This window comes from Stenotrophomonas sp. YIM B13575 (genome assembly GCF_042787595.1).
Lineage (GTDB): Bacteria > Pseudomonadota > Gammaproteobacteria > Xanthomonadales > Xanthomonadaceae > Stenotrophomonas > Stenotrophomonas lactitubi_B.
In genome coordinates, this window is sequence record NZ_JBHZOP010000026.1 from 1 (window position 1) to 49,167 (window position 49,167).

Consider the following 49,167-nt stretch of genomic DNA (forward strand, 5'->3'; position numbering starts at 1 on the left):
GGGTGCCGACCGTTGGTCGGCACGCCCCCAGGCCCCCGCCAAGCACGGCCGTGGCCCATCCACGGTAGAATTACCCCTTAATCGAATCCCAAGCCGCATATGAGCCACTACGAAGGCGATCTTCGCACTCCCGAATCGGCGCGCTTCGCCATCCTGGCCAGCCGCTGGAATGCCCGCATCACCGACGTGCTGGTCGCTGGCGCCCGCCAGAGCCTGGCCGGCAACGGCATTGCCGAAGCCAACATCGACGTGATCCGCGTGCCGGGTGCCTGGGAACTGCCGCTGGTGGCCGCGCGCCTGGCCGCCGCCCACGAACACGCCGCCATCCTCACCCTGGGCTGCGTGATCCGCGGCGACACGCGCCACTACGAACACGTGGCCGACCGCTGTGCCGAAGGCCTGATGCGCGTGCAGCTGGACTTCGGCGTGCCGGTGCTGAACGGCGTGCTGGCGGTGGAACGCGTGGAAGACGCCGAGGCCCGCGCAGGCGGCAGCCACGGCAACAAGGGCGAGGAAGTCGCACTCGCCGCATTGGAAATGGTCAACCTTCTGGAGCAGCTGCCATGAACAAGAACACCCAGGGCAAGCCCTCCGGTAAACCCGTCCGCCGCGATGGCATCGATCCGGTGCTGCGCTCGCGCGCGCGCCGTCGTGCCGTGCAGGCCATCTACGCCTGGCAGATCTCCGGCGGCAACGGCCAGTCGCTGATCGCCCAGTTCGCCCACGAGCAGGCCCGCGAAATCGCTGACCTGGCGTACTTCGAAGCGCTGGTGCATGGCGTGCTCGACAACCGTCGCGACATCGACGAAGCCTTCGGCCCGTACCTGGACCGCAGCATCGACGAAGTGGACGCGATCGAACGCGCCGTGCTGCGCCTGGCCGGTTACGAACTGCGTTACCGCCTGGACGTGCCGTACCGCGTGGTCATCAACGAAGCCATCGAATCGGCCAAGCGCTTCGGTTCCGAACATGGCCACACCTACGTCAACGGCGTGCTGGATCGTGCCGCCGTGGAATGGCGCAAGGTCGAATCGGGTCACTGACCCGATTCCTGTAGAGCCGAGCCATGCTCGGCTCACCGTGCAGCGCACGGTTGCGTCCGGCAGTGCGGCGCGTGATCCAACTGCAGCCGAGCATCGCTCGGCTCTACAAGAAAGCAGAACGCCCCCATGTCCCTGGCCGAATTCACCCTCATCGACCGCATCCGCGCCCGCACCGTCGAGCGCGACGACATCGTGCTCGGCATCGGTGACGACGCCGCACTGCTGCAGCCGCGCCCGAATGAACAGCTGGTGGTCACCGCCGACACGCTCAACAGCGGCGTGCATTTCCCGGCCGAAACCCCGGCATTCGACATCGGCTGGAAGACGCTGGCCGTCAACCTGTCCGACCTCGCTGCGATGGGCGCGCGCCCGGCGTGGTGCACGCTGGCGCTGTCACTGCCCGAGGCCAGCGAAGACTGGATCGAGGCGTTCGCCGATGGTTTCTTCGCACTGGCCGACCAGCACGACATCGCCCTGATTGGTGGCGACACCACGCGTGGCCCGCTGTCGCTGTCGGTCACCGCGATGGGGCAGGTGTCACGCGGCCAGGCACTGCGTCGTGATCGCGCACAGATTGGCGATGACATCTGGGTCAGCGGCACCCTCGGCGACGCTGCCGGTGCGCTGCGCCTGTGGCAGCAGGGCGCATTGAACGTGACCGCCGCCACGCTGCTGGCCGACTACGAAACCCTGCGCCTGCGCCTGCTGCGTCCCACCCCGCGCGTCACCCTCGGCCTGCGCCTGCGTGCATTCGCGCATGCCGCCGTGGATATCTCCGATGGGTTGCTGGCCGACCTTGGCCACATCGCGGCACGCAGCGGCGTGCGCGCCGAAGTCGATGCCGATGCGTTGCCGATGTCAGCGGCGCTGCGCGAACTGCTGGGCCGCGATGCTGCACGTGAGTGCGCGCTGCACGGCGGCGACGATTACGAACTGTGCTTCACCGCCGCCGCCGACCAGCGCGACGCGCTGCACTTCGTTGCCGAATCGCTGGATCTGCCGATCACCCGCATCGGCCGCATCATGGAAGGGCAGGGCGTGCATACCGAAGGCCACGACGGCCCGAGTGGTTACGAGCACTTCGCCTGACAGGCGCCGGGCACCAAGGAGTAGATCCACGCCATGCGTGGATGGTGCCCGGAACGGCCCAGCGTAAATGCACTACGCCGCCCGCAGCTGCACATCCACATACACCGCCAGCTCACAGCAGGCCTGCAGCAGCCCTCGGTGCAGGCCGTCGCCGATCTGCGCGTCGCTGTCGGCGGTCATCCGCGCGCGTTCTGCGGCATGCAGGATTTCCAGCAACGTGGTCAGCCCCGAGGCTGCACGATCCGCACGCGCCAGTGCCGTGCATCGGCTTTGCGGTAGCGGCCGTTCCAACCACGACGGTTCGTTGCTGATCTCTGCTTCGCAGGTGCAGCGCAGTCCGCTCGGCAGGGCCGCCACATCGCGTGGCTGGTTCGCGCGAACGGCGCTGAGAGCATCTTCCAGCTTCGGCGCCAGGTCATGCGGCAGGCGTGCGGCATCATCGCCAAGTGCGGCGATCACATTCGGAAACCTGGTTCGGCTCATGTCGATATTCTCCACGAAAGGGCAGCAGTGCCACTGCTGCGGAACCTGCTTGCAGCAATGCAGTGCCGCCGATGCTGCCTGGAGTGATCCCCGGCCCGCACATGCCGATGCAGGCTGCGGTCACAGCTACCGGTAGCGCCGGCAGTACGACGCTGTTGCTGCGTATCAAACATGTGGCCGTGGACCGCGTACGCCCGCATCATGAAGACACCTTCGCATCCAGGTCGCGCGGGGTGCCGTAGTCGTCCAGCCACTGGAACGTCACCGAAGCCGGCATCGTGCTGCCAGCGGGCAGCAACAACGTCTGCTGGGTCCCCGGAGCCAGCATGTCCACCTCGATCTGGCGACCATCCGGCAGCGTCAGTCGGCTCAGCGTCACGTGGTACGCACTCGGGTTGCGCACCTGCAGCGCATCACCATCGGCAGACCACTGCAGCGTGGCCGCTGCGTCGCGTGCATTGCCCGGCAGCCCGGCGGGGCGATGGAACAGCTTCACCCGCGTACGCACTGCGAACTGCAACAGGTTCTTGCCACTGGCATCGCTGGGCTTGGGCGGAATGTCCAGCAGATTGAAATAGAACACCGATTCGCGATCGGTTGGCAGCGGTGCCTCCGACGGGCGCGGTGCATAGGTGACGCGATATGCCTGGCCCTGCTTCGGCTGCAGCAGGCGTGGCTCGGCCGGTGTCAGCCGGAACGGCGTGCGTACGTTCTCCGGGCGCGATTGGCTGTCGCCGTCGTCGATCCAGACCTGGGTCATCGCCGGCAATTCACCCACGTTGCTGGCCTTGACCGTTACGTCGCGGCCCTTGCTGGCGTCGTGCACGATGCGCGTGCCCTGCAGTGTCACCGCAGCCGATGCCGGCAGCGCCACCGACACGGCCAGAAGCGCGCATACCCACGTCATGGCGCGGAGTTTCATGGTCAACCTCATTGAAAGGTGCAGGCCAGCACAGCGTGGTGCTGGCCTGCCGGAAGCGGATTACTTGTAGAGCACCACGAAGTCGCCCGAGGCATTGGCGGTGCCAGCGGTGGCATTGGTAGCCGGCGAGGCGTACCACGCGCTGTAGTCCAGCTGGCCGCTGCCACCGGCGGCGATGGTCACCCACACGGCCGGGTCCTCGCCGATCTTCTGCTGGTTGCCGACGGCGTCATACAACGCCACGCCCACGTTGGTGGCGGTCGAGGCTGCGGTCAGTGCCAGATTGCCGGTGCTGCCGTCGGGCGTGCCGCCGAAGCGCACACCTACGTCCTGCGACGCACCCGAGCCGGAGCAGTCCAGGGCGATGGTGAAGTTCTTCTGGCCGGCGCGGGCACTGGCGTTGACCGAGGCCAGATCGACCTTGCCCATCGGCACGGTGATGGTGCCGCCGGTGGAGCCCACCGAACAGGTGGAGGTCGTCAGTTCACCGGTGATTTCCAGCGATTCGGCGGACACCGAGGGCGCCGCAACGGCGAGGATGGAAAGGGACAGCAGACGGAGCGTCAGGGACATGACAGTTCTCGTTAGTGGAATGAAGACACGCAATGACCGCCCAGGGCAGGCAGCGTGGCCAGTTTCGATGCGTGCCTCCAGCTGCGGAATGAAATTAGTTGCAAAAGCGCGTTGATGTTCGCCAATTGCAATTAATCCCATGGGATGCGGACGTGGCGCTGCATAGACTGCGTCGCCTTGACTGGTTGCCGAAGGAATCGCCGTGTGGACTCCGCCTTCCCTTTCAGCAGGGCTTCGGGTATTGGCTTCAGCAACAATGCTGCTCGGAATCACCGGTGGAACCGCCGCCGCGTGTGTTCGACTCTTGCTCGACGATCGGGTCGATGAGCTTGTCCGGACGGTTCCCAACCTTGATCGGCCTGATCAGCACTTTGCTGGAGGGGGTGCAACGCTCCCAGATTCCTACCAGTGTCCGCCCGGACAGGAGGAGTTCCTGGTGAGCATGAACCTCTCGGGGCTCGCCTATGAGCGTGATATTTCCTACGCTGGGCAGTCAGTTCCCGCTTACAGTCTGGGTCCACGCTCGCCGTTGGTGATCTTCCTGCACGGCGTGCGCGGTTCCAGTGGTTCCGGAGGCTCTCTCTCGTCCATTCCATTGCGCAACGGAATGCTCAACCGGAATCCAGGCACGTCGCTCACCTCGGCATCGACAATCGAGCACTACATACAGCTGCGGATCTTCTTCCGCGGTGGTGCGATGGAGAGCGTGCCTCGCTCATTCCTGGGTACGGTAGAGACGTGGCCGGCAAGTAATCCGGCCAATCCATTCCGGCATTCCTTCACGGTGGAGTTCACGGTCCCCCCCGTCACCTGCACCCTCGCCAATGCGTCCCACACCTTGGACGACGTACTCGCCAACGAGCTCGCCGTCAGCGGCAGCGATGCGAAGGAATCCAGCTTCGACGTCGCGATGAACTGCCCGATGGACAACATCGACGTGCAGCTGTCGCTGGCCGACGCGAATGGCCCAGGCAGCAGCAACGGCCAGCTCGCACCCGCTCCCGGCGCTACCGCTGGCGGTGTGCAGGTGCAGCTGCTGCGCGGTGGCCAGCCGGTGCAGTTCGGCCAGGCGTGGCCGCACGGCTGGTCCAGCAAGGGCCAGCAGGCCATCCCGTTCAGTGCGCGCTATCTGCGCACGGTCGATCCGCTGGTGCCAGGACTGGTGAAAGGGGAGGCGGTGCTCACCGCCGACTACCGATGACGAACGACGCCGTGGTGCAGGGTACATGCCCGTTGCTTGTACTGTGCAAGTGCCCACAGTGTCGTCGGCTCCGTGGGGCTCGCACATCGAACGAGTTGCAATGCGACGATGTCCGACGCGATCTGCAACTTTTTGGATGGGGAGCATGTGCTGCAGCCTCTAGCCTGCGGTTCCCCTTCCTCATGCCGCTGCTTCGGCACCGGCTATCGTCCTCGATGAAGTCGCCCACCGCGAACCCTGCAGCGCCCCGCCGTGCCACGTTCCCCATCCACTGTCTTGCCCAGGCAATCACCTGCGCCCTGCTGGCCAGCGCACCTGCATTGGCAACGGCAACGCCCGCGGGCGCCATGGAATTCAGCGAAGGCTTCCTGATCGGCGGCGAAGCCATCGACATGGCGCGCTACGCCAACGGCAATCCGTTGCCGGCCGGCGACTACGCGGTGGACGTGCACGTGAACGGCGAGTACTTGCGCAGCCAGGACATCCGTTTCGTCATCGAAGACGATCCGCAGATTGCCGTGGCCTGCCTGTCACCCGTGCTGGTGCGCGGGTTGCCGTTGAAGCCTGCGTTCCTGGAGGCACTGCCGGCCGAGGAAAACACCTGCGTGGATCTGCCAGCGCTGGTGGAGGGCGCCAGCACCACCTTCGACAGCGGCGAACTACAGTTGTCCCTCAGCATTCCGCAAGCGGCGCAAGCCATCGCCGCGCGCGGCTTCGTGGCGCCGGAACTGCGCGACGACGGCATCACCGCTGCCTTCATCGATTACAGCGCCAACCATTACCGCAGCCAGGGCAGAGACAGTAGCTACCTCGGCATGCAGGCGGGCCTGAACCTCGGCGCTTGGCGCCTGCGCCACCGCGCATCGTTCACCCAGGGCAGCCAAGGCAGCCGCCACGACGTCATCAGCAGCCATCTGCAGCGCGACATTCCGCGCTGGAACAGCCAGCTGCTGCTGGGCCAGGGCAACACGGGTGGCGAGCTGTTTGAGAGCGTGCCGTTCACCGGCGTGCGTGTGGCCAGCGACGAACGCATGCTGCCCGACTCGCTGCGTGGCTATGCACCGGTGGTGCAGGGCATCGCCGAAGGCAACGCGGTGGTCACCATCCGCCAGAACGGCAACATCATCCACGAGAGCAACGTGGCGCCCGGTCCGTTCTCCATCGAGGATCTGTACCCCACCAACTTTGGCGGCGACCTGGACGTCAGCGTCACCGAAGCCGATGGCCGCGTGCAGCGCTTCAGCGTCAACTTCTCCGCCGTGCCGCAGGCGTTGCGCGCCGGGTCGTCGCGCTTCGCGGTCACCGCCGGTGAGCTGCGCGACACCGGTAACACGCTGCAGACGCTGCGCTTCACCGAAGGCACCTATGCGCGCGGCGTCAACAATCGGCTCACCGTGCTGGGTGGCGCGCAGCTGGGCGAGGACTATCGCGCGCTGCTCGCCGGTGCCGCGGTCAACACGGCCATCGGTGCGTTCGGTGCCGATGTCACCCACTCGCGCGCCCGCCTGCGCGGTAGCGAGACGGTCACCGGCAACAGCTTCCGCCTGAACTACCAGCGCTACGTGGCCAGCACCGGCACCAACTTCGGCCTGGCCGCGTACCGCTACAGTACGCGCGGGTTCCTCAGCCTCAACGACGTGGCACGTGCGCAGAACGACGACTGGGGTTACGGCCAGCGCGCCCGCCAGCGCTACCAGGTGAACTTCTCGCAGAAGGTGGGGCAGCGCAGCAACCTGTATCTCAGCGGCGGCCACGTGGCGTACTGGGACAGTGCCCGACGCCGCAACGATTTCCAGCTGGGCTTCCAGAGCACGCTGGGGCGGGTCAACTATGGCGTGTCCGCCCTGCGCTATCGGTTGGGCGATGGGCGCCAGGACACCCGCTACGCGTTCACCCTCAGCGTGCCGCTGGGCCGCAGTGCCAACGCGCCGCGTGCCAGCACCCAGCTCAGCCAGGCCGACAGTGGGCGGCAGTCGCAGCTGGGCATCAGCGGCAGCCTGGGTGAGTCACGTGCGCTCAGCTACAGCCTGTCCGGTGCACAGGGCAACGGACAGAGCAGCCACAGTGCCTATGCCGCCTGGCAGGGCAGCGGTGGCAATCTCAATGCCGGCTACAGCCGCAGCGGCGACTACCGCAGCCTGTCGCTGGGTGCTTCCGGCAGCGTGGTGTTGCATGGCGGTGGTCTCAACCTGGGCGCACCGGTGGGCGAGGGCTTCGCGCTGGTGCAGGCGCCGGGTGCGCAGGGGGCACGCATCGGCAGCAGTACCGACCTGCGCGTGGCGCGCAACGGCTATGCGCTGCTGCCGCACATCAGCCCCTATCGCTGGAACACCATTGACCTGGACCCCTCGGGCCTGCCGATCGAGGTGGAGCTGCTGCAGACCTCACAGCGCGTGGCGCCCACCGCCGGTGGCATCGTGCGCGTGCCGTTCCAGGTGCGCCGCGAGCGCACGCTGTTCATCGACGCCACCGACGCGCTGGGCCAGCCGCTGCCGTTTGCGGCCGTGGTGCAGACCGAAGACGGCACGCCGGCCGGCGCAGTGGGGCAGGGCGGGGTGATCCAGCTGCGGGGTGCACAGGACAGTGGCGCGTTGATCGTCGACCCCGATGGCAAGCGACGCTGCCGCATCGACTACCGCATGCCCGATGCGCCGGACGCCTACGGGCTGTCGTGGAGCCAGGCCGTGTGCGTGCCGCAGCCGCAGCCGCCGGAGAGCCTGCAGGTGGGCGCGCCAGAAGCGGCCGAGCGCACCGCTCCGTGATTCCCGTTTTCCCTTTCATCGCTCACAGGAGTTTCCGCATGTCCCGTTCCTTCCTTCAGCTGGCAACTGCCGCTGCGCTGTGCATGGGCGCTTCGACCGCATTCGCCGACCAGGCCACACTCACCATCACCGGCCGTGTGCTGCCGGGCACCTGTACGTTGGCGGCTCCGGCCATCGCACTCGATCCGATCAAGGCCGATGAGCTGGTGCAGGGCGACAACAAGCTCAAAGCCGGCAGCCTGGACTTCACCGGCTGCGTGGGCGTGGGCAAGGCCACGCTGTCTTTCGCAGGTACTGCGGCCGATAGCGACGCCGAACGCTGGAAGAACACCGCTGCCGCCGATCCGGCCGATGGTGTTTCGGTCGCGTTGCTGGCCGGTGCTTCAGGCAGTACCTATCTGAAGAACGGTGACACCGGCATCGAGGTCGTGGTGAGTGGTGCGACGGCCAGTTACCCGCTGCGGGCCGGCTACTACCTGCCGGCCGTGGCGGGGGTGAGCGCAGGTGCGGTGCAGACTGAAATCGTGGTGACGGCGGATTACGAGTGATAGCGCATGTGGATGCCCATCGTGTGCAACCGCGTGGCGGCCACCGCTGTTTGACAAGAATGATCTCGGCGGTAGTGGGGGTGATGGCCGTTGCAGGAATGGCGCAGGCCTGCACCGCCACGGTGCAGGCGCCGATCATCGTTGACCGTGACAGGCCGGGCTACTCCGACACCATCCGCATGATCTGGGACGAAGGCACGAATGTGTCCTTCAATGGATGTCCCAACACAGCCCCGCTCGAATTGACGGTAGACCTGCAAGGAGCGGATCTGCGCTGGGTCATGGATTTCGATTTCACCGCCTGGCCGGTGGAGGGACGCTTGCCTCTCTACGAGACCGGCCCAAACTCGGCGTTGATAGGGTTTGGATTCTTCGGAGATACCCTCCGCCCTTTGCGCCTTGGTCCAAACGCCATCCATTTTGGGGCTGGCCCAAGAAATGCGGTTCCAATGCTGTTCGTACTCAGCCGGGGCAGCAGGATGGAGGATTTCCAGACCAACGTATCAATGCAGTTGAGTGCGCCGCTGTTCCCGTCGCTGGTGGGTGCCGTGCCGATCAGCATCGATATGCGTTTCCCGCCGACGACCTGCCGCATGCAGGATGTTTCGGAAGTGCTGCAGGATGTGTCGATCGCCGAACTGCGTGATCCTGGCGACACCGCGCGGGAGAAGTCGGTGTCGCTCTTGATGGACTGCGGTGTTGTGATTCCGCGCGCGGATATCGTACTGACGGATACGCATGACTCCAGCAATGCCGGAAGTGTGCTCACCCCGACGTCGGATTCCACAGCGAAGGGTGTGGCTGTGCAGCTGTTGAGCGGTGGAAGCGAGGTCCAGTTGGGTAGGCCCTGGTTCTTCAACCCCGGTGGAGGTGGCGTGCATACGTTCGACTACACGGCGCGATACATTCGGCTGGCGGACGACTTGAAGCCTGGGTTGATCAAAGGCGAGGCTGTATTGAACGTGGACTACTGGTAATGGAACGCGCCTGATCTGCGGCTGCAGCGTCGAGCCGCATGCTCGTCTGCATACATGGCTCGCCGGCATTCCAAAAGCCATGATGAATAGCAGCCGAGCATGGCTCGGCGTTACACGGCTTCCCGCAACTGCACATCCACATACTCGGCCAGCCCACGGCAGGCCAGCAGCAACCCCTCGCGCACGTCATCGCCCACCTGCTGATCCTCATCGCCATCCACGCGCACGCGCTCGATGGCGTGCAGCAGTTCCAGCAGCAGTGTCAGCCCGGCATTGGCGCGGTCGAGGCGGGCCATCGCGATGCCATGACCCTGATTGCGGGCTTTCCAGGGCCAAGGTCGCCCGTCGGCGGCTTCCACGTGGCGAATGCGCTGCAGGCAGCCGAGCAGGGTGATGCCTTCGTCAGCGTGGGCGCCCATCGTGCTGCCCAAGGTGGTTTCCAGTGCTTTTGCCAGGTCATCCGGCAGGCGTTCGACGGCATCGCCGAGGGTGGCGAAGAGGTAGGGATAGAGCGAAGAAGTCATGGCGGCGTCCTTGAGTGCGAAGCAAGGGGCCGCCCTCGCACTGGGCGAGGGCGGCGGACGGTGCGTGGTTGCAATACCGGTGGCGACTCTGCGAAACGCCGGCGGGCACGAGGCCCCCACGCACCGCCCGCCATAGGGCACGGACGGATTGCCTGCCGACGCCGCCCAACAAGGAAGGGGCGACGCCGACAGGCAAGCGTAAACAACAGAGTTGCCAAACGGGATTGCAAGCCCGTGCCACCCGTTGTCGGTGGCGCATCATGATGTGCACGGAAGCGCTGTGATACCAATCAGACAAGTTTCAAATTCAAAATTGTTTCAATCTGGATGTACACGCAGCGAGGCCATGCAGAGTGAGGCGATTGCGTCAGCATTCGCGCAGCGTCCTTAACTCCTATCAGGCAGAAGGGGCATTCAGTGCTCGATGGTCGCATCGGCATCGCGCAGCGTGCCAAAGGCTCTCAACTCAACAGCCCGGCGCAGGTCCATAGAGGTTGTCGCCTTCCTGGCCAGGGCGAAGCATTTGAAGCAGTACAAAGGCGGGTCCGAGTGCAGGGATCATCAACGTAAGGCACATCCACCCAGATTGCCCGAGATCCCGAAATCTGCGTGCGACAAGCGCGTAGAACGGGACGAGGCTGAGAACGATGTAGCCAAACCAAACGTATGCAAGCAGGTCGTTCAATCGCATGCCTTCTCCCAAGGGCGCAGGCGGAAGTCGGCGGGAGGTGTATGCGGCGATAGCGATGATCGACACGCTAACCATGACCTGAAGAAGGAAGAAGAGCCAGAACTCGCGTCGTGATGATCGCCCTTTGAAACGGGCGAAAAGACGGAAGGGACGTAGTGCAAGACTGATCATATTGAGATTGGATGATGGGCCGGTCGCCGAGCGTATCGAGCCTGTCTGGCGTGTGCGATACAACAAGTTGCAAGTTGACCCGTCTTCAGTACTTCGCGTCGGCTGACGAATCGGGTCTAGCGACTGGTGGGGGCGCTTGTCGTAAGCTGGATTTTCTCTGACTTGGCAAAGGCGTCTTGGGCGTCACTCAGCTTCTGTAGATCTGCATCCATGCGCTCGATGGCGGGTTCCAAACGAGCAAGAATCGATGCGGATTGTTCAGTGGCGTAGCCTTCTGGAAGCTCTGCCATGGTCACCATGATCGAGAACATGTCTTCGACGCTATGCAGTGATGTGAGCAGATGCTGGTGCAGATCAGCTGCCTCGGAGCGATGTGTCATGCGTTCTGCAGCTGTACGCCTCTCGACGACGTCCTTGTGTGCATTCTGCAGTCGAAAGCGAAACTTGGAGAGGTCATCCCCGTTATCAATTGCTTCATGGAACTCCTCCGCCCATGGGCCGTCTTTCCACGTGTTCACCGTGCCGACCGTGCTGTTCCACTTCGCTACGTTTTCCTCCAGATAGCGGTCATTTGGATAAATGTAGCCGCGCGTATGTGGGCGGGCATCGCATGCCGTAAGAAGGCCAATGGATAGGAGCAGGAGTAGGCTGATCGCGCATTTCATGTGAGGTACCAATGGCTAGGGAAGATGGCTGAAGCCTGGCGTGGTCAGATGGACAAAAGGGTGCTGTGATGCACGACTCTGCGCTCCGGCATCCAGTGGGCCGGGAGTCTATGAGCGAAGACGTGCGGCGCTCAAGGTCAAAAGCGACAGCGGGTTGTTGTCGCGGTTGAATCGTGGGCATTCCAGGAGGCGGGCAATGAGTTAGGGCCTCTTTCACGCGTCGGGGAGGATCGCTACGGGCGAAACGATGACGTCGTGGGATCATTAAGGAAAGCATGGCTCTCCGTCGGCAGGAAATTGCCTGAGGGCCTTTCAATCCAAGTCCGGTGATGAGATACGAGAACGGCGCCGGATTGCTCCGGCGCCGTTTTCGTTTCATTACCAGGTGTACGCCACCGACAGGTTGGCAGTCGCTTCGCGATAACCATGATCGCCGCGCATCACGCCGAAGCCACCCCAGGCACTCAGGCCCGAACGGAAGTCCACGCGTGCACCGGCATTCAACTCGTAGCGGTTGCGCGGCACGCTGGCCTTCAACGCTTCATCGTCAAAGGCCATGCCGTTGCTGGCGCCATCGCGATACCAGTTGGCCACCACGTAGGGGCTGACCGAGGCGCCGGCAGCGCTGTGGCCATCGCCCTGCAGGCGCAGGCCCACACGGCCAGACAGGCCGCTGTCGCCCAGGCTGCGCACCACGGTGCCGTTGGCTTCTTCGTGGCGATCGGTATTGGTGTCGGTGTAGACCAGCTGCAGCTCCGGCTGCAGGCTCAGCGCGGTGCTGCCGATCGCACCGATGCCGATGCGGTAACCTGCTTCCAGCGACGACTGCCACAGATCCGAGTCATAGCGCTCTTCGGCCAGGCCTTCGCCCTGTACACGGTTGCGGAACTGGCCGCGCTGCACGCTGGCATCCACATACAGCGCATCGCTGTTCCAGTTGCCGTACACACCCAGCGCACCGCCTTCCACCTTGCCGCGTGCGCTGTAACCGGTCAGCTGCGAACGCGAAGTTGCACTGGACTGCGCGACGGTACCCATCACGCCCACACGGCCACGACCGTTGTCGAACACACCCAGGTCCGCACCCAACTGCAGGCGCGAGCGGTCCACGCGCAGGTCCAACTGGTCATCCACTGCACCCAGCTTGCTCTGCGTAGCGTCAACACGGGCCCAGCCACGGACGCCATCGGCCGCAGCGGCGCCGCCCTGGCGGTCACGCCAGCCATGACGCAGCAGCTGGTCCATGGCGAACTGGTTGGCCAGGTAGGCGCCCGCTTCTGGACGCAGCACCGGGATCGGGGTGATCGGATCGATCGGGTCGATCGGATCGACGATCGGCTTGCACTGCGGCAGGGTTGGGTCGGCCATGCACGGGTCCGGCGTGGTCGCCAGTTCCGAACGCAGGTACCAGCCGCCGTTGGTCGCATCCTTGAACAGGAAGTACTCGTACTGGCCGCCAACCGCGCGACCCTGCAGGTCGAACTGCGCGTTGGATGCACCGCCCACGCGGATCAGTTCGATGCCCTTGTCGGTCTTCGCGCCAGACCCGCCTGCGTTGTGCACGCGCACGTTGGCCTGGCCGTTGGCATCGCCGGCGATGATCAGCTTGTCGGTGGCCGAGTTGTCATCGCCCAGCACAGTGTTGAAGGCCAGCGTGCCGCCATTGCCGGTGAAGGTATCCACGCTGAGGGTGTTGAAGCGGCTGCCATCGCCCAGCGCCACGGTACCGGTGCTGCCCAGGGTGAGGTGGCCGACGTTGCTGTCGCCGGTCATCAGCCAGGCGCTATCGGTGTCGATGGTGGCGCTGGTGACGTTGATGAAACGGCCATCGATCTGTGCGCTGTTGCGCAGGGCAACATCCAACGTACCGTTGGTCACCGTAGTTGGGTCGAAGCTGACGTTGCCGATCAGGCGCGAATCATCGACCGTGAAGTCCACGTCTGTACGCCCGTTGGACGCAACGCCAGCTGCACTGACCAATAGCAGGTTGCCATCACCTGCAATCAGGTGGCTGCCATTGAGCGCGGCAATGTCGTAGGTGTTGTCGAACCTGGGCATCACCCAGATGGCGGCACCTCGACCGGACTGCAGGGTGGAATTGTTGACATGCAGGCGCAGCAGACCGTCGCCATTTCGCTCGCCCCACAGCACGGCGCCCGCGTTGGCGGCAGTGACATGGGAGCCGTTGACGATGTCCATCTGGCCCACCAACAGACGCACCCCGAGCCCGCTGAGGTGGGGGCGAGCGGGCGCAGCGACATCGTCCACGTAGATGGAGGTGTTGTCGACCAAGGCATAAGGGGTGTCTCTCGTACTGATGTCGATTCCCTGAGACAGACCGATTCCCACCGATGCTTGAGCGCCCGCATCCAACTCTGCGGCCGTCACGCGAATGACGCTGTTCTTGAGGGTAAGCGAGGTGCTGCCGCCTCTCAGCACCACTTCACCGTTGATCCTGGACGCATTGGCGTCGAGCGAGGATTGTTCCCACAGCTGGATGGCGGCGGTCTGGTTGCCAGAGCGGGTTACCTGCGCATTGTCCAGAAAGACCTGCGAGGTGTCGTCCGCCTGAATCTGTTCGGTCTGGCCACCGTTGACGCTCAGGCGTGAACCATTAATCAATCGCCACGCCTCGATCGCATCGCCGGCGACGACTTCCGCGGTCTGACCATCAAGATCGCCCGCCATCACAGTGGCTGCGGGCAGGGTTGCCAGCGCGACCAGCAGGCTGCGGAGGAGGGGGCGCACGGTGGGCCCGCAGGTTGAACGGGTATCGGCGGCGAGCTTCATGGATGAATCCTTGTGTCAGGGAGGGAGACACGCGCCACCACAACGGCCCAAGCGTATTCAGGTCAGGAGCCGTATAGCCCCCGTTGCCGTGAAAATCCCGTGAGGATAGGGACTTAAAGCGATAGCACGTGTCTTTGTTGGCCGCAGTGTCACCGCCAACGCGCAGCCATCCCATGCAAAAAGTTGCAAAGCGTGCTCAACACCCGGCATCGCTTCAGGCGTCGTCCAGCACTGCGACATTTCGCCGCAGTTGCCTTGCAATGTATTCGATGGTGACAGCGAGGGTGAGGCTCCAGCATGGCGGCGCCTTACACGGAGCCTCCCCTTGCAGAACACCATTCCCCGCCGTCGCGCCTTGGCCGTTGCGCTCGCGATCGCTGTACTCACCAGTCTTCCCGCGACCGCGCAACAGGTCGTGGCCGATGGTGATGAGCAGTTTCCGCCTGCTGGCGATTACCGCACCACGTTGCCGGTAGTGCCGGGCGATCCGTCCGGTCATGCGTTCTACGCCATCAATGGCGGTCGTATTGCTCCTGCTGGACAGGTGAATCTGTCAACTGAGGGGCGTGGGGCGCACGCCGCTCATGCTGAGGGTGCTGGCAGCACCATCACGCTGCAGGGGGGAAGTGTGCTGGTAACCGGGGAGTCGGCGGCCGGGCTGTCTGCAGCGGCCGGCGCCACGGTGCACGCAGTCGGTACCCAGATCGACGCGACCGGACGCGGCGCGCGCGGGATTCTGCTCAACGACGCCAGCGCAGTACTGGATCGTGTGGGCATCCGTTCCAGTGGCGATGGCATCCACATGAACGGCGGCGCGCTGCAGATGCGGGACAGCCATGTGCAGCTGAGCGGACAAGGTCAGCACGGCGTCTATGTCAACGGCGGAATCGCGCGGATACAGGGTAGCCAGATCGAACTGGATGGCGCTGCACATCGTGGTGCATTGGCCACCGGTGGTGCGCAGCTGGACGTTGTGTCATCGCGCATCTCGGGTACTGGATACAGCCTCACCGGCGCAACCGCGCACATCGGCGCGTCGCTGCAGTTGAACGATGTGGACATCGAACTGGAGGGGGACGCCGGCACGGGTGTTTCCCTGGGGGGCAGAGTCGACATCAGCAACAGCCGCATCACGGTCATTGGAGATCACGGACGCGCCGTGGAAGCCTCGCGGGGCGAGTTGAACATCGACAACTCGCGCTTGGCCGCCACCCAAGGCATCCGCGTGATGAATGGTGGCGTGGTGAATCTGCGCGACAGCGAAGTGCACGCGGAGTATCACGCACTGGATCTCAATGGCACTGGCAACCAGGGTGTGGTCGCCAACAGCTCGCTCAGTACCCGCAACGGCACCACGATCTGGATTCCCGGCAGCAGCACGCTGCACCTGAGCAATTCGCATGTGGAAGCCAGTGGAGATCGGGGGTTGGCCGTGGATGTTCGCGGAGGAGAGGTGCAGATACAGCACAGCACGCTGCGGACGCATGGGCAGAGCGCGCACGGCATCTATGCCGATGGCAACAACCGGTCGCGTCCGAAGCTGCAGGTGGACGCGAGCGAGATCTCAACGGTGGGCAATGGCTCCAGTGGTGTGATCGCGCGCCTCGGTGGAAGCGCGCACCTGGTCGACAGTGCGGTCAGCACCACGGGAGTCAATGCGTACGGCGTGCTGGCCGGCGGCACCGGAGAGGTCACGCTCATCAACACCCATGTACGTACCGAAGGTAAGGGTGCATGGGCGGCAGTGATCAACGACAACGGCCACATGACCATCAACGGCGGCTCGCTGGTCAGCGCCGAGCATGGTGGCGTGTGGCTGCGCAGCAGCCGCGACCCGGGCCTGGCCTTGCGCAACGGCGCGGTGGTATCGGGCGGCAATGGCATTGGCCTCGCATTGGATGCTGCCGTGGCCGGGCGCTTCGATGTGGCGCTGGAAGGACGTTCGCAGCTGTTCGGCGACATCGTCATCACCCCCGAGGACGAGGACGCCGGACTGGTGCCGCAGTCGGACGTGCATGTGCGGTTGGCCGACAGCGCCCTGTGGGCAGGTACGTCCACTCTGGTGCAGACCCTGGCGCTGGAAGGCGGCAGCCAGTGGACGTTGACCGGCGACGCCACTGTCGGTGAACTGCAGGCGCGCGACAGTGTGGTGACGTTGTCCGATGGCAGTGGCCGCTTCAATACGCTGACCGTGGACGGCGACCTGCACAGCGAAGGTGCGGCGTTCGTGTTCCAGGGCGCACTGGCCGGCGATGATTCGGCCATCGACCACCTGCATGTGCGCGGCGATACCTCCGGTTATGCCTTGATTGCGGTGAACAACATTGGCGGTGTGGGCGCGCCCACCGTGGATGGCATCCCGCTCATCGAGGTGGACGGTGCATCGCTGGCAAGTTACACCCTGACCGGGCGCGCGGTGGGTGGTGCGTACGAGTACTTCCTGTACCAGGGCGGCATGACCGACCCGACCGATGGCAACTGGTACCTGCGCTCGCAGTGGTTCGATGTCTGCGAGGACGACCCGGCGGCGCCGGGCTGCGCAGTCAATCCGGGGCCGGGCCCAGACCCGGGTGAAGGCGGCGAAGGCGGCGAAGGTGGGGAGGGCGGCGAAGGTGGGGAGGGCATCGATCCGGTCGATCCGATCCGGCCGCCGCCGGTGCTGCGCCCGGAGGCCGGAGCTTATCTGGCCAACCAGTCGGCGGCGGTGAACATGTTCGCCCATCGCCTGGGCGATCGGATTGGTGCACCGAACAGTGGCGACGGGCGGAATGCCTGGGCGCGCATGGGCCGCCAGCAGGCTGACTTCAGCGCGGTGGGCGGCCAGCTGAGCGTGGATGGCTCGACGTCGGTGCTGCAGATCGGCAGTGACCTGCTGCGTCGCGGTGACGTGGTGTTCGGTGTGATGCTGGGCAGTGGCCGCGCCGACAGCAGCGTGGTTTCGCAGCTGACCGGCTATGGTGCCAAGGGCCGCGTGCGCGGCAGTGCCGTGGGCGTGTACGGCACCTGGCTGCAGAGCGGCGGCTGGGATGAGGGGGCGTACGTGGATGCCAACGTGCAGGTCGGACGTTTCGACAACCGCGTGCACGGCGTCGGGCTGGAGCGCGAGAACTACGACGCGCGCATGACCAGTGCCTCGCTGGAAAGTGGCTATACCTTCAACGCGTGGCAGGGTGCATCGTCAGCGCTGTACCTGCAGCCGCAGTTGCAGCTGTCCTACGTGGATTTCCGGGCCGACCGCCATGTGGAAGGCAACGGTACGGTGGTCGATGGTAGTGAGGCAGGCGGCCTGGACGGCCGGGTGGGCGTGCGCGCATTCGGCCGAAGCACGGTGGCCGGTAACGTGGTGCAGCCCTATCTGGGCGTGAACTGGCTGCGCAGCAGCGGTACCAGCACGTTGCAGTTCAACGGTGACACGCTGGGTGCGGATGTGCCGCGCAACCGCTATGAAGTGCAGGCCGGTGCCGAGTTGAAGCTGGGCCAGCGCTGGGGCGTGTGGGGTGGCATGACCGTGCAGCGCGGTGACCATGGTTACCGCAACGTGAGTGGCCAGGCGGGCATGCGCATGGCCTGGTAAGCGGCGAATGCCGGGGTCGGATCCCATTGCGCAGGCAATGGGCTCCGACCCCAACCGTTCCGGCGGGCGGACCTCTGTAGAGCCGCGCCCATGCTCGGCTCACCGCGCGAAGCGCGGCGTTCTTCGTGATCTGACCGGAGAGCAGCCGAGCGTGGGCTCGGCGCTACACATGACGGGGTCAGAGCCCATCGCCGTTGCGATGGGATCCGACCCCGCGCAATCGGTAGCGCCGGGCCACGCCCGGCGGCTGTCACACCGGCGGCAGCACTTTGCCTGGGTTGAGAATTCCGTCCGGGTCCAGTGCGTGCTTGATCGCGCGCATCGCCGCCAACGTCGCCGGGGTGAATGCCTGCGCCATGAAATCGCGTTTGGCCAGGCCAATCCCGTGTTCGCCGGACAGCGTGCCGCCCAACGCCAGCGTCAGTTCGAAGATCTTCGGCAGTGCGGCATGTGCGCGTGCGTTCTCGTCGGCGTCGTCCGGGTGGTAAAGGATGTTGACGTGCAGGTTGCCGTTGCCGGCATGGCCGAAAGTGACGATGGTCAGCGCGTACTCGCGCGCCAATGCCTGCACGCCAGATACGAGTTCCGGAATGCGCGACACCGGTACCACCACGTCTTCGTTGATCTTGCCCGGGGCGACGCTGCGCAGTGCGGGCGACAGCGCCTTGCGTGCGGCCCACAACTGATCGCGCGCGCGGCCTTCCATCGCCACGTCCAGTTCGATCATGCCGTCGCCCTCGGCGGCGGTCGCCAATGCCTGCAGCAGGTAGGGCAGCGTGTCGTGGTCGCCGTCGGCCTCGACCAGCAGCATCGCGCCGGCCTCCGGCACGTCGGCACCGTTGAGGCGCAGCAGCTGCAGGCTGCGTGCGTCCATGAACTCCAATCGCGTGGGCACCACCGGCTGCGACATCAGCCGCGATACGGCAGCGGCGGCCGCATCGGCGTCGCGGTACAGCACGCGCAGGCCCGCCTGGCTGACCGGCAACGGGGTCAGCTTGAGGGTGGCTTCCACGATCAGCGCCAGCGTGCCTTCGCTGCCCACCAGCAGATGGGTGAGGTCGTAGCCGGTGGCATCCTTGGTATACGCGCCGCCGCAGCGGATCACCTCACCGGTGCCGGTGACCGCCACCAGGCCCAGCACGTTGTCGCGGCTGGTGCCGTACTTCACCGCGCGCGGGCCGCCGGCATTGCAGGCCAGGTTGCCGCCGATGCTGCAGATCTCCGCGCTGGACGGGTCCGGTGCCCAGAACAGGCCGTGCGGTGCCAGCGCCTGCTGCAGCGTTCCATTGAGTACGCCTGGCTGCACCACGGCGCAGCGGTCACCGGCACGAATCTCGACGATGCGGTCCATGCGGGTGAACGACAGCACGATGCTGCCGGGCAATGGAACGGCCGCGCCGGTGGTGCCGGTGCCGGCGCCACGCGCAACCAGTGCCACGCCGTGCGTGCGGCAGGCGCGCACCAGCGCCTGTACCTGTTCGATATCTGCCGGCAGTGCCACAGCCATCGGACGTTGGTGGCGCCAGGAGTTGTCCTGCGCGTTCGCCTCCAGCGCGCCGTCATCCATGCGCCAGCCATCGGCACCCAGCAGGGCGGACAGTTCGGCAATCAATGCAGCGGGCAGGGCAGTACTCATGACGGATCTCGTGGGGCAGCAGGGGCGGGTTGAATCAGTTTCCACGCAACAACGGCGCCGACCAGCGGCAGCCACACCCAACGCAGTTCCGACAGCAGCGTGGCCAGGCCGCGCGCGCTGAAGAACTGGGGGGCGAAGGGCGAAACGCGGATCGGCCGCCACGGCGCGAAGAAGCGGTGTTCGCTCCACGGCCAGGCCAGGGCGACGCCCAGCCCGCCGGAGGTCATCGCATCCAGCAGCGGATGGCTGGCGGCGCAGACGAAGACGAACGTCGCCGCTTGAACGGTAGATGCCAACCTTGGTTGGCACAAACCCGCCGACCAAGGTCGGCGACTACCAAAGAACGCCAGCAACGCTGCCAACACCGCCAGCACGCCAGCAAACACCAGCGAATGGCTGGCACCGCGATGGCCGAACGCATCGGCATAGGGAATGTGCAGGGCGAAGGCCAGCACGTCGGCGTCGGGCAGCATGGCGGCGATCACACCCGCGGCCAGCAGGCGCGGCGGAATGCGGCCGCGATCAGCGGCGCACCACAGCGCCAGCGGCACGGCGGCATGGGTGATGATCGACGGCATCAGCAGTCATCCAACCGGAACGCATCGCGCAGCCACCGCAGCTGCGGCGGATCACCACTGGCTTCCACCACATCGAAACGGCAGGGCGCATCGGCCAAGGCAGGATGGTCCTGCAGATACAGCAGGGCGGCATGGGCCAAACGCCTGCACTTGCGAACATCGACCGAGGCCGCGCCGCCACCGAAGTCCTGTCGCGCGCGATAGCGCACTTCCACGAAGACCACGGTGCCGGCGTCATCCATCACCAGGTCCAGTTCACCGCCGCGATAACGCACGTTGCGTGCGCGCGGCTGCAACCCGGCCTGCTGCAGATGCTGCTCGGCGGCGGTTTCCACCGCCGAGCCACGTTGCAGGTGCTCAGCGACCACCGGCGATCGGCATCGGCCGGCCACCGCTGAAGGTCGACCATGCCGGCTGGCGCAGGATGTTGCCGTTGCTGTCCAGGTACAGCGTGCCGGTGGCGCCGTCCAGGCCGCCTTCGGTGGCCAGCTTGTCCAGGTAGGCACTGATCTTCCACGCATCGGCGCCGAAGGCGAACAGGCGGCTGGCCGCACCGCGCGCGCTGGGCAGGGTCTGCGCGACCTGGGCAGCGGACGGCACGCCGGACACGCTGCGCACGTTCCAGGCTTCATTCGGGTAGATGATGCCGTCCAGCGCCACGTCTTCTTCGACCTTGCCGCTGCCGGTGGTCAGCTGCGAGGTACCCACGCGGGTGGCACCACCGGCACCGGCCAGCGCCAGCTGCGGCGCCAGCAGGCGGGCCTGCGGTGCACGTACGGCCAGGAACACGGCATCGACCGCGCCGGCATTCCGAATCTGCGCGCTGACATCCCCCACCGTTTCGCTGACCGCGATGGTGGCGGCGACGCTGCCGCCGCGCTGGGCAAAGCGCTGTGCGAACGCGGCAGCGGCGCGGCGGCCGGTGTCGTCGCTGCTGTTGATCACCAGCGCCTTGCTGCGCTCGCGGCCGCGCATGTATTCGGCTGCGACGATGCCGTCGTCTTCCGGCGCCAGCGAGAAACCGGCACTGCCGGCCGGCGGCGCATCCTTGCCGCGGTTCAGGCCCAGCACCGGCACCGGCAGCTGCTGGCGGCCATACACGGCATCCACTTCGTCACGGCCGAGCGGGCCGACCACGAAGTCGGCACCGGAGGCCACGGCCTTGTCATACGCGGCCAGCGCACCGGCCGGGGTACCGGCGGTGTCGAAGAAGTTGACCTCCGGACGACGGCGGGTTTCACCGTAGTAGGCGCTGAGCAGGCCATCGCGCACCGGCTGCGCGGCGGTGGCCAGGCGGCCGCTGAGCGGCAACAGCACCGCCAGCTTGGCCGGCGGTCGGTAGCCATCGCTCATCGCCGGCGGGCGCTTGCTGGTGTCGAACTGGGCGGCGCCATCGCGATCGAACGGGCGCGGCAGCGGCAGGCCACGCGCGATCAGCGCACGGCCGGCAAAGTTGTACAGCGGGTCATTGGCCGGCAAGGCGGCGGCGCGGCTGCGCAGGGTGGCATCGTCGAGGGTGCCAAGCAGGCCGGAGATCGCGGCCTGGTTCTCGCTGCGCGCGGCACCGGTCAGACCGGCATGTGCACGGGCGCGTTCGGTGGCGGCGCCGAAGGCATCGCCGGTGGCCTGCAGGGCATTGGCGCGGGCCAGGGACCAGCGCGTGCGCAGGCTGGGGTGCACGTTGTCGCCATGATCCTTCAGCAGGGCCAGCGCCTGCGCCGGTTGCTTGTCGGCCAGCGCCAGCTCGGCACTGGCCAGCTGGTAACGCTGCAGGCTGGCACCGTTCACTTGGCGGGCGGTCACCTGGCCCAGCAGACTGCGCGCGCGGGCGCTGTCGCCGGCCAGATGCCAGGCCCAGGCCGCATCGGCCAGGGCGTTGCTGCGGGCACCACCCCGCAGGGTGGCGGCCAGCGCTTCCAGTTGCAGGGCGGCGTCGCGCGGCTTGCCTTGTTCGATCAGCGCCAGCGCCTGGCTCTGGGCCGGCGATTCGGGCGCGCTGACGAGGCTGGTGGTGGCACAACCGGCCAGCAGCATCAACGACAGCGACAGGGCAGAGATGCGTGCGGCGGGCTTGTTCATGATCGGGTCCATGCGATGAGGGCAGCGGCCTTGGCCAGGTACACGCTAGGATTCTACCCTTGCCCCGTGAGTACCGCTGAAATGAGTGTCCCAACCCTGTATGTCGTCGCCACGCCGATCGGCAACCTGGCCGATCTGAGCCCGCGCGCGCAGGAAGTACTGCGTTCGGTGGCGGCCATCTGCGCCGAGGACACCCGCCGCAGCGGCCAGCTGCTGTCCCATTTCGGCATCCAGCAGCCGCTGGTGGCCCTGCACGAGCACAACGAAGAGGCCCTGGCCCAGCGCTTGGTGGCGCGCCTGCAGGCGGGCGAGTCGCTGGCGCTGGTCAGCGATGCCGGCACCCCGCTGGTCAGCGATCCGGGCTTCCGCCTGGTCCGTGCGGCGCGCGCGGCCGGCATCAAGGTCAGCCCGATTCCCGGCGCCTGCGCCGCCATTGCCGCGCTCAGCGTGGCCGGCCTGCCCAGCGACCGCTTCACCTTTGAAGGCTTCCTGCCGGCCAAGGCCAGCGGCCGCCGCGACCGCCTGCAGGGGTTGGCCGGCGAAGTGCGCACGATGGTGTTCTACGAATCCTCGCACCGCATTGCCGAATCCCTGGCCGACATGGCGGCGATCTTTGGCGGCGAGCGCCCGGCCGTGCTGGCGCGTGAGCTGACCAAACTGTTCGAGACCGTGCTGGACGGCGACCTGGCCGGGCTGCTGGCGCAGGTGGAAGCGGACGACAACCAGCGCAAGGGCGAGTTCGTGGTGATGGTGCAGGGCGCTGGCGATGATGCCGAGGCGCAGCTGGCGCACGGCCGCCAGGTCTACGCCAAGCTGAGCGAGCACCTGCCGCCGTCGACCGCGGCCAAGCTGGCCGCCGAGTTGACCGGTGCACCGCGCAAGGCGTTGTACGGCAGTTGATCGGGGTTGGGTGAATCGCAGCCACGCATGGCGTGGCTCTACTGCGGTGCGGCTGGATCCACGCCATTGCGTGTGCACAGTAGATCCACGCCATGCGTGGATGAAGAAACCGCAGACAAGGACGAAAACGATGTCGGCAAAAGGATTTTCACTGGTGTTGGCCATGGCGGTTTCTGCCCACGCCTGGGCAGGCGAGGCGCTCCATCCCGCCGAACTGGGGCCTGGCTTCACCGGCTATGCGCTGTTCGATCCGGGCCTGGTGCAGCTGCAGCAGGGGCCGTATGTGGAGGGCAACCACGCAATGGTCATCTACACGGCGGCGCGGGAAGCAGTGGACCTGGCCGAGGGGTGCCCGCAGGTGGATCCTTCCGCGCGCGAAGAAATCGAGCAGGCCTACCAGCAGATGGCAGCCAGCCAGCACCGGTATGTCAGCGCCCAGCAGTGGACGCAGCTGCGTCAAACGCTTCACGGCAGCTACAAACAGCCGCCGCTGCGTGGCGTGCTGGAATGTGGCGGGTTTGCCTTGCAGGCCCCGTATTTCGATGAACGGCTGGAGGGGCGCCTGCTCGCCCACACCGAGATGTCGCGCTCTGCCAACGGCGCTGTCGATGATCGCGCCGATGCCTTGCGTCCGGCGTTGGGGCTGGGAATGGCGGGAGGCACGCTGGTCAATCACGTGCTCAGCGGCAGCAACGCCGAGCGGGCCGGCCTGCGGGCGAATGACGTGGTGCTGTCGGTGCAGGGCACCGCCGTGGCGACGATCTACGGCATTGAACAGGTCCTTCGCGCATACGCGCCGGGTGACCGCATACAACTGAAGGTGCGCCGCACGGCGTTGGCTCTGGCAACCGGGGCGTCGTCGCAGGAACTGGATATCGCGATGGTGCTGGAATCGCGGGCGGCGTTGCTGGCGCCCGCACAGGCGCGTTGAGCCTGCGGGTGCGCTGTGCAGCCAGGCATGGCGTGGCGCTACTGCCGGGGCGGATGAACCGCGCGCCGTGATCAACCCGGCAGGGCAGGCGCGCGTGCGGTAGAATACGCGCGGCGGAGTCGGCCAGACAGTCGCGTCATCCCTTCGGGGGTGCCGAGGAAAGTCCGGGCTCCATAGGGCAAGGTGCCAGGTAACGCCTGGGCGGCGCAAGCCGACGGAAAGTGCAACAGAAAGATACCGCCTACGTCTTCTTCGGAAGGCCGGTAAGGGTGAAATGGTGCGGTAAGAGCGCACCGCGAGTCTGGCAACAGACCGGTACGGCAAACCCCACCTGGAGCAAGACCAAATAGGGATCCATTGGCGCGGCCCGCGTTGGATCCGGGTAGGTTGCTTGAGCGTTGCGGCGACGTAACGCCTAGAGGAATGACTGTCCACGACAGAACCCGGCTTATCGGCCGGCTCCGCCCCTTCATTCCATCCACAGCCATCCACGCATGGCGTGGAACTACCGGCTTGGGATTTCGGGGTCAGAGCCCTTTCCTGCGGAAAGGGATCCGACCCTGTGCGGTCAGCGGTACTGCCCGGCGGAAATGAACTGCGAGAAGCGCTCGCACCACACCACCACGGTGGTGAACTCATCCACGTCCACATCGGCCGGCACCTCCACCAGGAAGCGGTTGAAGGTCTTGACCTCGCCGATGCGCTGGGCCTTGTCCTTGATCTTCAGGAAGTCGGCCTTGTTGTCGACGAAGTCGTGGACCAGATACACCTTGTAGTCCGGACCGGGACCCATCTTGCCGTCGAAGGCGACCTGGCGGGCGCTGACGCTGACCTTGCCTTCGGCCCAATGCACCGCGTCGCTGCCTTTGAGGTCGCGACGGAAGGTGGTGCGATAGGTGGCGTCGGCCATCGCGGTCTGTACCTGCTCGACCGGCGGATCGTCGGGCGCGATCAGGATGGGCAGGAAATACACGCCCAGGCCGAAGCCAAGGCCGAGGGTGAGTACGTGGGTGGCGAGCAGGATGAGGATGCGGCGCACGGGGCCTCCTTGTGGCTGTGGATCGCGCGGCAGGGCGCCGGGCAGGACCACCTTGGGAGGCTGAGGGCGACATTTATAGACACAGTGCCGAAGGCGAAAAGGGCACAGCGGGGTGCCTGTGGTGCTGCAGCCCTTGTGGCAGAGGCGGGTATTGGTCGCGCCCGGACGCTGAATGACGCGTTTGGTCTGTTCCGCCAACGGCTCATTCGATGCAGAACACGACACGCCGAGCGCTGGCACCACCCTTCCGGTCAGAAAATGACGTGACTCTGCCCGCTGGGTACACCCTGCGGCCCAAAGCGGCGCTCGTGGATTTCGCCGTGGCCGTTCGCGTCAATCAGCAGCACGGTGCTGGCGCGGGTGCCGTAGTCGTCGCCGCGGATGAAGGCGGGGCTGAGCCAGCGTTCGCGCTCCAGGCCGATGCCGGTATCGGGCAGGTCGCTGTCGGCCGGGCGGTGTTCGTCGGCCAGGGCATTCCACAGTGGGGCCAGATCCCTTTCCGCTTGGGAAAGGGATCTGGCCCCGTCCTGTTCCAGCCAAGCGGAAAGCGCGTCCATCAACCGTCGGGTCTTCGGCCAGGGCGCGTCGATAGCGCCATTGGACATGCCATGTACGCCTGGACCAAGCGTCTGCCGTTCGGCCGGGTGGTTGCCCAGGTATTCCAGGCTGTGGCCATCGGCCAGCAGCAGGTTGAACGGGGCGTAGGCCGCGGAGATTCCGGCCAGACGTTCTATATGCGTGCCCGCCGGATCGCGGCCACGCAGGTAGTCGGCCACCAGGGCGCCACGTGACGGCCCGGTCTGGGACGCCTGCGGATCGCGGACGTTGGTCACCACCGCCATCCGGCCGCCGGCACCGACGCCGGCCCAGCCGCCGCCGGAGCGCAGGTCGCGCCCGCCGATGACGGACGTCTCATCCTGCCAGGGGGCCAGGGCCGCGGTGGGGCGGGCGTGGAACTCATCACGGTTGCCGGCCATGACCAACCGCCAGCGCGGGTGGTGCAACCAGCCAAGAGCAAGCAGGCACATGGGGCCATTGTGCCCGGTTTGCGCAGAGCGGCGTCGCTTTCGGCCCGATCTGGATGAATGCGCAGGCCATGTTTCACGCGCCCTCCACACCCCTGAACTTCCGTTCAATCTCAAAAATTGAGACGGATCAGCAACTTGTGGATAAACCTTGAACAACTCTCTAAACATCGGCGCAAGCCATTGATGCGGCTGGCGATTTCCCTGCTGAAAAGTTGTTGACAACCCTTGGGCCGCTGCTAAGGTGGGCATCAGAGGGAAATCCGGGTGTTTTGTGGATTTTCGTGGTTCAATGTTTCACCGGGCGAAGGATAAGGTGCAGGCGTCGTGTTCCAGGGCGAGACGGCCATCACAGTTGACGACAAAGGACGCATGGCGGTTCCCACCGCTCACCGCGACCTGGTTGCGCGCGTCAGCAACAACCGTCTCGTATTGACCTACAACCCCTTCGAGTCCGGCTGCCTGTGGCTGTATGCCGAGTCGGAATGGGAGCGGGTACGCGACGACGTCATGTCCAAACCCAACACACAGCGCGTCGTACGTCTGCTGCAGCAGAAGCTGGTCGGTTCAGCCGCCCACCTGGAGCTGGACGGCAACGGTCGCATCAGCATTCCCGCCAGCCACCGCGGTGCGGTGGGCATTGAGAAGAAGGCGGTATTGCTCGGTATGGGCGACAAATTCGAATTGTGGAGCGAGCAGGCGCATCGGGCCCTGATCCAGCAGACGTTGTCTGATGAGGATCTGGGTGATGGGTTGCTCGACCTGAAGTTGTGAGCCGGGGTGCCCGGATGCGCCCAGAAGCGCAGACCGGTCACCTTCCGGTGTCGCAGTCGCCGGCGGTGCATCTGCCGGTCCTGTACACCCAGGTCCTGGAAGGCCTGAGGGTGATCGAAAACGGACGTTATCTGGATGGCACGTTCGGTCGTGGCGGTCATGCACGTGGCGTGCTCACCCAGCTCGGTCCCGAGGGACGCCTGCTGGTCATGGACAAGGATCCGGAAGCCATTGCCGTTGCCGAGCGCGATTTCGCGCCGGACCCGCGCGTGTCGATCTTCCGCGGCAGCTTCGCCCAGCTGCTGCAGTGGAACGAGACCGCCGAAGGCCTGGACGGCGTGCTGTTCGACCTTGGCGTGTCCTCGCCGCAGCTGGATGTCGCCGAGCGTGGTTTCAGCTTCGGCAAGGACGGCCCGCTGGACATGCGCATGGACCCGGACAGTGGCGAAAGCGCTGCGCAGTGGATCAACCGCGTGGAAGATCGTGAGATCGCCGACGTGCTGTGGACCTACGGCGAAGAGCGGCAGAGCCGGCGCATCGCCCGCGCCATCGTGGCCCGCCGTGAGAAGCAGCCGTTCACCCGCACCGCCGAACTGGCCGAGCTGATCGCCTCGGTGATGCCGCGTGGCAAGGACAAGATCCACCCGGCCACGCGCAGCTTCCAGGCCATCCGCATCCACATCAACCGCGAACTGGCCGATCTGGAAGCCGGGCTCGATGCGGCGGTGGAGCGCCTGAAGCCCGGTGGCCGGTTGGCGGTGATCAGCTTCCACTCGCTGGAAGACCGCATCGTCAAGCAGTACATGAACCGCCTGGCCAAGGCGCCGCCGGCCAACCGCCGGCTTCCCGAGGCGCAGGCATTCGTGCCGACGCTGGACCTGATCGGTGGCGCCATCAAGGCCACCGACGAAGAGCTGGCGATGAACCCGCGCGCCCGCAGCGCCGTGCTGCGTGTGGCCCAGAAGCGGGAGGCCGATGCATGAGCCGGCTGCTGCTGATCATCCTGTTGGCCTGCACCGTGGCCTCGGCGATCGGCGTCGTGTTCGTGCGTCACCGTCACCGGCAGACGTTCATTGAACTGTCGCGCGCCGAGCGCGCGCGCGATGACCTGAACATCGAATTCGGCCGCCTGCAGCTGGAGCAGGCGACCCTGGCCGAAGCCAACCGCGTGGACAGCATCGCCCGCGAAAAGCTCGGCATGAAGTTCCCCGAGGCCGCCGACGTCGTGGTGGTGCGCCCATGAGCAAGACCGGCCGCAACCGTCCCCGCAACGCCTTCAACCTGCGCCAGCGCCTGCGCTGGGTGGCTCTGGCACTCGGCCTGTGCTCGGTGTCGCTGGTCGGTCGTGCCGCCTACGTGCAGATCATCAACAGCGACTTCTACCAGCGCCAGGGCGAAGCGCGCTACCTGCGCGAACTGCCGATCAAGACTTCGCGCGGCATGATCACCGACCGCAACGGCGAGCCGTTGGCCGTGTCCACGCCGGTCGCCTCGATCTGGGTCAACCCGCAGGACCTGCTGCGTTCGCCCGAGCGCATTCCCGAGCTGGCGCAGGCCGTGGGCATGTCGGTGGACGAGCTGAGCAGCCGCCTGTCGCAGAAGTCGGACAAGGAATTCATGTACCTGCGTCGCCGGATCAATCCGGACGAGGCAGAGCGCGTGGTCGCCCTGAAGATTCCGGGCGTGGCGGCACAGCGCGAGTTCCGCCGCTTCTACCCGCAGGGTGAAGCGATGGCGCACGTGCTGGGCTTCACCAACATCGACGACCGCGGCCAGGAAGGTCTGGAGCTGGCGTTCGACGAATGGCTGCGTGGCAAGCCCGGCGGCAAGCGGGTGATCCGCAACCGCAAGGGCGAGACCGTCGAAAGCGATCTGCTGCGTGCCGCCGAGCCGGGCAAGGACCTCACCCTCAGCATCGACCGCCGCATCCAGTACCTGGCCTTCAAGGAACTGCGCAATGCGCTGGTGGCCAACAAGGCGGCCGGCGGCTCGATGGTGATCATGGACGTGACCACCGGCGAGATCCTGGCCATGGTCAACCTGCCGACCTACAACCCGAATTCGCTCAACGGCGCGGTGCCGGACACGCGCCGCAACCGTGCGGTGACCGATCTGGTCGAGCCGGGTTCGACGATGAAGCCGCTGACCATCGCCACGGCGCTGCAGGCCGGGGTCGTGACCAAAGACACCGTGATCGACACCAACCCGGGCTACATGCAGGTTGCCCGCTTCACCATCCGCGACGTGCCGCGCAACAACGGCGTGCTGAACGTCACCGGCGTGATCACCCGCAGTTCCAACATCGGCGCGGCAAAGGTCGCGGCGAAGATGCCGGACCAGGTGTTCTACGATGGCGTGCGCCGCTTCGGCTACGGCTCGGTGCCGCACAGTGGTTTCCCGGGTGAATCCGGCGGCGTAGTGCGACGCCCGGCCAACTGGGACGGTGCCACCAAGACCACCATGTCCTATGGTTATGGCCTGAATGTCACGCCGCTGCAGATCGCCACCGCCTATTCGGCGCTGGCCAACGGCGGCAAGTTGATCGCGCCGACCTTCGTCAAGGGCCAGCGCAACGAGGCACATCAGATCATCGACGAGAACGTCGCCAAGCAGGTGGTGGCGATGATGGAAACGGTGGTCACCCAGGGCGGCGCCAAGCAGGCGGCGGTGCTCGGCTATCGCGTGGCCGGCAAGACCGGTACCGCGCGCAAGACCGGCCCCGGTGGTTACGAGCGTGGCCACTACAACGCGCTGTTCGCCGGCGTGGTGCCGGCCACCAATCCGCGGTTTGCCACCGTCATCGTCATCAACGACCCGCAGGGCGGCAAGTTCTACGGCGGCCTGGTGTCGGCGCCGGTCTATCACAACGTGATGGAAGGCACCCTGCGCCTGATGGACGTGCCGCTGGACGACCTGCAGTCGTGGCTGGCTGCCCAGCAGTCCGGAAAGATCGGCCATTCGGCCTCGGTGCTGCCGGTGCCGCCAGCTGAAGCCGCACTGCCGGCGGATGCCGCCGCTGAATTCGATGCCGCGCTGCCCAGCGCGCAATCCCATGTGCCACCCGCTACGGGAGGCACGCAATGAGCCCTTCGATGTTGCTTTCGCAGTTGCTTCCGGACGTGGCCCTGGCGGGCCATGATCCCGTTCTGACCGGCCTGGTGCTGGACAGCCGTGCCGTGCGCCCCGGCAATGCCTTCGTCGCCATCGCCGGTTTCGGCGCGCATGGCCTGGGCTTTGTCGAGCAGGCGCGCGCAGCCGGTGCCGGCGCCATCCTGTTCGAAGCACCGGCGCCCGCCGAACTGCCTGCACCGGCCGATGCCATCGCCGTGCCGGACCTGCGTGCGCGCTTGGGTGCGATGGCCGACCAGTTCCATGGCGCGCCTTCGCGGGCGATGACCATGGTTGGCGTGACCGGTACCAACGGCAAGACCTCCACCGTGCAGCTGCTGGCCCAGGCCTGGCACCTGCTCGGTACGCCCAGTGGCAGTATCGGCACGTTGGGCGCCGGACTTTATGGTGCGGTCGAGCCGACCGGTTTCACCACCCCGCTGGTGCTGCAGATGCATGCGCTGCTGGCACAGCTGCGCGACGACGGCGCGCGTGCGGTGGCGATGGAAGTCAGCTCGCACGCGCTGGACCAGGGCCGCGTGGATGCCGTGCACTACGACGTGGCGGTGTTCACCAATCTCACCCGCGATCACCTCGATTACCACGGCGACATGGCCAGCTACGGCGCGGCCAAGGCGCGGTTGTTCCACCGCCCGGGCCTGAAGGCGGCGGTAATCAATCTTGACGATGCGTTCGGTCGCCAGCTGTTCGCCGGCCTGCCGGCGGGCGTGCAGGCCATCGGCCTGAGCTCGCGCGGTGCCGACGGCGCCAGCGTGCGCGCCGACGCGCTGCAGCTGGATGGCCGCGGCATCGGTTTCGAGCTGATCATCGACGGCCAGCGCGCTGCGGTGCAGTCGCCGCTGCTGGGCCGCTTCAACGTGGACAACCTGCTGGCCGTGGCCGGCAGCCTGCATGCGCTGGGGCATCCGCTGCCGCGCATTGCCGAGGTGCTGTCGGCGCTGCAGCCGATCCGTGGCCGCATGAACCGCCTCGGCGGCGAGGACGGCCTGCCAACCGTGGTGGTCGACTACGCACACACCCCCGATGCGCTGGAACAGGCACTGGACAGCCTGCACGGCCACCTGCAGGGCACGCTGTTCTGCGTGTTCGGCTGTGGCGGCGAGCGCGATACCGGCAAGCGTCCGCAGATGGCTGCGATTGCCGAACGTCTGGCCAACCAGGTCATCGTCACCGACGACAACCCGCGTGGCGAAGATGGCGACGTGATCGTGGCCGACATCCTGGCCGGCTTCGCTGATGCCTCCACCGTGACCGTGCAGCGCAACCGCGCGCGTGCGATCGGCCTGGCGGTGAAGCGCGCCGGTGCCGGCGACATCATCCTGATTGCCGGCAAGGGCCATGAGCCGTACCAGGAAGTGAATGGCGTGCGCCATGACTTCGACGACACCGAAGTGGCCGCCGCGGCACTGGCCGCCAAGACCGGCGTTCTAGCAGCGACGCGCATGGATGCGCTAGTGGCCCGGCCGCAGGACGCGGAAGAGGGCCCGCAGGCCGGGGAGGGCGCGGCATGAAGCGCACCCTGCTTTCGCTGATCGCCCACTGGGCCGGTGGCGAGATCCACGGCGACGACGTAGCCATCGATGCCATCAGCAACGATACCCGCGGCCTTGGCCCGGGCAGCCTGTACGTGGCGCTGCGTGGCGAACGCTTCGACGGCCATGACTTCGCCGCTGATGCGCAGGCACGAGGCGCCAGCGCGCTGCTGGTCGAGCGCCTGCTGCCGCTGGACCTGCCGCAGGTGCTGGTGGCCGACAGCGAGCGCGCGCTGGCGAAGATCGCCGCCGGCATGCAGCGCGACCGTGCCACCGAACTGTTCGCCATCACCGGCAGCAACGGCAAGACCAGCGTCAAGAGCCTGCTGCTGGCGATCCTGCAGCAGGTGGCCCAGCACGCGCACAAGGTGGTCTATGCCAACCCGGGCAACCGCAACAACGAGATCGGCCTGCCGCTGGCAGTGATCGACGCACCGGAAGATGCCGACTACGCCGTATACGAGATGGGCGCCGGCAAGCCGGGCGACATCGCCTACCTGACCGACATCGCGCGCCCGCGCTATGCCCTGGTCAACAACATCGCCCCGGCCCACCTGGAGCGGATGGGCAGCCTGCTCGGCGTGGCCGTGACCAAGGGCGCGATCTACGCCGCACTGCCGGCCGATGGCGTGGCGGTGATCAATGTCGACGACGCCTACGGGCGCTGGTTCGAACAGCATTTCATCGGTACCCCGGCACGTTGCCGGGTGCTGCGCTATGGCCTGGAACACACCGCCGACGTCACCGCGCGCGACATCCGCGCCGGTGCGCAGGGCAGCCGCTTCACCCTGGTCACGCCGATGGGCGAGGCGGGCGTGGTGCTGGGTCTGCCGGGTCGCCACAACATCAGCAATGCACTGGCCGCCGCCAGCCTGGCGCTTGCCGCCGGCATCGAACTGTCACTGGTCGCCACCGGCCTGGCCGAAGCGCAGCCGGTGCCGGGCCGCCAGATCGCCCATCAGCTGCACAACGGCGCGGTGCTGGTGGACGACAGCTACAACGCCAACCCCGGTTCGCTGGCCGCCGCCATCGACGCACTGGCCGCCGCACCGGAAGAGGGCTGGCTGGTGCTGGGCGACATGCGCGAACTCGGTCCCGATGCCGAGGCGCTGCATGCACAGGCGGGTCTCCGCGCGCGTGCCGCCGGCCTCAAGCGCCTGTATGCGCTGGGTCCGCTCAGCGCTGCCGCTGCGGCCGCGTTTGGCGAGGGCGGACGTCATTTCACCACCCATGACGCGCTGTCGCAGGCGCTGAAGGACGAGCTGCACGCCGGCGTGCGCTGCCTGGTCAAGGGTTCCCGTGGCAGCGCCATGGACACGATTGTCAAAGCGCTGCTGGCGCAAGGAGAGGAATCCCCGCATGTTGTATGAACTGGCTCGATGGTTGCAGCAGTTGGAGAGCCTGTTCGGGCTGTTCAACTACCAGACGTTCCGCGCCATCCTTGCCGCGTTGACGGCGCTGTTCCTGTCGCTGTGGCTTGGCCCGGCGATGATCCGCAAGCTTGCCCAGTTCAAGGGCGGCCAGCCGATCCGGACCGATGGTCCGCAGACCCATTTCTCCAAGGCCGGTACGCCGACCATGGGCGGTTCGCTGATCCTGCTCACCGTCACCCTGTCGGTGCTGATGTGGGCCGACCTGCGCAACCGCTACGTGTGGCTGGTGCTTGCGGTGATGCTGTGCTTCGGCGCCATCGGCTGGTACGACGACTGGATCAAGATCGTCCGCCGCGACCCGAACGGCCTGAAGTCGCGCTGGAAGTACCTGTTGCAGTCGATCTTCGGCCTGGCCGCGGGCATCTTCCTGTTCCAGACCGCCGACGTGCCGGCGGCGCTGACCTTCTATATCCCGATGTTCAAGTCGGTGGCGCTGCCGCTGGCCGGCATCGGCTTCGTGGCCATCGCCTATTTCTGGATCGTCGGCTTCTCCAACGCGGTCAACCTGACCGACGGCCTGGATGGGCTGGCGATCATGCCGACCGTGCTGGTGGCCTGCGCGCTGGGCGTGTTCGCCTATGCCTCGGGCAACGCCGTGTTCGCCAACTACCTGCAGATCCCGCAGATTCCGGGCGCCGGTGAGCTGGTCATCATCTGCGCGGCAATCGCTGGCGCAGGGCTGGGCTTCCTCTGGTTCAACACCTATCCGGCCATGGTGTTCATGGGCGATATCGGCGCGCTGTCGCTGGGCGCGGTGCTGGGCACCATCGCGGTGATCACCCGCCAGGAACTGGTGCTGGTGATCATGGGCGGCGTGTTCGTCATCGAAACGCTGTCGGTGATGATCCAGGTCGCCTCGTTCAAGCTGACCGGCAAGCGCGTGTTCCGCATGGCGCCGATCCACCACCACTTCGAGCTGAAGGGCTGGCCGGAGCCGCGCGTGATCGTGCGCTTCTGGATCATCTCCGTCGTGCTGGTGCTGATCGGCCTGGCCACGTTGAAGGTACGCTGATGAATGACCTGTCGCACCAGGCAACACGCCTTGAGGCCATCGGTGGCAGCTACGACAAGTGGCTGCTCGGCGCGATGATCGCGCTCACCGGGCTGGGCGTGGTGATGGTCGCGTCCAGTTCGATCGCGTTGATGAGCAGCCCGTTCTACTACCTCAACCGCCACCTGATCTTCCTGGCGGTCGGCATCGTGCTGGCGATCATGGCCGCGCGCACCGAGCTGAAGACCATCGAGCAGTACAACCAGATGCTGCTGCTGGGCTGCTTCGCGCTGCTGGTGGTGGTGTTCGTTCCCGGCCTGGGCAGCAGCGTCAACGGCGCCCGCCGCTGGATCAACCTGGGCATCTCCAAGTTCCAGACGGTCGAAGCGGTGAAGGTGCTCTACATCGTCTGGCTGTCCAGCTACCTGGTGCGCTTCCGCGACGAGGTCAACGCCACCTGGCCGGCGATGCTCAAGCCGCTGGGCGTGGCCGGTGCGCTGGTGGTACTGCTGCTGCTGCAGCCCGACTTCGGTTCGTCCACCCTGCTGCTGGCGATCACCGCCGGCATGCTGGTGCTGGGCGGGGTGAACATGCCGCGCATGTCGATGCCGGTGGTGATCGGCCTGGTGGGCATGAGCGCGCTGGCGATCATCGAGCCGTACCGCATGCGCCGCATCACCTCCTTCCTCGACCCGTGGGCCGACCAGCAGGGCGACGGCTACCAGCTGTCCAACGCGCTGATGGCGGTGGGGCGTGGCGAGTGGACCGGCGTCGGCCTGGGCAACTCGGTGCAGAAGCTGTACTACCTGCCCGAGGCGCACACCGACTTCATCTTCTCGGTCACCGCCGAGGAATTCGGTTTCCTCGGCACCTGCACGATCGTGGCCCTGTATGCGCTGCTGGTCGGCCGCACGTTCTGGCTGGGCATGCGCTGCGTGGAAATGAAGCGCCACTTCTCCGGCTACATCGCCTTCGGCATCGGCCTGTGGATCAGCATGCAGACCTTCGTCTCGATCGGCGTGAACCTGGGCATCCTGCCGACCAAGGGCCTGACCCTGCCGCTGATTTCGTCGGGCGGTTCGTCTGTGCTGATGACCTGCGTGGCGATGGGCCTGCTGCTGCGCGTGTCGTATGAGCTGAAGCGTGCCGAGCGCCGCCAGGCCGTGCGCATGGGCGCCGCCGACGACGTTGCTGGCCCGGCTCCGGCCGAGGCGCCAGCCGCACCGGTGGCGAAGAAGGTGCCGATGGCCGCCGAACCGGCCGCTGCCGAGTCGGCTGCCGTGCGCGGCACCAGCCGCCTGCAGTCGCGCGTCGAACCTACCTTCGGGAGGCTCGGATGAGCGCGGTCCAGAACAACGCCCGGCCGGTGATGATCCTGGCCGGTGGTACCGGCGGGCACATCTTCCCGGGCCTGGCCGTGGCCCGCGTGCTGCGCGCGCGTGGCGTGCCGGTCACCTGGATGGGTGCTGATGGCGCCATGGAAACCCGTCTGGTTCCGCAGCACGACATCCGCATCGATACGCTGGCCATCACTGGTCTGCGTGGCAAGGGCAAGCTGGCCCTGCTCGCCGCGCCGTGGCGCCTGATGCGCGCGCTGCGTGCCGCCGGCCTGATCATCCGTGATCGCCAGCCGCGTGCGGTGGTCGCCTTCGGTGGCTTTGCCTCCGGTCCCGGTGGCATGGCCGCGCGCCTGCACGGCCTGCCGCTGATCGTGCACGAACAGAACCGCGCGCCGGGCCTGACCAACCGCATCCTGTCGCGCTACGCGCGCCGCCTGCTGACCGGGTTCCCGGGCACCTTCGCTGCACGCGAGGAATTCGTGGGCAACCCGGTGCGCGCCGAAATTGCCGCGGTCGCGCCGCCGCAACAGCGGCTGGCCGATCGCAGCGGTCCGCTGCGCCTGCTGGTGCTGGGCGGCAGCCAGGGTGCTCGCGCGCTCAACAGTGGTGTGCCGCAGGCACTGGCCGCGCTCGGTGCGCAGGTGCCGGTGGTGGTGCGTCACCAGAGCGGCGAGAAGCTGCATGCCGAAGCGGTCGAGGCCTATGCCAAGGCGGGCGTGCAGGGCGACGTGACGCCGTTCATCGCCGACATGGCCGAAGCCTTTGCCTGGGCCGACCTGGTGGTGTGCCGTTCCGGCGCGTCCACGCTGGCCGAACTCTGTGCGGTCGGCATCGGTAGCGTGCTGGTGCCATTCCCCGCTGCTGTCGACGATCACCAGACCCGCAATGCGGAGTATCTGGTCGAGCGCGACGCGGCCGTGTTGCTGAAGCAGGATGAAACGCTGGCAGACGGCATTGCCGCGCTGCTGCTTGATCTGTCCGAAAATCCCGCCCGCCGCATGCAGATGGCGCAAGCCGCGCGTGCCCTGGCCAAGGTCGATGCCGCCGAGCGCATCGCCGATATCATTCTCGAGGAAGCTGTATGAAGAAGGCACGCTCCAGCGCCTGCCCTGCGCGAGGCCGCGCATGATCCGCCGCCTGCATGACACCAACGATCTGGTGCGCGCGTTCCCGCGCGTGCATTTCGTCGGCATCGGTGGCACCGGCATGAGCGGCATCGCCGAAGTGATGCTGACGCTGGGCTACGAAGTGTCCGGTTCGGACAACGCCGACAACACTGCCACCCGCCGCCTGGCCGGCCTGGGCGCGCGCATCATGCGCGGCCATTCCGCTGCCAACGTGCTGGGCACCGACTGCGTGGTGGTCTCCAGCGCGATCCGCGAGGACAACCCGGAGCTGATGGAAGCGCGCAGCCAGCGCATCCCGATCATGCCGCGCGCGGCGATGCTGGCCGAACTGATGCGCTTCCGCCGCGGCATCGCCGTGGCCGGTACCCATGGCAAGACCACCACCACCAGCCTGACCGCTGCGGTGCTGAGCGAAGGCGGGCTGGATCCGACCTTCGTGATCGGTGGCCAGCTGCTGGCAGCCGGTGCCAACGCCAAGCTCGGCGGTGGCCAGTGGCTGGTGGCCGAGGCCGACGAGAGCGATGGCAGCTTCCTGCGCCTGAACCCGTTGATGTCGATCATCACCAACATCGATTCCGACCATCTGGAGAACTACGGCAACGACTTCGCCCGCGTGCAGGCGGCGTTCGCCGAGTTCCTGCAGCGCCTGCCGTTCTACGGCCTGGCAGTGCTGTGCATCGACGATCCGGAAGTGGCCGCACTGGCCGCCAAGACCCCGCGCCATGTGATGAGCTACGGCATGAGCCCGCAGGCCGACGTGCGCGCCGAGAACGTGGTGCAGGAAGGTTCGCGCATGCGCTTCACCCTGCGTCTGCCGCAGGGCACCAGCCAGGAAGTGGTGCTGGCGCTGCCGGGCAAGCACAACGTGCTCAACGCGCTGGCCGCTGCGGCGGTGGGTTGGCAGCTGGGCGTGTCTCCGGACACGATCGCGCGTGCGCTGGCCAGCTTCGCGGGCGTCGGTCGCCGCTTCAACGATCTGGGCGAAGTGACCACCGCCAGCGGTGCCAAGGTCCGCATCATCGACGACTACGGTCACCATCCGAGCGAGCTGGAAGCGGTGTTCGCTGCCGCGCGTGGCGGCTGGGCCGACAAGCGCCTGGTGGTGGCCTTCCAGCCGCACCGTTACAGCCGTACCCGCGATCAGTTCGACAAGTTCGCCGCGGTGCTGTCGAGCGTCGATGCACTGGTGCTGAGCGAGGTCTATCCGGCCGGTGAAGAGCCGATCGCCGGTGCCGATTCGCATGCGCTGGCCCGCGCCATCCGCGCGCGCGGCCGCAGCGAGCCGGTGGTGGTCGGCAAGGCGTCCGAGCTGGCAACCGTGCTGCCGGACGTGCTGCAGGACGGTGATCTGCTGCTGATGATGGGTGCCGGCGACATCGGCGCCGTCGCCAGCCACATTGCCGTGGAAGGCTTCAAGGCGGAGGGCGAGGCGTGAGCGCGCTGACCTTCCCGCCGCTGCGCAGCACCGACCCGACCGTGTTCGGCCGCGTCGCGGTGCTGCTCGGTGGCAGCTCCAGTGAACGCGAAGTGTCGCTGGATTCGGGCCGCAACGTACTGGAAGCGCTGCAATCGCGCGGCGTCGATGCGGTCGCCATCGATGGCATTCCGGCGCTGGCCAAGGCGCTGGCGGCCGGCGGCATCGATCGCGTGTTCAACATCCTGCACGGCCACAACGGCGGTGGTGAGGACGGCATCGTGCAGGGCCTGATGGACGCCTTCGGCGTGCCCTACACCGGTTCCAACGTGCTGGGCTCGGCATTGAGCATGGACAAGATCCGCACCAAGCAGGTGTGGCTGTCGCTGGGCCTGCCGACCCCGCAGTATCGGAAGGTCGATGCCTCCACGGTGCACGCGCTGGCCGCCGAGCTCGGCCTGCCGGTGGTGGTCAAGCCGGCCAATGAAGGCTCCAGCGTGGGCATCAGCCGGGTCACCGACGACGCCGGCCTGGACGAAGCGGTGGCCCTCGCCGCGCGCTACGACGGCCAGCTGCTGATGGAACAGATGGTGGTGGGTGACGAGCTGACCGTGGCCATCCTCGGCGATGTCGCGCTGCCGTCGATCCGCATCGTGCCCAAGGGCCAGTGGTACGACTACAACGCCAAGTACATCGCCGAAGACACCCAGTACCTGTGCCCGGGCCTGGACGGTGAGGACGAAGCAGAGATCCGCCGCATCGCGCTGGCGGCCTTCCGCGCCGCAGGTTGCCGTGGCTGGGGGCGCGTCGATGTGATGCGTGACCGCACCAGCGGTCGCTTCTTCCTGCTGGAAGTGAACACCGCGCCGGGCATGACCAGCCACTCGCTGGTGCCCAAGGCGGCCGGGCAGGCCGGCATCAGCTTCGAAGAACTGGTGTGGCGCGTGCTGGAACAGACCCTGGAGGCATCGCACGCATGAACGCGGTGCTGCGCATCTTCGTCTGGCTGTTGGCCCTGTCGGTGGTTGCACTGCCGGTGGTGGCCGTGGTCAATGGCTGGGTTGGCGCCGAGCGCTGGCCGCTGGCGAAGCTGCGCGTGCACGGTGAGTTCAAGCGGGTACCGCCGGAACAGCTGCAGCAGGTGCTGCTGCCGTATGCACATGCCGGCTTCTTCGCGGTGAAGCTGCAGGACGCGCAGGACGCACTGGAAAAACTGCCGTGGGTGGAAAGCGCGCAGGTGCGCAAGCAGTGGCCGGACGTGCTGGAAGTGACGCTGGTCGAGCACAAGCCGTTCGCGCGCTGGGGCGAAGGTCGCCTGCTGTCCGAGCAGGGCAAGCTGTTCCCCACGCCGAAGAAGCTGGCCGACCTGCAGCTGCCCGAGCTGGATGGCCCGGACAGCCAGACCGAGGAAGTGGTCAAGCTCTACAACGATTCGCGCGCGCTGTTCGCGCCGGCTGGCGTCGATGTGCGCCGGCTGACCATGGACGCGCGCGGCAGCTGGTCGTTGCTGCTGAGCAACGGCACTGAAGTGGTGGTCGGCCGCGACGATGCGCGTTCGCGCCTGCAGCGCTTCGTGCGCGTGCTGCCGCAGCTGGCCAACCAGGCCGCGCCGATCGAGCGCGCCGACCTCCGATATACCAATGGTTTCACGCTGAGCTGGGGCACTCCGGCCGCCCCCGCCAATGCACCGGGCACCCCGGCACGAAGGACGCAGGAAAGAACATGAATCGCAAGGGTGACAAATCGCTGATCGTCGGCCTGGATATCGGCACCTCCAAGGTGGTGGCGCTGGTGGGCGAGTATTCGCCGGGCAACCCGATCGAAGTGATCGGCATCGGCTCGCACGAGTCGCGCGGTCTCAAGCGCGGCGTGGTGGTGGATATCGAATCGACCGTGCAGTCGATCCAGCGTGCGGTCGAAGAAGCCGAGCTGATGGCCGGCTGCGAGATCCGCTCGGTGTATGCCTCCATCTCCGGTAACCACGTGCAGTGCAAGAACTCGCCCGGCATCGTGCCGATCCGCGACGGCGAAGTGACCTGGGGCGACCTGGATCGCGTGCTTGATGCGGCCAAGGCGGTGGCGATCCCGGCCGACCAGAAGATCCTGCATGCGATCCCGCGCGAGTACGTGCTGGATGATTCGCAGGAAGGCATCCGCAACCCCGTCGGCATGACCGGCGTGCGCCTGGAGGTGCATGCGCACCTGGTGGTGTGCGCGCAGTCGGCCGCCGCCAACATCAGCAAATGCGTGCAGCGCTGCGGCCTGCAGGTGGACGACCTGGTGCTGTCCTCGCTGGCCTCCAGCGTGGCGGTGCTGACCGCCGACGAGCGCGAGCTGGGCGTGGTGCTGGTCGACATGGGCGCCGGCACCACCGACATCGCGGTGTTCGTGCAGGGCGCGATCTGCCACACCGCCTCGCTGCCGATCGCCGGCGACCACGTGACCAACGACATCGCGCACATGCTGCGTACGCCGACCCCGGAAGCCGAGCAGATCAAGGTGCGCTACGCGTGTGCCCTGGCCCAGCTGGCCACCGCCGAGGAAAGCATCCAGGTGCCGTCGGTCGGTGATCGTCCGCCGCGCCGCATGCCGCGCCACGCGCTGGCGCAGGCCGTGCAGGGCCGCTACGAAGAGATCTTCGAAATGGTGCAGGCCGAACTGCGCCGCTCCGGCTTCGAGGAACTGGTGCGCGCCGGCATGGTGCTGACCGGTGGTGCCTCGAAGATGGAAGGCGTGGTCGAACTGGCCGAGGAAATGCTGCAGATGCCGGTGCGCGTGGGCATTCCGCAGCACGTCACCGGGCTGGGCGAAGTGGTGGGCAACCCGGTGCATGCCACCGGCGTGGGCCTGCTGCTGATGGGCAGCCAGATCGAGCATCCGCGCCGGCCGTCGCTGCCGACCGGTCGCGCCGGAAGCATGTTCAAGAAACTCAAGACCTGGTTCCGCGGCGAATTCTGACGCGGAACCTGCACTACCCGGGCTCGCCCGGTTGCAACACCGGCAACACGACGCAACACCGGCAACACATAACCCACACAGCCGCAACGACGGCATGCAGCACGAAGGCAGGACGCCCGAAGGCCCATGCAATCGAAAGCGGATACAACGAGGACACGGACATGGCGCATTTTGAACTGATCGAAAAGATGGCACCCAATGCGGTGATCAAGGTGGTTGGCGTGGGCGGCGGCGGCGGCAATGCCGTGGCGCACATGGTCAACTCGGCAGTGGATGGCGTGGAATTCATCACCGCCAACACCGACTCGCAGGCCATCAAGAATTGTGGTGCCAAGCTGCAGCTGCAGCTGGGTACCAATGTCACCAAGGGCCTGGGCGCAGGCGCGAATCCGGAAGTCGGCCGCCAGGCTGCGCTGGAAGACCGTGAGCGCATCATGGACGCGCTGCAGGGCGCGGACATGGTGTTCATCACCGCTGGCATGGGCGGTGGCACCGGTACCGGCGCGGCGCCGGTGGTGGCACAGCTGGCCAAGGAGATGGGCATCCTGACCGTGGCCGTGGTCACCAAGCCGTTCCCGTTCGAAGGCCGTCGCCGCATGCAGGTCGCGCTGAAGGGCATCGAAGAACTGAGCCAGCACTGCGACTCGCTGATCACCATTCCCAACGAGAAGCTGATCACCGTGCTGGGTCGCAACGCGACCATGATCCAGGCCTTCCGCGCTGCCAACGACGTGCTGCAGGGCGCCGTGCAGGGCATCGCCGACCTGATCGTGCGTCCGGGCCTGATCAACGTCGACTTCGCCGACGTGCGCACCGTCATGTCCGAAATGGGCCTGGCGATGATGGGTACCGGTACCGCCCGCGGCGATGACCGCGCGCAGGCAGCGGCCGAGTCGGCCATCCAGAACCCGCTGCTGGACGATGTGAACCTGGCCGGTGCCAACGGCATCCTGGTCAACATCACCGCCGGTGCCGACTTCACCATGGCCGAGTTCGACGAGATCGGCCGCACCATCGACGGCTTCGCTTCGGAAGACGCGACCGTGGTGGTGGGTACCGTGCTCGATCCGGACATGCAGGACGAAGTGCGCGTGACCGTGGTCGCCACGGGTCTGAACCGCGTCTCGGCCAGCAAGACCCAGCGTCCGGGCGAGCGTGCACCGATCAAGCTGGTCCGCAACGCCACCACCGGCCAGCCGGAGTTCGGCGAGTTCGACAACGGCGGCGATGCCGTGTCCAAGGCCGTCGGCGGCATGGGCCTGGGCCTGCGTCGGGCCAGCAGCGACAGCGTGGCAGCTTCCACCCCGTCGGCTCCGGCCTCCTCGGCCCCGGCCGCGGCGGAACTGCCGAACGATTACCTGGACATCCCGGCGTTCCTGCGCCGCCAGGCGGACTGATCGACGCTGCCCGGGGCTTGTCCCCCCCGGGTTGCGCCACCATGTCCTGAAAACGCGGGCGCCGGGCCAGGATGGGCCCGGCCGCCCTGCTTCACGCGCGTCCCACCGGCGCGCCGGTGTGTCCTGCCGGCGTTTCAGTCAGGGTAGGGGACCCTGCGTGTTAATCTACTGTGTCACTTCCGGTCGTCCCCCATGATCCAGCAACGCACCCTCAAGAACACGATCCGCGCCACCGGTGTAGGCCTGCACAGCGGCGACAAGGTCTACATGACCCTGCGTCCGGCGCCGGTCAACCATGGCATCGTGTTCCGGCGCGTGGACCTGGACCCGGTAGTGGAAGTGCCTGCCAAGGCCGAGCTGGTCACCGAAGTGACCCTGTGCACCGGCCTGACCTGCAACGACGCCAAGATCCAGACCGTCGAACACCTGATGTCGGCCCTGGCCGGCCTGGGTGTGGACAACATCATCGTCGAACTGTCCTCGGCCGAGCTGCCGATCATGGACGGTTCGTCCGGTCCGTTCGTGTTCCTGCTGCAGTCGGCAGGCATCGTGGAACAGGATGCGCCCAAGCGCTTCATCCGCGTGCTGAAGACCGTGGAAGTGACCGAGGGCGACAAGGTGGCCCGCTTCACCCCGTATGAGGGGTACAAGCTGGGCTTCACCATCCAGTTCGACCACCCGATGATCCCGGCCAAGCAGTCGCGCCAGGAAATCGAGTTCTCGACGATGGCCTACACCAAGGAAATCTCCCGCGCCCGCACCTTCGGCTTCATGCGCGACCTGGAATACATGCGCGAGCGCAACCTCGGCCTGGGCGGTTCGATGGACAACGCCATCGTGCTCGATGAGTTCCGCGTGCTCAACGAAGACGGCCTGCGCTACGCCGACGAATTCGTGCGCCACAAGATCCTCGATGCGATCGGCGACCTCTATCTGGCCGGCGGCCAGGTGCTGGGCGCCTACGAGGGCTTCAAGTCCGGCCACGCGCTCAACAACAAGCTGGTACGGGCGCTGATGGCCGATGCCACTGCCTGGGAATGGGTCACTTACGACTCGCCGGCGGTGCCGGACCCGGTCGTGTACGCCACACCCGCCTATGCCTGATCGCACAAGTTGTTGAATTTGAATGCAAAAGCGCCGCCTGCCAGGGCGGCGTTTGCGTTTCCGAGGTTCCGTGAGGCGGTGGCGCAGTGGGTGACGCGACGGCCGGGCCGAGGTCACGGTTTTGTGAACCTGTTGGATCGGAAGCCTGAATTTAACGTTGTTTTAACAACAATCTAACGACTGCCCCACCGGGGCCAGCTAGGATGCGACCCGGCCCCCGAAATGTTTCACGCTGCGGTGACACGCGCGACGGGGAGTGGAGCAGGACGCTCCGCTGCTTTCAGGTTTCCCGCTTCGGTTTCGAAGGAAGGTCCTGCAGAGCTGCCAAGGCGTCGCGTAGCCCTTTGTGCGTGGCGGCTGAAACTGCGTGGGGTCCATTCCGGTTGTCGAGCGCTGGGGAGCGCGTGGGAGTGGGAGACGCAGTCTTGACGGTCACCTTGGTGGCCTTCAGCCCGATGGACCGGGCCGCGTCGAGCAACTGGGCTTCGGCAAGCCGCAACTTGGCATGCCAGACCGGGGACTCGACGAGAAAAACGAGGTGTTCCCCGTCCACATTGGCCAGCCGGCAACGGCTGCGCAGAGGTGGCGGCAACTGGGGGCGCAACTGACGGTCCAGCGCGTCGAGCCATAGGGCACGCCGCAGCGGGTTCCCGCTTTTGTCCGCCATCACTACATCCAGGGCCGGTTTCGGTCTGGATGCGGGACGAACGCTGGATTTCGGCTCAGACATGAAAACTCACTGATGGCATTCAAAAAGATCGTAATCAAAACGCGTGAAGGACAGGCCAAATCGGCGCTCACGCGTTTGCGGTTCTACTTCGAGGACCGCCCCCGAGCCCTGCTGGGCAGCGTGCTCGGCGCAGGTTGCATTATCGGCCTTGCCGGCGGCATTGGCGCCAGTGCGCTCAATGATTCGCGCCTGCAGGCCAAGGTCGACCGCCAGGAGGCCGAGCTGGCCAAGGTCCAGCGCGATGCGCAGACCCAGGTCAACGCGCTGGCCGCCCGCCTCGGCGAGCTGCAGGCACAGGCCACCCGCCTGAACGCCCTGGGCGAGCGGCTGACCCAGATGGGCAAGCTGGAAGACGGCGAATTCGACTTCAACGAGACCCCCGGCCTCGGTGACGGCGATGCCGGCGGCCCGACCGCCGACATCCCGGTGAAGGACGTCAACGCCGACTTACAGGTGCTGGAGCAGCGCTTCGCTGCTTCAGGCCGCCAGTTGTCGGTGATGGAATCGCTGATGTTCGACCACCAGCTGCAGCAGAACGCCGTGCCCTCGCGCATGCCGATCCGCAACAGCTATGTCACGTCCGGCTTCGGTACCCGCGCCGACCCGTTCGGCCGCGGTGCCGCCACCCACAAGGGCATGGACTTCCACGCCCGCGTCGGTGACCCGGTGATGGCTGTGGCCGATGGCGTGGTCAGCTTCTCCGGGGTCAAGGGCGGTTACGGCAACGTGGTCGATGTCGACCACGGCAATGGCTACGTCACCCGCTACGCGCACAATTCGCGCCTGGTGGTGAAGGTCGGCGACCTCGTCCGTGCCGGCCAGGAAGTGGCCAAGGCCGGTTCCACCGGTCGTTCGACCGGCGCCCACGTGCACTTCGAGGTGTGGGAGAACGGCAACGTGGTCAACCCGCGCAAGTTCCTCGGCGATGGCGGCAATACCCCGGTCGGGCGCATCACCCGCGGTTGAACCACGGGTCGGATCCCTTCCGCGCCGCGGAAGGGCTCTGACCCCATCGCCAAAGGGTTGAAACCCCTGCCGCCCATCCCAAGCTACAATGGGTGTTGCCATCGACAGGGCGCCAGGCGCCCTGTTTCGTTTGCGGCGGACGGATCCTCCCGGAGCCGTGCGGCATTCCCATCCAACCCGGTTCCTTCAATGATCAACAGCCTGCTTACCCGCGTATTTGGCAGTCGTAATGAACGACAGCTGCGCCAGCTCAACCGCATCGTCGCCAAGATCAATGCGCTGGAGCCGGAGATCGAGAAGCTTTCCGACGAGCAGCTGCAGGCCAAGACGCCGGAGTTCAAGCAGCGCATCGCCGGTGGTGAAGCCCTGGACAAGGTGTTGCCGGAAGCCTTCGCGGTCTGCCGCGAGGCCGGTCGCCGCGTGCTGGGCATGCGCCACTACGACGTGCAGCTGATCGGCGGCATGGTGCTTCACCTGGGCAAGATCGCAGAAATGCGCACCGGTGAAGGCAAGACCCTGGTGGCAACCCTGCCGGTGTACCTCAACGCGCTGGAAGGCAAGGGCGTGCACGTGGTCACCGTGAACGACTACCTGGCCCGCCGCGATGCCGCGCAGATGGGCAAGCTGTACAACTGGCTGGGCCTGAGCGTGGGCGTGGTCTACCCGGGCATGCCGCACAGCGACAAGCGTGAAGCCTATGGTTCGGACATCACCTACGGCACCAACAACGAATTCGGTTTCGACTACCTGCGCGACAACATGGCGCTGTCCAAGGCCGACCGCTACCAGCGCGGCCTGCACTACGCCATCGTCGACGAAGTCGACTCCATCCTGATCGACGAAGCGCGCACCCCGCTGATCATCTCCGGCCCGGCCGATGATTCCCCGGAGCTGTACATCCGCGTCAACCGCATCGTGCCGAACCTGGTCAAGCAGGAAGCGGAAGACGGTGAGGGTGACTTCTGGGTCGATGAGAAGGGCAAGCAGGTGCACCTGTCCGAAGCGGGCATGGAGCACGCCGAACAGCTGCTGGTCGAAGCGGGCATCCTCGATGCCGAGACCGAAGGCCTGTACGCGGCGCAGAACCTGACCGTGGTCCACCACCTCAACGCCGCCCTGCGCGCGCACGCCATCTACCAGCGCGATGTGGACTACATCGTGCGCGATGGCGAAGTGGTCATCGTCGACGAATTCACCGGCCGTACCCTGGCCGGCCGCCGCTGGTCCGATGGCCTGCACCAGGCGGTGGAAGCGAAGGAAGGCGTGCCGGTCCAGCGCGAGAACCAGACGCTGGCGAGCATCACCTTCCAGAACCTGTTCCGCATGTACAAGAAGCTGTCCGGCATGACCGGTACGGCCGATACCGAAGCGTTCGAATTCCAGAGCATCTACGGCCTGGAAGTGGTGGTGATCCCGACCAACCGCCCGACCATCCGCAAGGACAGCCCGGACCAGGTGTTCCTCAACCGCAAGGGCAAGTTCAATGCGGTGCTGGCCGACATCGAAGAATGCGCCAAGCGCGGCCAGCCGGTGCTGGTGGGTACCACCTCGATCGAAACCTCGGAAATGCTGTCCGAGCACCTGCGCAAGGCGGGTGTGAAGCACGAAGTGCTCAACGCCAAGCAGCATGACCGCGAAGCGACCATCGTCGCCAACGCCGGTCGTCCGGCCGCCGTGACCATCGCCACCAACATGGCCGGTCGTGGTACCGACATCGTGCTGGGTGGTTCGCTGGAAGCGGAAATCCACGAGCTGGGCGAAGGCGCGACCGACGAGCAGAAGGCGGCGATCAAGGCCGAGTGGCAGAAGCGCCATGACGCGGTCAAGGCGGCGGGCGGCCTGCACATCGTTGGTACCGAGCGCCACGAATCGCGTCGTATCGACAACCAGCTGCGTGGCCGTTCGGGCCGCCAGGGTGACCCGGGCTCGTCCCGTTTCTACCTGTCGCTGGAAGACAACCTGATGCGCATCTTCGCCTCCGACTGGGTGCAGAAGGCCATGCGCATGATGGGCATGAAGGAAGACGACGTCATTGAGGATCGCCTGGTCAGCCGCCAGATTGAAAAGGCGCAGCGCAAGGTCGAAGCCCACAACTTCGACATCCGCAAGAACCTGCTGGATTTCGACGACGTCAACAACGACCAGCGCAAGGTGATCTACGCCCAGCGCGATGAACTGCTTGACGCCGAGTCGGTGAAGGACAACGTCGATGGCATCCGCGACGACGTGATCTTCGACATCGTCGCCCGCTTCGTGCCGCCGAACTCGGTGGACGAGCAGTGGGACCTGCGTGGCCTGGAAGCCACCCTGCAGTCGGACTTCGGCGTGGACATGTCGCTGACCGATCTGGTCAAGTCGCACGAGGAACTGGATGCCGAAGGCATCACCGCCAAGGTGCAGGAACGCATCAACCAGCACTTCGCCGAGAAGGAAGCGGGTGTGGGCGAAGAGACCATGCGCGCGCTGGAGAAGCACGTGATGCTGACCGTGCTCGACCAGAGCTGGAAGGAGCACCTGGCCCGCATGGATTACCTGCGCCAGGGCATCTACCTGCGCGGTTATGCGCAGAAGCAGCCGAAGCAGGAATACAAGAAAGAAGCCTTCGAGCTGTTCTCGGACATGCTGGAGAACGTCAAGCGCGAAGTGGTGACCCTGCTGGCCCGCGTGCGCATCCGCAGCGACGAGGAAGTGCAGGCCCTGGAAGCGGCCGAGCGCCAGCAGGTGGAAGCCCGCCTGAAGCAGTCGCAGTTCCAGCACCAGGACGCAGGCGGCTACAGCGCCGACGAGGAAGCGGCGCAGGTCGAGGCTGCCCAGCTGCAGCGTGACGAGCCGAAGATCGGTCGCAACGATCCGTGCCCGTGCGGCAGCGGCAAGAAGTACAAGCACTGCCACGGCCAGCTGAGCTGACCCCTGGAGAGCCCCGCGAAAGCGGGGCTTTCCTGTTCTGGGCCTTGAAGCGTTCGGCGATTGCGCCGGTGCCCCGGTTTTCGGCATGCTCCCCCCATGCCTTCCCCGAAACGATCGATCCACGTCGTAGCCGCCGTCATCACCGATGCCCGCGGCCGCATCCTGCTCAACCGCCGTACCGAAAGCCGCGACATGGCCGGCCTCTGGGAATTCCCGGGCGGCAAGCGCGAGCCCGGTGAGACCTCCGAACAGGCGCTGGCGCGCGAACTGCACGAAGAGCTGGGCATCGAGGCCGAGGTGGGCGAATGGATCATGGACGTGCCGCAGCGCTACCCGGACAAGGATCTGATCCTGGAGGTGCGGCACGTGCGCAGCTGGAAGGGCAGCCCGCGTGGACGCGAGGGCCAGGCCATCACCTGGGTGGCGCCGGACAAGCTGGCCCGCTATTCCATGCCGCCGGCCGACCTGCCGGTGGTGGCCGTACTGCGCCAGCCGGACTGCTACCTGATCACCCCCGCACCAGAGGCGGATGAGGGGGGCCTGCAGCGTTGGCACGGCCAGCTCCAGCAAGCGGTCGCTTCGGGGCAACAACGCATCCAGCTGCGCCTGCCCGCCGAGCATCCGCAGCGGCAGGGCATGATCGAGCAGGCCGTACGCGCGCATCGGCGCGGCGTGCAGTGGTTGCTCAACCGCGATATCGAGCTGGCACGCACCCTGGGCGTCGGCGTGCACCTGGGAAGCGAGCAGCTGCAGTCACTGCAGGAACGGCCGCTGCCGGCCGGGCAACTGGTGGCTGCCTCCTGCCATGACCTTGAACAGCTGTTGGCGGCACAGCGGCTTGGCTGCGACTTCGCGGTGCTGGGGCCGGTGCAGGCTACTGCGAGCCATCCCGATGCAGCGCCGTTGGGGTGGGAAGCCTTCGCCGCGATGCGCGCGCAGGTCTCGCTGCCGATCTACGCGCTTGGCGGCATGACACCGCAGCATGTCGCCGAGGCCCGCCGTCACGGCGGGCAGGGTATCGCCGCCATCCGCGGACTGTGGCCGGCGTAGCGCTACAGGGGGGCGGAGCCCCGCAATGCGGGGCTCTGACCTCCTCGCTCGAATCCGGGGTCGGAGCCCTTTCCGCTGGAAAGGGATCCGACCCCTCACCGCAGGCAGTAGATC

Annotated in this window: 41 protein-coding genes, 1 other RNA gene and 1 pseudogene; 29 read left to right on the forward strand and 14 right to left on the reverse strand. The window is 66.3% G+C overall.

Translation table 11 applies throughout. From position 1 onward, the window contains the following. Nucleotides 1-99: 99 nt before the first annotated feature. From ribH to thiL, 3 genes are all read left to right on the forward strand, one after another. On the forward strand, nt 100-567 hold the full coding sequence (ribH, locus tag ACFX4F_RS05890) for a 6,7-dimethyl-8-ribityllumazine synthase (RefSeq protein WP_025876639.1): 468 nt from the start codon (nt 100-102) through the stop codon (nt 565-567). Next, nucleotides 564-1,043: a transcription antitermination factor NusB gene (gene nusB, locus ACFX4F_RS05895; RefSeq protein WP_049469504.1), complete on the forward strand. Its 480-nt coding sequence runs from the start codon at nt 564-566 to the stop codon at nt 1,041-1,043. The genes ribH and nusB overlap by 4 nt, the downstream gene beginning before the upstream one ends. Before the next feature lie 126 nt (nt 1,044-1,169). Beyond that, complete coding sequence (gene thiL / locus ACFX4F_RS05900) at nt 1,170-2,132, forward strand: thiamine-phosphate kinase (protein ID WP_099820320.1); 963 nt, start codon at nt 1,170-1,172, stop codon at nt 2,130-2,132. Between the two features lie 72 nt (nt 2,133-2,204). Here thiL and ACFX4F_RS05905 read toward each other — a convergent pair whose 3' ends face one another. From ACFX4F_RS05905 to ACFX4F_RS05915, 3 genes are all read right to left on the reverse strand, one after another. After that, nucleotides 2,205-2,615: a hypothetical protein gene (locus ACFX4F_RS05905; RefSeq protein ID WP_133119613.1), complete on the reverse strand. Its 411-nt coding sequence runs from the start codon at nt 2,613-2,615 to the stop codon at nt 2,205-2,207. Between the two features lie 199 nt (nt 2,616-2,814). Continuing rightward, nucleotides 2,815-3,537, reverse strand: coding sequence for a molecular chaperone (locus ACFX4F_RS05910; protein ID WP_099820318.1), 723 nt, complete (start codon nt 3,535-3,537; stop codon nt 2,815-2,817). A gap of 60 nt (nt 3,538-3,597) precedes the next feature. Continuing rightward, entirely contained in the window at nt 3,598-4,110 is a 513-nt protein-coding gene (locus tag ACFX4F_RS05915; protein ID WP_099820317.1) for a fimbrial protein, read from the reverse strand. A 442-nt stretch (nt 4,111-4,552) separates the two neighbouring features. Here ACFX4F_RS05915 and ACFX4F_RS05920 point away from each other — a divergent pair, with 442 nt between their 5' ends. The 4 genes from ACFX4F_RS05920 (at nt 4,553) to ACFX4F_RS05935 (ending at nt 9,598) form a co-directional block, all read left to right on the forward strand. Then, nucleotides 4,553-5,311 carry a fimbrial protein gene (locus ACFX4F_RS05920; protein WP_380653249.1) on the forward strand — a complete coding sequence of 253 codons (759 nt, stop codon included), beginning with the start codon at nt 4,553-4,555 and terminating at the stop codon, nt 5,309-5,311. 215 nt (nt 5,312-5,526) lie between these two features. Beyond that, on the forward strand, nt 5,527-8,073 hold the full coding sequence (locus ACFX4F_RS05925) for a fimbria/pilus outer membrane usher protein (RefSeq protein WP_380653186.1): 2,547 nt from the start codon (nt 5,527-5,529) through the stop codon (nt 8,071-8,073). A 38-nt stretch (nt 8,074-8,111) separates the two neighbouring features. After that, nucleotides 8,112-8,621, forward strand: coding sequence for a fimbrial protein (locus tag ACFX4F_RS05930; protein ID WP_243380136.1), 510 nt, complete (start codon nt 8,112-8,114; stop codon nt 8,619-8,621). 59 nt (nt 8,622-8,680) lie between these two features. Then, a complete protein-coding gene (locus tag ACFX4F_RS05935; protein ID WP_243380133.1) occupies nt 8,681-9,598 on the forward strand; it encodes a fimbrial protein in 918 nt (305 codons plus the stop codon). A gap of 110 nt (nt 9,599-9,708) precedes the next feature. Here ACFX4F_RS05935 and ACFX4F_RS05940 read toward each other — a convergent pair whose 3' ends face one another. The 4 genes from ACFX4F_RS05940 to ACFX4F_RS05955 all read right to left on the reverse strand — a co-directional run bounded on the left by ACFX4F_RS05940 (nt 9,709) and on the right by ACFX4F_RS05955 (nt 14,439). Next, on the reverse strand, nt 9,709-10,122 hold the full coding sequence (locus ACFX4F_RS05940) for a hypothetical protein (RefSeq protein ID WP_099820315.1): 414 nt from the start codon (nt 10,120-10,122) through the stop codon (nt 9,709-9,711). A 466-nt stretch (nt 10,123-10,588) separates the two neighbouring features. Next, nucleotides 10,589-10,984: a DUF805 domain-containing protein gene (locus ACFX4F_RS05945; protein WP_099820313.1), complete on the reverse strand. Its 396-nt coding sequence runs from the start codon at nt 10,982-10,984 to the stop codon at nt 10,589-10,591. Between the two features lie 116 nt (nt 10,985-11,100). Beyond that, entirely contained in the window at nt 11,101-11,649 is a 549-nt protein-coding gene (locus tag ACFX4F_RS05950; RefSeq protein WP_380653192.1) for a hypothetical protein, read from the reverse strand. Between the two features lie 378 nt (nt 11,650-12,027). Next, a complete protein-coding gene (locus tag ACFX4F_RS05955) occupies nt 12,028-14,439 on the reverse strand; it encodes an autotransporter outer membrane beta-barrel domain-containing protein (protein WP_380653195.1) in 2,412 nt (803 codons plus the stop codon). Between the two features lie 325 nt (nt 14,440-14,764). On the opposite strand from ACFX4F_RS05955, the gene ACFX4F_RS05960 reads away from it, so the two are divergent. Further along, the gene (locus ACFX4F_RS05960) at nt 14,765-18,013 is read left to right on the forward strand and encodes an autotransporter outer membrane beta-barrel domain-containing protein (RefSeq protein WP_380653198.1); all 3,249 of its coding nucleotides are present in this window, start codon (nt 14,765-14,767) and stop codon (nt 18,011-18,013) included. A gap of 250 nt (nt 18,014-18,263) precedes the next feature. Here ACFX4F_RS05960 and ACFX4F_RS05965 read toward each other — a convergent pair whose 3' ends face one another. From ACFX4F_RS05965 to ACFX4F_RS05980, 4 genes are read right to left on the reverse strand one after another with little or no spacing between them, the layout of a single operon-like run. Continuing rightward, nucleotides 18,264-19,649, reverse strand: a complete 1,386-nt coding sequence (locus tag ACFX4F_RS05965) for an FAD-binding oxidoreductase (protein ID WP_099820309.1) — start codon at nt 19,647-19,649, stop codon at nt 18,264-18,266. Then, on the reverse strand, nt 19,646-20,227 hold the full coding sequence (locus ACFX4F_RS05970) for a metal-dependent hydrolase (RefSeq protein WP_380653202.1): 582 nt from the start codon (nt 20,225-20,227) through the stop codon (nt 19,646-19,648). The genes ACFX4F_RS05965 and ACFX4F_RS05970 overlap by 4 nt, the downstream gene beginning before the upstream one ends. Continuing rightward, nucleotides 20,227-20,595, reverse strand: a complete 369-nt coding sequence (locus ACFX4F_RS05975) for a YraN family protein (RefSeq protein ID WP_380653205.1) — start codon at nt 20,593-20,595, stop codon at nt 20,227-20,229. The genes ACFX4F_RS05970 and ACFX4F_RS05975 overlap by 1 nt, the downstream gene beginning before the upstream one ends. After that, nucleotides 20,585-22,306 (reverse strand): penicillin-binding protein activator, encoded by a 1,722-nt coding sequence (locus tag ACFX4F_RS05980; protein ID WP_380653208.1) that lies wholly within the window; start codon nt 22,304-22,306, stop codon nt 20,585-20,587. The genes ACFX4F_RS05975 and ACFX4F_RS05980 overlap by 11 nt, the downstream gene beginning before the upstream one ends. 81 nt (nt 22,307-22,387) lie before the next feature. Here ACFX4F_RS05980 and rsmI point away from each other — a divergent pair, with 81 nt between their 5' ends. The 3 genes from rsmI to rnpB all read left to right on the forward strand — a co-directional run bounded on the left by rsmI (nt 22,388) and on the right by rnpB (nt 24,604). Next, entirely contained in the window at nt 22,388-23,206 is an 819-nt protein-coding gene (rsmI, locus tag ACFX4F_RS05985; protein WP_099820306.1) for a 16S rRNA (cytidine(1402)-2'-O)-methyltransferase, read from the forward strand. A gap of 163 nt (nt 23,207-23,369) precedes the next feature. Beyond that, nucleotides 23,370-24,137 carry a PDZ domain-containing protein gene (locus ACFX4F_RS05990; protein ID WP_380653212.1) on the forward strand — a complete coding sequence of 256 codons (768 nt, stop codon included), beginning with the start codon at nt 23,370-23,372 and terminating at the stop codon, nt 24,135-24,137. A 115-nt stretch (nt 24,138-24,252) separates the two neighbouring features. Then, an RNA gene (gene rnpB / locus ACFX4F_RS05995) (RNase P RNA component class A) lies at nt 24,253-24,604 on the forward strand. Nucleotides 24,605-24,705: 101 nt separating this feature from the next. On the opposite strand, the gene ACFX4F_RS06000 is transcribed toward rnpB, so the two are convergent. Both ACFX4F_RS06000 and ACFX4F_RS06005 read right to left on the reverse strand, forming a co-directional pair. Then, nucleotides 24,706-25,176, reverse strand: a complete 471-nt coding sequence (locus ACFX4F_RS06000; protein ID WP_380653215.1) for a DM13 domain-containing protein — start codon at nt 25,174-25,176, stop codon at nt 24,706-24,708. Between the two features lie 251 nt (nt 25,177-25,427). Further along, a complete protein-coding gene (locus tag ACFX4F_RS06005; protein WP_380653218.1) occupies nt 25,428-26,204 on the reverse strand; it encodes an NRDE family protein in 777 nt (258 codons plus the stop codon). 324 nt (nt 26,205-26,528) lie between these two features. Between ACFX4F_RS06005 and mraZ the strand changes: the two genes are divergently transcribed. From mraZ to lpxC, 15 genes and pseudogenes are all read left to right on the forward strand, one after another. Then, nucleotides 26,529-26,975 carry a division/cell wall cluster transcriptional repressor MraZ gene (mraZ, locus tag ACFX4F_RS06010; protein WP_025876601.1) on the forward strand — a complete coding sequence of 149 codons (447 nt, stop codon included), beginning with the start codon at nt 26,529-26,531 and terminating at the stop codon, nt 26,973-26,975. Between the two features lie 14 nt (nt 26,976-26,989). Next, nucleotides 26,990-27,958: a 16S rRNA (cytosine(1402)-N(4))-methyltransferase RsmH gene (gene rsmH, locus ACFX4F_RS06015; RefSeq protein ID WP_025876600.1), complete on the forward strand. Its 969-nt coding sequence runs from the start codon at nt 26,990-26,992 to the stop codon at nt 27,956-27,958. Then, a complete protein-coding gene (gene ftsL / locus ACFX4F_RS06020; protein WP_025876599.1) occupies nt 27,955-28,218 on the forward strand; it encodes a cell division protein FtsL in 264 nt (87 codons plus the stop codon). Before rsmH ends, ftsL begins: the two co-directional genes overlap by 4 nt. Beyond that, nucleotides 28,215-30,059 (forward strand): penicillin-binding protein 2, encoded by a 1,845-nt coding sequence (locus tag ACFX4F_RS06025; RefSeq protein WP_099820302.1) that lies wholly within the window; start codon nt 28,215-28,217, stop codon nt 30,057-30,059. The genes ftsL and ACFX4F_RS06025 overlap by 4 nt, the downstream gene beginning before the upstream one ends. Then, nucleotides 30,056-31,615: a UDP-N-acetylmuramoyl-L-alanyl-D-glutamate--2,6-diaminopimelate ligase gene (locus tag ACFX4F_RS06030; protein ID WP_380653224.1), complete on the forward strand. Its 1,560-nt coding sequence runs from the start codon at nt 30,056-30,058 to the stop codon at nt 31,613-31,615. The genes ACFX4F_RS06025 and ACFX4F_RS06030 overlap by 4 nt, the downstream gene beginning before the upstream one ends. Beyond that, nucleotides 31,612-33,006 (forward strand): UDP-N-acetylmuramoyl-tripeptide--D-alanyl-D-alanine ligase, encoded by a 1,395-nt coding sequence (murF, locus tag ACFX4F_RS06035; RefSeq protein WP_380653227.1) that lies wholly within the window; start codon nt 31,612-31,614, stop codon nt 33,004-33,006. The genes ACFX4F_RS06030 and murF overlap by 4 nt, the downstream gene beginning before the upstream one ends. Further along, on the forward strand, nt 32,996-34,081 hold the full coding sequence (gene mraY, locus ACFX4F_RS06040) for a phospho-N-acetylmuramoyl-pentapeptide-transferase (protein WP_025876592.1): 1,086 nt from the start codon (nt 32,996-32,998) through the stop codon (nt 34,079-34,081). Before murF ends, mraY begins: the two co-directional genes overlap by 11 nt. Then, complete coding sequence (gene ftsW / locus ACFX4F_RS06045; RefSeq protein WP_099820300.1) at nt 34,081-35,400, forward strand: putative lipid II flippase FtsW; 1,320 nt, start codon at nt 34,081-34,083, stop codon at nt 35,398-35,400. Before mraY ends, ftsW begins: the two co-directional genes overlap by 1 nt. Beyond that, entirely contained in the window at nt 35,397-36,485 is a 1,089-nt protein-coding gene (gene murG / locus ACFX4F_RS06050; protein ID WP_380653232.1) for an undecaprenyldiphospho-muramoylpentapeptide beta-N-acetylglucosaminyltransferase, read from the forward strand. Before ftsW ends, murG begins: the two co-directional genes overlap by 4 nt. A gap of 40 nt (nt 36,486-36,525) precedes the next feature. Further along, complete coding sequence (gene murC, locus ACFX4F_RS06055) at nt 36,526-37,962, forward strand: UDP-N-acetylmuramate--L-alanine ligase (RefSeq protein WP_380653235.1); 1,437 nt, start codon at nt 36,526-36,528, stop codon at nt 37,960-37,962. Continuing rightward, nucleotides 37,959-38,921 carry a D-alanine--D-alanine ligase gene (locus ACFX4F_RS06060; RefSeq protein ID WP_380653238.1) on the forward strand — a complete coding sequence of 321 codons (963 nt, stop codon included), beginning with the start codon at nt 37,959-37,961 and terminating at the stop codon, nt 38,919-38,921. Before murC ends, ACFX4F_RS06060 begins: the two co-directional genes overlap by 4 nt. Next, nucleotides 38,918-39,595, forward strand: a pseudogene (locus tag ACFX4F_RS06065) (cell division protein FtsQ/DivIB); the annotation flags it as partial. The gene ACFX4F_RS06060 and the pseudogene ACFX4F_RS06065, both read left to right, overlap by 4 nt. A gap of 68 nt (nt 39,596-39,663) precedes the next feature. Next, a complete protein-coding gene (gene ftsA, locus ACFX4F_RS06070) occupies nt 39,664-40,899 on the forward strand; it encodes a cell division protein FtsA (RefSeq protein ID WP_025876580.1) in 1,236 nt (411 codons plus the stop codon). A 161-nt stretch (nt 40,900-41,060) separates the two neighbouring features. Continuing rightward, nucleotides 41,061-42,296, forward strand: coding sequence for a cell division protein FtsZ (ftsZ, locus tag ACFX4F_RS06075; protein WP_025876577.1), 1,236 nt, complete (start codon nt 41,061-41,063; stop codon nt 42,294-42,296). A 192-nt stretch (nt 42,297-42,488) separates the two neighbouring features. Next, on the forward strand, nt 42,489-43,400 hold the full coding sequence (gene lpxC / locus ACFX4F_RS06080) for a UDP-3-O-acyl-N-acetylglucosamine deacetylase (RefSeq protein WP_089238783.1): 912 nt from the start codon (nt 42,489-42,491) through the stop codon (nt 43,398-43,400). Nucleotides 43,401-43,680: 280 nt separating this feature from the next. Here the strand turns inward: lpxC and ACFX4F_RS06085 are convergent, their stop codons facing one another. Further along, on the reverse strand, nt 43,681-44,130 hold the full coding sequence (locus ACFX4F_RS06085; RefSeq protein ID WP_162292002.1) for a DUF721 domain-containing protein: 450 nt from the start codon (nt 44,128-44,130) through the stop codon (nt 43,681-43,683). Between the two features lie 12 nt (nt 44,131-44,142). Here ACFX4F_RS06085 and ACFX4F_RS06090 point away from each other — a divergent pair, with 12 nt between their 5' ends. The 3 genes from ACFX4F_RS06090 to ACFX4F_RS06100 all read left to right on the forward strand — a co-directional run bounded on the left by ACFX4F_RS06090 (nt 44,143) and on the right by ACFX4F_RS06100 (nt 49,053). After that, nucleotides 44,143-45,096 carry a M23 family metallopeptidase gene (locus ACFX4F_RS06090; RefSeq protein ID WP_099820294.1) on the forward strand — a complete coding sequence of 318 codons (954 nt, stop codon included), beginning with the start codon at nt 44,143-44,145 and terminating at the stop codon, nt 45,094-45,096. Between the two features lie 189 nt (nt 45,097-45,285). Beyond that, entirely contained in the window at nt 45,286-48,003 is a 2,718-nt protein-coding gene (secA, locus tag ACFX4F_RS06095) for a preprotein translocase subunit SecA (RefSeq protein WP_099820293.1), read from the forward strand. 96 nt (nt 48,004-48,099) lie between these two features. Beyond that, nucleotides 48,100-49,053, forward strand: coding sequence for a Nudix family hydrolase (locus ACFX4F_RS06100; protein ID WP_380653246.1), 954 nt, complete (start codon nt 48,100-48,102; stop codon nt 49,051-49,053). Nucleotides 49,054-49,167: the final 114 nt, after the last annotated feature.

Coding starts and splice junctions, on each gene's coding strand:
- ACFX4F_RS05930 (WP_243380136.1), top strand. CDS start 8,112: ATGTCCCGTTCCTTCCTTCAGCTGGCAACTGCCGCTGCGCTGTGCATG.
- ACFX4F_RS05935 (WP_243380133.1), top strand. CDS start 8,681: ATGATCTCGGCGGTAGTGGGGGTGATGGCCGTTGCAGGAATGGCGCAG.
- ribH (WP_025876639.1), top strand. CDS start 100: ATGAGCCACTACGAAGGCGATCTTCGCACTCCCGAATCGGCGCGCTTC.
- murF (WP_380653227.1), top strand. CDS start 31,612: ATGAAGCGCACCCTGCTTTCGCTGATCGCCCACTGGGCCGGTGGCGAG.
- ACFX4F_RS05955 (WP_380653195.1), bottom strand. CDS start 14,439: ATGAAGCTCGCCGCCGATACCCGTTCAACCTGCGGGCCCACCGTGCGC.
- ACFX4F_RS05915 (WP_099820317.1), bottom strand. CDS start 4,110: ATGTCCCTGACGCTCCGTCTGCTGTCCCTTTCCATCCTCGCCGTTGCG.
- murC (WP_380653235.1), top strand. CDS start 36,526: ATGATCCGCCGCCTGCATGACACCAACGATCTGGTGCGCGCGTTCCCG.
- ACFX4F_RS05965 (WP_099820309.1), bottom strand. CDS start 19,649: ATGAGTACTGCCCTGCCCGCTGCATTGATTGCCGAACTGTCCGCCCTG.
- thiL (WP_099820320.1), top strand. CDS start 1,170: ATGTCCCTGGCCGAATTCACCCTCATCGACCGCATCCGCGCCCGCACC.
- ACFX4F_RS06100 (WP_380653246.1), top strand. CDS start 48,100: ATGCCTTCCCCGAAACGATCGATCCACGTCGTAGCCGCCGTCATCACC.
- ACFX4F_RS05925 (WP_380653186.1), top strand. CDS start 5,527: ATGAAGTCGCCCACCGCGAACCCTGCAGCGCCCCGCCGTGCCACGTTC.
- ACFX4F_RS05990 (WP_380653212.1), top strand. CDS start 23,370: ATGGCGGTTTCTGCCCACGCCTGGGCAGGCGAGGCGCTCCATCCCGCC.
- secA (WP_099820293.1), top strand. CDS start 45,286: ATGATCAACAGCCTGCTTACCCGCGTATTTGGCAGTCGTAATGAACGA.
- ftsL (WP_025876599.1), top strand. CDS start 27,955: ATGAGCCGGCTGCTGCTGATCATCCTGTTGGCCTGCACCGTGGCCTCG.
- ftsA (WP_025876580.1), top strand. CDS start 39,664: ATGAATCGCAAGGGTGACAAATCGCTGATCGTCGGCCTGGATATCGGC.
- ACFX4F_RS05920 (WP_380653249.1), top strand. CDS start 4,553: ATGAACCTCTCGGGGCTCGCCTATGAGCGTGATATTTCCTACGCTGGG.
- ACFX4F_RS06085 (WP_162292002.1), bottom strand. CDS start 44,130: ATGTCTGAGCCGAAATCCAGCGTTCGTCCCGCATCCAGACCGAAACCG.
- mraY (WP_025876592.1), top strand. CDS start 32,996: ATGTTGTATGAACTGGCTCGATGGTTGCAGCAGTTGGAGAGCCTGTTC.
- ACFX4F_RS05950 (WP_380653192.1), bottom strand. CDS start 11,649: ATGAAATGCGCGATCAGCCTACTCCTGCTCCTATCCATTGGCCTTCTT.
- ACFX4F_RS06090 (WP_099820294.1), top strand. CDS start 44,143: ATGGCATTCAAAAAGATCGTAATCAAAACGCGTGAAGGACAGGCCAAA.
- ACFX4F_RS05940 (WP_099820315.1), bottom strand. CDS start 10,122: ATGACTTCTTCGCTCTATCCCTACCTCTTCGCCACCCTCGGCGATGCC.
- murG (WP_380653232.1), top strand. CDS start 35,397: ATGAGCGCGGTCCAGAACAACGCCCGGCCGGTGATGATCCTGGCCGGT.
- lpxC (WP_089238783.1), top strand. CDS start 42,489: ATGATCCAGCAACGCACCCTCAAGAACACGATCCGCGCCACCGGTGTA.
- ACFX4F_RS05910 (WP_099820318.1), bottom strand. CDS start 3,537: ATGAAACTCCGCGCCATGACGTGGGTATGCGCGCTTCTGGCCGTGTCG.
- ACFX4F_RS06025 (WP_099820302.1), top strand. CDS start 28,215: ATGAGCAAGACCGGCCGCAACCGTCCCCGCAACGCCTTCAACCTGCGC.
- ACFX4F_RS05945 (WP_099820313.1), bottom strand. CDS start 10,984: ATGATCAGTCTTGCACTACGTCCCTTCCGTCTTTTCGCCCGTTTCAAA.
- ACFX4F_RS06030 (WP_380653224.1), top strand. CDS start 30,056: ATGAGCCCTTCGATGTTGCTTTCGCAGTTGCTTCCGGACGTGGCCCTG.
- ftsW (WP_099820300.1), top strand. CDS start 34,081: ATGAATGACCTGTCGCACCAGGCAACACGCCTTGAGGCCATCGGTGGC.
- ftsZ (WP_025876577.1), top strand. CDS start 41,061: ATGGCGCATTTTGAACTGATCGAAAAGATGGCACCCAATGCGGTGATC.
- ACFX4F_RS05905 (WP_133119613.1), bottom strand. CDS start 2,615: ATGAGCCGAACCAGGTTTCCGAATGTGATCGCCGCACTTGGCGATGAT.
- rsmI (WP_099820306.1), top strand. CDS start 22,388: ATGAGTGTCCCAACCCTGTATGTCGTCGCCACGCCGATCGGCAACCTG.
- nusB (WP_049469504.1), top strand. CDS start 564: ATGAACAAGAACACCCAGGGCAAGCCCTCCGGTAAACCCGTCCGCCGC.
- ACFX4F_RS06005 (WP_380653218.1), bottom strand. CDS start 26,204: ATGTGCCTGCTTGCTCTTGGCTGGTTGCACCACCCGCGCTGGCGGTTG.
- ACFX4F_RS05970 (WP_380653202.1), bottom strand. CDS start 20,227: ATGCCGTCGATCATCACCCATGCCGCCGTGCCGCTGGCGCTGTGGTGC.
- rsmH (WP_025876600.1), top strand. CDS start 26,990: ATGCGCCCAGAAGCGCAGACCGGTCACCTTCCGGTGTCGCAGTCGCCG.
- ACFX4F_RS05980 (WP_380653208.1), bottom strand. CDS start 22,306: ATGAACAAGCCCGCCGCACGCATCTCTGCCCTGTCGCTGTCGTTGATG.